Source organism: Brevibacterium sp. NPDC056726 (assembly GCF_042790515.1).
In the GTDB taxonomy this organism is placed as follows: Bacteria; Actinomycetota; Actinomycetes; order Actinomycetales; family Brevibacteriaceae; genus Brevibacterium; species Brevibacterium sanguinis.
On record NZ_JBHTYZ010000004.1, the window covers coordinates 1 to 55,327 of the forward strand.

At 67.3% G+C, this 55,327-nt stretch carries 52 protein-coding genes, 3 tRNA genes, 1 other RNA gene and 1 pseudogene (1 of these 57 cut by a window edge); 32 read left to right on the forward strand and 25 right to left on the reverse strand.

Features of this window, described 5'->3' with window-relative positions; all coding sequences use genetic code 11:
• Positions 1-113 precede the first annotated feature (113 nt).
• The 8 genes and pseudogenes from ACFQ91_RS08905 to ACFQ91_RS08940 all read left to right on the forward strand — a co-directional run bounded on the left by ACFQ91_RS08905 (position 114) and on the right by ACFQ91_RS08940 (position 7,545).
• On the forward strand, positions 114-260 hold the full coding sequence (locus tag ACFQ91_RS08905) for a hypothetical protein (RefSeq protein WP_344251624.1): 147 nt from the start codon (positions 114-116) through the stop codon (positions 258-260).
• Between the two features lie 327 nt (positions 261-587).
• Positions 588-2,000, forward strand: a complete 1,413-nt coding sequence (locus ACFQ91_RS08910; RefSeq protein WP_094426311.1) for a Rep family protein — start codon at positions 588-590, stop codon at positions 1,998-2,000.
• A complete protein-coding gene (locus tag ACFQ91_RS08915) occupies positions 1,997-2,587 on the forward strand; it encodes a hypothetical protein (protein ID WP_342037490.1) in 591 nt (196 codons plus the stop codon). Before ACFQ91_RS08910 ends, ACFQ91_RS08915 begins: the two co-directional genes overlap by 4 nt.
• A pseudogene (locus ACFQ91_RS08920) lies at positions 2,584-3,045 on the forward strand (relaxase/mobilization nuclease domain-containing protein); the annotation flags it as partial. The gene ACFQ91_RS08915 and the pseudogene ACFQ91_RS08920, both read left to right, overlap by 4 nt.
• Before the next feature lie 409 nt (positions 3,046-3,454).
• Positions 3,455-4,357, forward strand: coding sequence for a hypothetical protein (locus tag ACFQ91_RS08925; protein WP_342037489.1), 903 nt, complete (start codon positions 3,455-3,457; stop codon positions 4,355-4,357).
• 89 nt (positions 4,358-4,446) lie between these two features.
• Positions 4,447-4,806, forward strand: coding sequence for a helix-turn-helix transcriptional regulator (locus ACFQ91_RS08930; protein ID WP_223399569.1), 360 nt, complete (start codon positions 4,447-4,449; stop codon positions 4,804-4,806).
• Positions 4,803-6,704 (forward strand): cation-translocating P-type ATPase, encoded by a 1,902-nt coding sequence (locus ACFQ91_RS08935; RefSeq protein ID WP_223399776.1) that lies wholly within the window; start codon positions 4,803-4,805, stop codon positions 6,702-6,704. Before ACFQ91_RS08930 ends, ACFQ91_RS08935 begins: the two co-directional genes overlap by 4 nt.
• 31 nt (positions 6,705-6,735) lie before the next feature.
• A complete protein-coding gene (locus ACFQ91_RS08940; protein WP_344251623.1) occupies positions 6,736-7,545 on the forward strand; it encodes an LLM class flavin-dependent oxidoreductase in 810 nt (269 codons plus the stop codon).
• A 54-nt stretch (positions 7,546-7,599) separates the two neighbouring features.
• Here ACFQ91_RS08940 and ACFQ91_RS08945 read toward each other — a convergent pair whose 3' ends face one another.
• A complete protein-coding gene (locus tag ACFQ91_RS08945) occupies positions 7,600-8,547 on the reverse strand; it encodes an NADP-dependent oxidoreductase (RefSeq protein ID WP_344258183.1) in 948 nt (315 codons plus the stop codon).
• A gap of 32 nt (positions 8,548-8,579) precedes the next feature.
• Positions 8,580-9,452, reverse strand: coding sequence for a type II CAAX endopeptidase family protein (locus ACFQ91_RS08950; RefSeq protein ID WP_344251621.1), 873 nt, complete (start codon positions 9,450-9,452; stop codon positions 8,580-8,582).
• A 200-nt stretch (positions 9,453-9,652) separates the two neighbouring features.
• On the opposite strand from ACFQ91_RS08950, the gene ACFQ91_RS08955 reads away from it, so the two are divergent.
• The 3 genes from ACFQ91_RS08955 to ACFQ91_RS08965 all read left to right on the forward strand — a co-directional run bounded on the left by ACFQ91_RS08955 (position 9,653) and on the right by ACFQ91_RS08965 (position 12,656).
• Positions 9,653-11,116 carry an MFS transporter gene (locus ACFQ91_RS08955; protein ID WP_344251620.1) on the forward strand — a complete coding sequence of 488 codons (1,464 nt, stop codon included), beginning with the start codon at positions 9,653-9,655 and terminating at the stop codon, positions 11,114-11,116.
• An 87-nt stretch (positions 11,117-11,203) separates the two neighbouring features.
• Positions 11,204-12,460, forward strand: a complete 1,257-nt coding sequence (locus ACFQ91_RS08960; protein WP_344251619.1) for an EAL domain-containing protein — start codon at positions 11,204-11,206, stop codon at positions 12,458-12,460.
• 122 nt (positions 12,461-12,582) lie between these two features.
• Positions 12,583-12,656 (forward strand) — tRNA-Ile (locus ACFQ91_RS08965).
• Positions 12,657-12,741: 85 nt separating this feature from the next.
• Here ACFQ91_RS08965 and ACFQ91_RS08970 read toward each other — a convergent pair.
• Positions 12,742-13,512, reverse strand: a complete 771-nt coding sequence (locus ACFQ91_RS08970; protein ID WP_344251618.1) for an SRPBCC domain-containing protein — start codon at positions 13,510-13,512, stop codon at positions 12,742-12,744.
• Between the two features lie 150 nt (positions 13,513-13,662).
• Between ACFQ91_RS08970 and ACFQ91_RS08975 the strand changes: the two genes are divergently transcribed.
• On the forward strand, positions 13,663-13,962 hold the full coding sequence (locus tag ACFQ91_RS08975; protein WP_344251617.1) for a hypothetical protein: 300 nt from the start codon (positions 13,663-13,665) through the stop codon (positions 13,960-13,962).
• Between the two features lie 132 nt (positions 13,963-14,094).
• Complete coding sequence (locus tag ACFQ91_RS08980; RefSeq protein ID WP_344251625.1) at positions 14,095-14,586, forward strand: DUF3145 domain-containing protein; 492 nt, start codon at positions 14,095-14,097, stop codon at positions 14,584-14,586.
• 167 nt (positions 14,587-14,753) lie between these two features.
• On the opposite strand, the gene ACFQ91_RS08985 is transcribed toward ACFQ91_RS08980, so the two are convergent.
• From ACFQ91_RS08985 to aceE, 6 genes are all read right to left on the reverse strand, one after another.
• Positions 14,754-15,995, reverse strand: a complete 1,242-nt coding sequence (locus ACFQ91_RS08985) for a beta-ketoacyl-[acyl-carrier-protein] synthase family protein (RefSeq protein WP_344258182.1) — start codon at positions 15,993-15,995, stop codon at positions 14,754-14,756.
• A 68-nt stretch (positions 15,996-16,063) separates the two neighbouring features.
• Entirely contained in the window at positions 16,064-16,315 is a 252-nt protein-coding gene (locus tag ACFQ91_RS08990; RefSeq protein WP_137825491.1) for an acyl carrier protein, read from the reverse strand.
• Positions 16,316-16,435: 120 nt separating this feature from the next.
• Positions 16,436-17,437: a beta-ketoacyl-ACP synthase III gene (locus ACFQ91_RS08995; protein WP_137825492.1), complete on the reverse strand. Its 1,002-nt coding sequence runs from the start codon at positions 17,435-17,437 to the stop codon at positions 16,436-16,438.
• An 8-nt stretch (positions 17,438-17,445) separates the two neighbouring features.
• Complete coding sequence (locus ACFQ91_RS09000; protein WP_198498696.1) at positions 17,446-18,381, reverse strand: ACP S-malonyltransferase; 936 nt, start codon at positions 18,379-18,381, stop codon at positions 17,446-17,448.
• A 56-nt stretch (positions 18,382-18,437) separates the two neighbouring features.
• Positions 18,438-19,637 carry a CdaR family transcriptional regulator gene (locus tag ACFQ91_RS09005; protein WP_198498697.1) on the reverse strand — a complete coding sequence of 400 codons (1,200 nt, stop codon included), beginning with the start codon at positions 19,635-19,637 and terminating at the stop codon, positions 18,438-18,440.
• Between the two features lie 141 nt (positions 19,638-19,778).
• Positions 19,779-22,574, reverse strand: a complete 2,796-nt coding sequence (gene aceE / locus ACFQ91_RS09010) for a pyruvate dehydrogenase (acetyl-transferring), homodimeric type (protein WP_232623588.1) — start codon at positions 22,572-22,574, stop codon at positions 19,779-19,781.
• A 214-nt stretch (positions 22,575-22,788) separates the two neighbouring features.
• Here aceE and ACFQ91_RS09015 point away from each other — a divergent pair, with 214 nt between their 5' ends.
• The 3 genes from ACFQ91_RS09015 (at position 22,789) to ACFQ91_RS09025 (ending at position 24,188) form a co-directional block, all read left to right on the forward strand.
• Positions 22,789-23,232 (forward strand): DUF3052 domain-containing protein, encoded by a 444-nt coding sequence (locus ACFQ91_RS09015; protein WP_232623589.1) that lies wholly within the window; start codon positions 22,789-22,791, stop codon positions 23,230-23,232.
• A gap of 13 nt (positions 23,233-23,245) precedes the next feature.
• A complete protein-coding gene (locus tag ACFQ91_RS09020) occupies positions 23,246-23,713 on the forward strand; it encodes a redoxin domain-containing protein (RefSeq protein ID WP_198498699.1) in 468 nt (155 codons plus the stop codon).
• Between the two features lie 70 nt (positions 23,714-23,783).
• Positions 23,784-24,188: an HIT family protein gene (locus tag ACFQ91_RS09025; protein WP_198498700.1), complete on the forward strand. Its 405-nt coding sequence runs from the start codon at positions 23,784-23,786 to the stop codon at positions 24,186-24,188.
• Between the two features lie 55 nt (positions 24,189-24,243).
• Here ACFQ91_RS09025 and ACFQ91_RS09030 read toward each other — a convergent pair whose 3' ends face one another.
• Both ACFQ91_RS09030 and ACFQ91_RS09035 read right to left on the reverse strand, forming a co-directional pair.
• The gene (locus ACFQ91_RS09030) at positions 24,244-24,999 is read right to left on the reverse strand and encodes a MerR family transcriptional regulator (protein ID WP_344258181.1); all 756 of its coding nucleotides are present in this window, start codon (positions 24,997-24,999) and stop codon (positions 24,244-24,246) included.
• A gap of 138 nt (positions 25,000-25,137) precedes the next feature.
• Positions 25,138-26,337, reverse strand: a complete 1,200-nt coding sequence (locus ACFQ91_RS09035; RefSeq protein WP_198498702.1) for a PLP-dependent aspartate aminotransferase family protein — start codon at positions 26,335-26,337, stop codon at positions 25,138-25,140.
• A 287-nt stretch (positions 26,338-26,624) separates the two neighbouring features.
• On the opposite strand from ACFQ91_RS09035, the gene ACFQ91_RS09040 reads away from it, so the two are divergent.
• From ACFQ91_RS09040 to ACFQ91_RS09050, 3 genes are all read left to right on the forward strand, one after another.
• A complete protein-coding gene (locus ACFQ91_RS09040) occupies positions 26,625-28,247 on the forward strand; it encodes a bifunctional 3-(3-hydroxy-phenyl)propionate/3-hydroxycinnamic acid hydroxylase (RefSeq protein WP_198498703.1) in 1,623 nt (540 codons plus the stop codon).
• Between the two features lie 111 nt (positions 28,248-28,358).
• On the forward strand, positions 28,359-28,832 hold the full coding sequence (locus tag ACFQ91_RS09045) for an Lrp/AsnC family transcriptional regulator (RefSeq protein WP_198498704.1): 474 nt from the start codon (positions 28,359-28,361) through the stop codon (positions 28,830-28,832).
• Between the two features lie 49 nt (positions 28,833-28,881).
• A complete protein-coding gene (locus tag ACFQ91_RS09050) occupies positions 28,882-29,310 on the forward strand; it encodes a DUF1801 domain-containing protein (protein WP_198498705.1) in 429 nt (142 codons plus the stop codon).
• A gap of 26 nt (positions 29,311-29,336) precedes the next feature.
• Here ACFQ91_RS09050 and ACFQ91_RS09055 read toward each other — a convergent pair whose 3' ends face one another.
• Together ACFQ91_RS09055 and ACFQ91_RS09060 are read right to left on the reverse strand one after the other, a co-directional pair.
• Complete coding sequence (locus tag ACFQ91_RS09055) at positions 29,337-29,702, reverse strand: cupin domain-containing protein (protein ID WP_198498706.1); 366 nt, start codon at positions 29,700-29,702, stop codon at positions 29,337-29,339.
• A 63-nt stretch (positions 29,703-29,765) separates the two neighbouring features.
• Positions 29,766-29,842 (reverse strand) — tRNA-Pro (locus ACFQ91_RS09060).
• A 110-nt stretch (positions 29,843-29,952) separates the two neighbouring features.
• Between ACFQ91_RS09060 and ACFQ91_RS09065 the strand changes: the two genes are divergently transcribed.
• Both ACFQ91_RS09065 and ACFQ91_RS09070 read left to right on the forward strand, forming a co-directional pair.
• On the forward strand, positions 29,953-30,414 hold the full coding sequence (locus ACFQ91_RS09065; protein WP_232623591.1) for a TetR family transcriptional regulator: 462 nt from the start codon (positions 29,953-29,955) through the stop codon (positions 30,412-30,414).
• Positions 30,415-30,490: 76 nt separating this feature from the next.
• A tRNA-Val gene (locus ACFQ91_RS09070) sits at positions 30,491-30,564 on the forward strand.
• Here the strand turns inward: ACFQ91_RS09070 and ACFQ91_RS09075 are convergent.
• The gene (locus ACFQ91_RS09075) at positions 30,524-31,210 is read right to left on the reverse strand and encodes a TetR/AcrR family transcriptional regulator (protein ID WP_376872352.1); all 687 of its coding nucleotides are present in this window, start codon (positions 31,208-31,210) and stop codon (positions 30,524-30,526) included. The two genes, ACFQ91_RS09070 and ACFQ91_RS09075, sit on opposite strands and share 41 nt — an antisense overlap.
• 152 nt (positions 31,211-31,362) lie before the next feature.
• Between ACFQ91_RS09075 and ACFQ91_RS09080 the strand changes: the two genes are divergently transcribed.
• Positions 31,363-33,021, forward strand: a complete 1,659-nt coding sequence (locus ACFQ91_RS09080; protein ID WP_198498708.1) for an amidohydrolase — start codon at positions 31,363-31,365, stop codon at positions 33,019-33,021.
• Positions 33,022-33,161: 140 nt separating this feature from the next.
• Here the strand turns inward: ACFQ91_RS09080 and ACFQ91_RS09085 are convergent, their stop codons facing one another.
• From ACFQ91_RS09085 to ACFQ91_RS09100, 4 genes are all read right to left on the reverse strand, one after another.
• The gene (locus tag ACFQ91_RS09085; RefSeq protein ID WP_198498709.1) at positions 33,162-34,586 is read right to left on the reverse strand and encodes a cytosine permease; all 1,425 of its coding nucleotides are present in this window, start codon (positions 34,584-34,586) and stop codon (positions 33,162-33,164) included.
• A gap of 300 nt (positions 34,587-34,886) precedes the next feature.
• Positions 34,887-36,230, reverse strand: coding sequence for an APC family permease (locus tag ACFQ91_RS09090; RefSeq protein WP_198498710.1), 1,344 nt, complete (start codon positions 36,228-36,230; stop codon positions 34,887-34,889).
• Positions 36,227-37,708, reverse strand: coding sequence for an amidase (locus ACFQ91_RS09095; protein WP_198498711.1), 1,482 nt, complete (start codon positions 37,706-37,708; stop codon positions 36,227-36,229). Before ACFQ91_RS09095 ends, ACFQ91_RS09090 begins: the two co-directional genes overlap by 4 nt.
• A gap of 62 nt (positions 37,709-37,770) precedes the next feature.
• A complete protein-coding gene (locus ACFQ91_RS09100) occupies positions 37,771-39,162 on the reverse strand; it encodes an NAD(P)/FAD-dependent oxidoreductase (RefSeq protein ID WP_198498712.1) in 1,392 nt (463 codons plus the stop codon).
• A gap of 242 nt (positions 39,163-39,404) precedes the next feature.
• Between ACFQ91_RS09100 and ACFQ91_RS09105 the strand changes: the two genes are divergently transcribed.
• The 3 genes from ACFQ91_RS09105 to ACFQ91_RS09115 all read left to right on the forward strand — a co-directional run bounded on the left by ACFQ91_RS09105 (position 39,405) and on the right by ACFQ91_RS09115 (position 42,225).
• A complete protein-coding gene (locus ACFQ91_RS09105; protein ID WP_198498713.1) occupies positions 39,405-39,872 on the forward strand; it encodes an ion channel in 468 nt (155 codons plus the stop codon).
• Entirely contained in the window at positions 39,869-41,107 is a 1,239-nt protein-coding gene (locus ACFQ91_RS09110) for a chloride channel protein (protein WP_198498714.1), read from the forward strand. The genes ACFQ91_RS09105 and ACFQ91_RS09110 overlap by 4 nt, the downstream gene beginning before the upstream one ends.
• Before the next feature lie 164 nt (positions 41,108-41,271).
• A complete protein-coding gene (locus ACFQ91_RS09115) occupies positions 41,272-42,225 on the forward strand; it encodes a DUF5996 family protein (RefSeq protein ID WP_344258176.1) in 954 nt (317 codons plus the stop codon).
• Positions 42,226-42,252: 27 nt separating this feature from the next.
• On the opposite strand, the gene ACFQ91_RS09120 is transcribed toward ACFQ91_RS09115, so the two are convergent.
• Entirely contained in the window at positions 42,253-42,801 is a 549-nt protein-coding gene (locus ACFQ91_RS09120; protein WP_198498715.1) for a TetR/AcrR family transcriptional regulator, read from the reverse strand.
• Positions 42,802-42,883: 82 nt separating this feature from the next.
• Between ACFQ91_RS09120 and ACFQ91_RS09125 the strand changes: the two genes are divergently transcribed.
• The gene (locus ACFQ91_RS09125) at positions 42,884-44,443 is read left to right on the forward strand and encodes an MFS transporter (RefSeq protein WP_198498716.1); all 1,560 of its coding nucleotides are present in this window, start codon (positions 42,884-42,886) and stop codon (positions 44,441-44,443) included.
• A gap of 200 nt (positions 44,444-44,643) precedes the next feature.
• Entirely contained in the window at positions 44,644-44,973 is a 330-nt protein-coding gene (locus ACFQ91_RS09130; protein WP_198498717.1) for a nuclear transport factor 2 family protein, read from the forward strand.
• Here the strand turns inward: ACFQ91_RS09130 and ACFQ91_RS09135 are convergent, their stop codons facing one another.
• Positions 44,974-45,993, reverse strand: a complete 1,020-nt coding sequence (locus tag ACFQ91_RS09135; RefSeq protein ID WP_198498718.1) for an AraC family transcriptional regulator — start codon at positions 45,991-45,993, stop codon at positions 44,974-44,976.
• Between the two features lie 223 nt (positions 45,994-46,216).
• Here ACFQ91_RS09135 and ACFQ91_RS09140 point away from each other — a divergent pair, with 223 nt between their 5' ends.
• Entirely contained in the window at positions 46,217-47,230 is a 1,014-nt protein-coding gene (locus tag ACFQ91_RS09140; protein ID WP_198498719.1) for an alcohol dehydrogenase catalytic domain-containing protein, read from the forward strand.
• Here the strand turns inward: ACFQ91_RS09140 and ACFQ91_RS09145 are convergent.
• Positions 47,224-48,585: a uracil-xanthine permease family protein gene (locus ACFQ91_RS09145; protein WP_198498720.1), complete on the reverse strand. Its 1,362-nt coding sequence runs from the start codon at positions 48,583-48,585 to the stop codon at positions 47,224-47,226. The genes ACFQ91_RS09140 and ACFQ91_RS09145 overlap by 7 nt on opposite strands.
• 84 nt (positions 48,586-48,669) lie before the next feature.
• Positions 48,670-50,211: a fatty acyl-CoA synthetase gene (locus ACFQ91_RS09150; protein ID WP_344251615.1), complete on the reverse strand. Its 1,542-nt coding sequence runs from the start codon at positions 50,209-50,211 to the stop codon at positions 48,670-48,672.
• 165 nt (positions 50,212-50,376) lie between these two features.
• On the opposite strand from ACFQ91_RS09150, the gene ACFQ91_RS09155 reads away from it, so the two are divergent.
• Both ACFQ91_RS09155 and ACFQ91_RS09160 read left to right on the forward strand, forming a co-directional pair.
• Positions 50,377-51,210 carry a Nif3-like dinuclear metal center hexameric protein gene (locus ACFQ91_RS09155; RefSeq protein ID WP_198498722.1) on the forward strand — a complete coding sequence of 278 codons (834 nt, stop codon included), beginning with the start codon at positions 50,377-50,379 and terminating at the stop codon, positions 51,208-51,210.
• A gap of 24 nt (positions 51,211-51,234) precedes the next feature.
• Positions 51,235-51,969: a zinc ribbon domain-containing protein gene (locus ACFQ91_RS09160; RefSeq protein ID WP_232623593.1), complete on the forward strand. Its 735-nt coding sequence runs from the start codon at positions 51,235-51,237 to the stop codon at positions 51,967-51,969.
• 28 nt (positions 51,970-51,997) lie between these two features.
• Here the strand turns inward: ACFQ91_RS09160 and ACFQ91_RS09165 are convergent, their stop codons facing one another.
• The gene (locus ACFQ91_RS09165) at positions 51,998-52,774 is read right to left on the reverse strand and encodes a YaaA family protein (protein WP_376904092.1); all 777 of its coding nucleotides are present in this window, start codon (positions 52,772-52,774) and stop codon (positions 51,998-52,000) included.
• Between the two features lie 117 nt (positions 52,775-52,891).
• Between ACFQ91_RS09165 and rnpB the strand changes: the two genes are divergently transcribed.
• An RNA gene (gene rnpB / locus ACFQ91_RS09170) (RNase P RNA component class A) lies at positions 52,892-53,269 on the forward strand.
• A 49-nt stretch (positions 53,270-53,318) separates the two neighbouring features.
• On the opposite strand, the gene ppgK is transcribed toward rnpB, so the two are convergent.
• Both ppgK and map read right to left on the reverse strand, forming a co-directional pair.
• Positions 53,319-54,152 carry a polyphosphate--glucose phosphotransferase gene (gene ppgK, locus ACFQ91_RS09175; protein WP_198498724.1) on the reverse strand — a complete coding sequence of 278 codons (834 nt, stop codon included), beginning with the start codon at positions 54,150-54,152 and terminating at the stop codon, positions 53,319-53,321.
• Positions 54,145-55,059 (reverse strand): type I methionyl aminopeptidase, encoded by a 915-nt coding sequence (map, locus tag ACFQ91_RS09180; protein ID WP_376872975.1) that lies wholly within the window; start codon positions 55,057-55,059, stop codon positions 54,145-54,147. Before map ends, ppgK begins: the two co-directional genes overlap by 8 nt.
• A 130-nt stretch (positions 55,060-55,189) precedes the next feature.
• On the opposite strand from map, the gene ACFQ91_RS09185 reads away from it, so the two are divergent.
• Positions 55,190-55,327: the start of a FadR/GntR family transcriptional regulator gene (locus ACFQ91_RS09185; RefSeq protein ID WP_198498726.1), read on the forward strand. 588 nt of this gene lie beyond the right edge of the window; the window shows 138 of its 726 coding nt (coding positions 1-138); its start codon is at positions 55,190-55,192; its stop codon lies off the right edge, out of view.

The following is a 55,327-nucleotide window of genomic DNA, read 5'->3' on the forward strand; positions in this document are numbered from 1 at the left end:
GAATGCTAAGCGATCAGAGCTAAGCAATCAGGTGATTGTCCTTGGTGTGGCTGGGATCCGGGACGATCACGGACACACTTTTTGGCCTATAACCCCGCCTCTACGACCTCGGCGTGCTTCGCTCCGTGCTGGAGGAGGCCGTCGAGATCGCCGTCGCCGATGCTCGCGCCGACGGGGTGACCTGGGTCAGGATCGGCGACGCCCTCGGCGTCACCCATCAGGCCGTCATCAAGCGCTACCGCAAGGGCGGTGGTCGCTGATGCGAACCGACGCCCGCAACCCCAGCACCGCTCCCGCCGACCTGACCCCGCCCGGAGGGCCTGGCCTGGCACCCGCCGAAGGCGGGATGCCCGTCGTCGTGAACTCCAAGAGTTCTGAGACCCTCATTCGTTCCTACGGGCGCGGCAAGGGCTTGTCGATTGCCGCGCCTTGCAACAACACGCCTGGTCAGAAGGCGTTTCTGCGCTCGCTCCGTCACGCGGCCACGCGGGATCATTTGGGGTCTCATTTGGGGGTCAATAGGGGGTCATTTAGGCGCCGGACTCCCTCTGAGAGTCGTCGCGCCTCCCACGGTGGGGGTAGTCGCCGTGGCTAAGCAGGAGAACAACCCGACGAGCATCGGGCTCACGCAGTACCTCGATCCGTCGTACTGGACCTGGGCCGCCGAGGACGCGAACGGTGCCGCGCTGCTCCGGCAGGGAGCCGAGACGATCCTCGCCTACGTGGTGCAGCGGCTCGAGGCCATCGGCTGCGAGGTCATCGAGGCCTACGGCATCGTGCACGACAAGGACGAGCGCGAGGTCTGGAGCGACACGGAGAAGGCGCTCGTGGTCGAGCCGAAGCCCGAGCACCTGCACGCGGTCATCAAGTTCGCCAGCCGCGCGAAAAGCGCCCCGCTGGATCGGCTCGCGTTCGGCATCGGCGTCGAGCCTCAGTACGTCGAGAAGCCCGGTCGCGGGCGGTACGCCTTCGACAACATGCTGTCGTATCTGACGCACGTGAAGTACGCGGACAAGCACCAGTACGCGCCGTCGGAGGTCGCCACGGTGCGCGGGCCGGACTACCTCGGCATCGATGCCCAGCGCCGGGAGACGTGGCTCAAGGGTCGCGCGCACGTGAAGAAGAAGGTCGTCGCCGAGAATTTCGAGGACATGCGTGAGCGCGTGCTCCAGGGAGAGGTCACGCGCGATCAGATCATGCTCACCGATGAGCTGTTCGACATCTACTCCCGGCATCAGCGGGAGATCGACGACGCTCTGTCGGCCTACGGCCAGCGCCGCGCGTACCGGGCGGCGGCGAAGCTCCGCGCCGGGGAGTTCTCGACGCACGTGGTGTTCGTCCACGGGGATGCCGGGATCGGCAAGACGCGGTTCGCCACGGACTTCATCACGGCAGCGCTCGACTCGGTGAACGCCCACGGCGAGCGGTGGCAGGTCTACCGGGCCGCGACGGGGAACCCGCTCGATGACTGGCGCGGGGAGGAAGTGCTGCTGCTCGACGATCTGCGGGCCTCGGCGATGGACGCGAACGACTGGTTGCTGCTGCTCGATCCGTTCAACGCTTCTCCGGCGAAGGCTCGCTACAGGAACAAGGGGGAGGTGGCCCCGCGGCTCATCGTCATCACGGCCACCATCGAACCCGTCGAGTTCTTCTACTACGCCCGACAGAAGGGCAACGTGGACGAGGCGCTGGACCAGTTCATCCGTCGCCTGGCGTCCGTGGTGAAGGTCTTCCGCGCCGATGACATCAACCGGTACCTCGTGCAGCACATCGGGAAGATCGAGCCTTACGAGTGGCACCAGTGCAGCGTTCCGGCCGCCGCGCACACGCCCGGCATGTACGGCAACGCGTACCACCAGAACGCCGGGTCGCGGGAACTGACCTACGGTCCCGAGACCTCGGCGGAACACGACGCGGACGGCGCGGTCGCCGAGCTGCTGGGCGGACTCGCGGTGCGCAGCCCAGACGTGCCGATGGCGCTGATCGGAGGTGCGGCATGAGCACCGAGCTCGATGGACACTTCCAGGGGATCGAAGGGGGCGGAGCCCCCTCGCAAGCAGCCACGGAGGGCACGAGCGCCAGCGATGTGTCCGACGGGGCTACTGCTTGCCACTCTGGCGTACAGGTGGAGCAGCAGGCCGACTCCCCGGTGAGCACCGGTCGGGCTGATGCGGAGGTTGTGCGGCAGAGTCACGGCGGCGCGAAGCGTCGTCGTGGCAGCGGCGGGCGGCTCGATACCCGCTTCGATGACGCCACGCTCGGGGCGCTGCGCACTCGTGCGAAGCGGCTCGGGCTGGCTCCGAGCACGTGGGTGCGGAGCGTCGTGCGCGATGCCCTGCACGCCTCTCGGAGCGAGGAGCTGGACGCCGCCGTGGCCGCACGCCTGCTCGGGGTCGAGACGCGCGCGCAGGCCTCGGCGGACGCCCGGGAGCTGGCCGCGCAGGTGCGCCCGCTGGCGATCAACGTCAACGACCTGGACCGCCGTGCACGGGCCGGTGAGGCGGTGGCGCTGTCGGCGGAGGTGCCCGAGCTGATCGAGCTGCTGCGCGAGGTCCGCGCCCTGCTCGGTGATCGGACGGTCTCATGAGCACCACGCACTACAGCCCGAGCACGAGCGCCGCGGACACGGAGCGCTACATCCGGGGCAAGGAGGACGAGCGCGGGGTCGCGGTCACGTGCGACGTGCCGGGAGGCCCGGGAGCGTTCTCGGCGCGCGCCCGCGCGCTCACGCAGCACACGAAGCGCGACGTCGAGGCGCTGCACTACAGGCAGAGCTTCAGCGATGAGGAGTTCGACCCGAAGAGCCCGGAGGACGTGCAGCGGGTGAATGATCTGGGCTACCTGCTGGCGAAGAGGATGCACCCGGATTCGGACTGCCTCGTCTTGACGCATGTGGATGGACGTGGCCGCAAGCCGCACAACCACATCTTGGTCATCAACCACAACAACCGGACCGGGAAGGCGCTCAGCGACTACCGCACGTTCCACGACCGCAAGGCCGGGAACCAGCGGGGCGTGCAGTCGGCGAACGACGAGCTGATGCGCGAGCACGGCCTCTCGGTCGTGAAGCGGCTGGAGCACGCGCCGAAGGACTGGGAGCTGCGCCGCGAGGACTTCGCTGAGGGTGGGCTCGACCGTGAGATGGGCGACCGTATGAGCGCAGCCCTGGCCGATCCCCGCGCGGTGGATAAGGCCGGTCTCGAAGCGGTGATCGAGGAGCAGAACCAGCGGCTCGGCGACGACGAGCGGGTGCCGCGGATGCGCCTGCACACCGCCGTCAGCAAGCGGGGCAAGAACGTCGGCAAGGAGACGTGGACGCTCTACATCGAGGACCGCCGCGGCGAGTCCGGGCGCGCCGAGCGCCGCAAGCGCACGAGCGCCCTCTCTGCGGACTTCACCCCGGAGGGCGCGCAGGCGTTCTTCGACTACCACCAGCAGCAGAAGGAGCAGGACCATGAGCGCAGCGCTCGATCGATTGAAGCAGCAGAACGCGCAGGACGAGCAGCGGCAGCAGCTCGGCAGTCCGGAGACGATGGAGGCGTTGACCTCGATCCTCGCCGCCGTCGAGGCGCAGAATGCGAGGCTCGACCGGCTGGCCGAGCAGCAGAAGAAGCTCGCGGGGTTCGTGAAGGTCATGGACGAGGAGACGACGAGGCGGCTGGAGCGGATCACGGCCCCGCCGTCGACCTCCTCGCCCTCCAGCGACGTGTCCGAGAGGATCGCGAGTATCGCGAGCAGGCAGAGCGAGATCGCGAGCACGCTCGGCGAATTCGCGCAGAGTCTCGACGGCGAGAAGCTGAAGAGCGCCTCGCAGAGCTTGATCGTCGAAGCGCAGAGGAATCACACAGTTACGACCGCAGCATGTGAAGCGCTCAAGGCACAGGCCGACGAGAGCAGGGCGCTCGTGAGCAGGGTCGGCGGTGCCGTGCAGCGGATCGAGAAGCGCACCGAGGAGCGCGTGCAGAAGGCCGTCGAACAGGTCGCCGGGGAGGCCTCGGCCACGATGACGGCGAACCTCGACGCCGCGAACGAGCGGGCCGAAAGGGTCATCGCCGCGACGGCGAAGGTCGAGGCGCGCCAGCTCTGGAGCGCCGCCGCCGCGATGCTCCTCGCGCTCGTGCCGCTCGCGATGCTGGTCGCGGGCGTCTGGATGGCCGTAGCGGGCCTGATCACGGGTGCTCAGTGGGCGCTGGACGTGGACGGGAGCGTGTGGCTCGGCATCGGGCGCTGGCTCGTGGTCAGCGCTGGTCTCGCCAGTGCCGGCTACGCCCTCTTCGCCTCCGCCCGCTGGATCGTCGGCCTGGCGGAGACGTGGAGGGGCCGCGGGATGCCGACATGGCCCCGCTGGCGGAGGTGACCCCAGCTCCCGAGGGCAAGCGCGCGGAGCGCGTGCGGCAGAACTCCACAGAGTGACAATAGGTCAGTGCCTGCTGTATAGTTCAGTGCATGCTGACCATTGCTTCTCGCCTCGACGTCGTGAACCGGCTCGGCCGGGCCATGGCGGACCCGACGCGCTCCCGGATCCTGATGACCCTGTTGGACGGGCCGAGCTACCCGGCCGTGCTCTCGCGCGAGCTGGAGCTGACGCGCTCCAACGTGTCGAACCACCTGACCTGTCTTCGCGACTGCGGGATCGTAGTCGCCGAGCCCGAGGGTCGGCAGACGCGCTACGAGATCGCCGACCCGCACCTCGCGGCGGCGCTCACGGCGCTGGTGGACGTGACGCTGGCCGTGGACGAGCACGCGCCGTGCGTGGACGCCGAGTGCACGGTGCCGGGCTGCTGTGGGACGGGAGCGGGCGCGTGAGCGCGGCGTGCGGCTGCGACGAGCCGGAGACCCGGGTCGGCGAGGAGGCCGAGGAGGAGCGGGAGCGTCCGTGGTGGCGTGACCGCGGGATCATGGTCCCGGTGTTCTCCGGCGTAGCGTTCGGCACGGGCCTGGTCCTGGAATGGACGGGTGCGGAGATCCCGGCGCTGGTGGCGTTCTGGATCGGCCTGCTGCTGGGTGCGTCGACGTTCACGCCCGGCGCGATCCGCAAGCTGTTCACGGGCAAGCTGGGCATCGGGCTGCTGATGACGATCAGCGCGGTCGGCGCGGTCATCCTCGGCTACGTCGAGGAGGCCGCGGCGCTGGCGTTCCTGTACTCCATCGCCGAAGCGCTGGAGGACAAGGCCATGGACCGCGCCCGCGGCGGGCTGCGGGCGCTGCTCAAGCTGGTCCCGGAGACCGCGACCATCCGGCAGGACGGCGCGCCCGTGGAGGTCGCCGCGAAGGATCTGGCCGTTGGTCAGCTGATGCTCGTGCGTCCGGGTGAGCGGATCGCGACCGACGGGATCGTCCGGACGGGCCGGTCGAGCCTGGACACCTCGGCGATCACCGGGGAGTCGATCCCGGTGGAGGTCGAGCCCGGCGACGCGGTGTCGGCCGGGGCGATCAACACCGCCGGTGCCCTGGAGGTCGAGACGACCGCAGCGGGCACCGACAACTCGCTGACCACGATCGTGGAGCTGGTGGAGCAGGCGCAGGCCGAGAAGGGCGACCGTGCCCGCCTGGCCGACCGCATCGCCCGGCCGCTCGTGCCCGGCGTGCTGATCCTCGCCGCCCTCGTCGCGATCATCGGCTCGCTGCTGGGCGACCCGGAGCTGTGGATCACCCGAGCCCTCGTGGTGCTCGTCGCCGCGTCGCCGTGCGCGCTGGCGATCTCCGTCCCGCTGACCGTCGTCGCCGCGATCGGCTCGGCGAGCAGATTCGGCGTGATCATCAAGTCCGGTGCCGTGTTCGAGCGGTTCGGCGTGATCCGCCACGTCGCCGTCGACAAGACCGGCACCCTCACCCGCAACGAGCCCGCCGTCACCGCCGTCCTCACCGCCGACGGCGTGACCGAGGCGCAGGCCCTGGCCTGGGCGGCATCCCTGGAGCAGCACAGCACCCACCCGCTGGCCGCCGCGATCACCGCCGCCGCACCCGGAGCCCCCGCCGCCCTGGAGGTCACCGAGCAGGCCGGGCACGGCATCGAGGGCACCCTCGACGGGGCCCGGGTCACCGTCGGCAGCCCCCGCTGGCTGGACGCCGGGACGCTCAAGGACCAGGTCGCCGGCCTGGAGGAGCAGGGCATGACCGTCGTGATCGTGCACCGCGACGACGTCCCGGTCGCCGCGATCGGCGTCCGCGACGAGCTGCGACCCGAAGTCCCCGAGGTGGTCCGCACCCTCGCCGCCCAGGGCGTCGGGATGACCATGCTCACCGGCGACAACGCCCGCACCGCCCGGGCGCTGGCCGCGCAGGCCGGGATCGAGGACGTGCGCGCCGAGCTGCGCCCGGAGGACAAGGCGGCCGCGATCAGCGGACTGGGCAGGCACGGCTCGGTCGCGATGATCGGCGACGGCATCAACGACGCCCCCGCCCTGGCCGCCGCGGACATCGGCATCGCGATGGGCGCGACCGGCTCCGACGCCGCGATCGAGTCCGCCGACGTCGCCTTCACCGGCCACGACCTGCGGCTCCTCCCGCGGGCGTTCGACCACGCCCGTCGCGGTCGGCACATCATCAATCAGAACATCATCCTGTCGCTGCTGATCATCACCGCCCTGTTGCCGCTGGCCCTGTTCGGCGTGCTGGGGCTGGCCGCGGTGGTGCTGGTGCACGAGATCGCCGAGGTGATAGTGATCCTCAACGGTCTCCGCGCTGCCCGGACGAGGAAGTAGGAGGGAGGTCGTCGAGTGTTATAACTCCGACATGCGCTATGAGAACCCGCTCTACCTCGCCGAGGAGGCCGCAGCGCTCGACATCCTCGCCGACGGCCGCGTGGCCCTCGGCGTCAGCCGCGGATCACCGGAGCCGGCCGAGCGCGGGTGGGAGGCCTTCGGCTATCTCGACGCCGAAGACGCCAAGGGCGCGAACATCGCCCGCGCGAAGTTCGGGAAGTTCATGGCCGCCGTCAAGGGCGAGAAGATGGCTCCGGCCGACCCGAAGCAGTTCGGTCCCGGTGCCCGGCTCTCCATCGAACCGCACGCCCCCGGCCTCGACCGCCGCATCTGGTGGGGTGCGGCGACCCGCGCGACAGGGGAGTGGGCGGCCGAACAGGGCGTCAACCTCATGAGTTCGACCTTGCTCACCGAGGCGACCGGTGACTCGTTCGCCGACCTCCAGCGCGAGCAGATCGACAAGTTCCGCGAAGCGTGGAAGGAGGCCGGTCACGACTGGACCCCGCGCGTGTCGGTGAGCCGCAGCATCTTCCCGATCACCACCGATCTCGACGACCTCTACTTCGGACGCCGCTCCCATGAGGACGGCGACCAGATCGGCATCATCGATGACATGCGCTCGACGTTCGGCAAGACCTATGCGGCCGCTCCGGACGTCCTCATCGAGCAGCTCAAGGACGACCCGGCGATCGAGGCCGCCGACACGGTCATGCTGACGATCCCCAGCCAGATCGGCGTCGACTACAACCTCCACGTCCTCCAGTCCTTCGCCGAGCACGTCGCCCCGGCACTCGGCTGGAAGCCGAACTGGGAGGGTCCGGTCACCGGCTACCCGATCTGAGCCGCTCCGCCTCAGGGCCCGGCGCACACCCCGTGCGCCGGGCCCTGAGGCGTGTCAGGACATCGTGATGACGATCTTGCCGGTGGTGCGCCCGGTCTCGCCGAGGCGGTGCGCGGCAGCGATCTCCTCGAGCGGGAAGGTCGCGGCGATCTCGGGCCTGAGCCGACCCGCGTCGACGAGCCCGGCGATCGCGGTGAGGTCGGCATGGGAGGAGTCGACGAGCATCCGCAGCGCCCTGACGCCCAGACGCGTCGCCTCGGTGGTGAAGTCGTCGGGGCCGACCGGCACGGTGGAGACCGCGATCCCGCCGGGGGTGAGGGTGCGCAGCGACCGCATCGCGGTGTCCCCGCCGAGGGTGTCGAGGACGACGTCGATGTCGGTGGCGGTCTCCGTGAAGTCCTCCGTGCGGTAGTCGATCATCTCATCGGCGCCGAGGCGGCGGAGGAGATCATGCTTCTTCCCACTGGCCGTGCCGATGACGTGGGCGCCGTGGGCCTTGGCGATCTGCACGGCGACGTGGCCGACTCCGCCGGCGGCGGCATGGATGAGGACGCGCTGGCCCGGTGTCAGCTGCGCGTAGTCGATGAGCATCTGCCACGCCGTGAGCGACACCAGCGGCAGGGCGGCGGCCTCGACGTGGTCGAGTCCCGCCGGCTTCTTCGCGAACACCCGCGCCGGTGCCGCGACGTACTCGGCATGCGAGCCGTGACCGTATGGGTAGGAGAGCATGCCGAACACCTCATCGCCGACTGCGAAGCGCGCGACCCCGACGCCGACGGCTTCGACGACTCCGGAGACGTCCCAGCCGAGGACGAACGGCGGCTGACCGAGGAAGCGCCCGGCCGCGCGGTGCTTCCAATCGGTCGGGTTGAGCCCGGCGGCGCGGACGCGCACGAGCACCTCGTTGGTCCGCGGCTGCGGACGCGGCAGGTCGACGACCTCGAGGACCTCCGGGCCTCCGAGACTGTGCTGGGTGGCGGCTCTCATCGTGTCATTCGTCATGACACCATTGTCCCCTGCCCGGCTGTGTCCTCTCAGCCCCGATCGGCCGTCGCCGCACGCCGCCGTCGGCGGACCATGACGACGGCGACGACCGTGCCGAGAGCGAGCATGAGCGAGGACACGAGACTGCCCTCGAAGCCGAACGATCCGCCCGAGATCAGGTCGCCGGCACCGGGGGTCGGGCGGAAGGAGAGGACCGAGGTCTCGACGTCCATGTTCGAGACATGGGCGCCCCAGAGGTTGCCCTGACCCCAGTTCCACACGGCGTGGAACGCGCAGACGCCCCACAGCCCCTCCTCGGCGAGTGACCAGAAGCCGAGGAACACCGCGACGAGGACGAGGTTGAGCACGGACACGACTGTGATGCCGCCGTTGGCGCCGTGGAGGAGGGTGAACCACACGGTCTGGACGACGAAGGCCGCCAGCAGTCCCCACTTCCACGACACGGCTTGGACGAGGTAGCCGCGGGCGAAGAGCTCCTCGGTGCTGCCCTGGATCGTGAAGCCGACGAGGAGGATGAGCGCGGGAAGCAGCGCACTCCAGTTCGGTGGGCCGAGGGTCCCCTGACCGGAGGCGACGGTGATGAGGGCGACCGCGGAGATCATGACGAGGCCGATGAGCGCGCCGCGGAGGATCTTCGCTCCTGCCCCGGGCGCGGCGAAGCCGAGCGAGCGGATCGGCCGGCGCTCCTTGAACCGGACCCAGAGCAGGAGGAGGACCGCCCCGACCCCGAAGCTGCCGGTGAGCACCGCCTGTTGGACGAAGGTGAGTCCGGCTCCCTCGCTCGGCATGCCGGCCGGCAGCGCCGCGAGCTGGGCGACGAAGAAGATCACGGTGGCGATGACGATGCCGAGGAGCGGACCCGTCGGCCGCTGTGCCTGCCCCATCCCCGCGGGGAACGTCATGGACGCAGCTGGGTTCCCGTTCCGGTTCATCATGCTCCGATCGTCGCGGTGGGAGGGGAGGTCGCCCTACCGTCACACGCTCATGGGCCGGTGTCAACGGGTGGTCCCACCGCGCCGGCCGGCGGGCAAGGGGATAGGATCACCAGCGGGAGGACGGTCGACGGTGACGTCGGCTGTCGAGAATGGTCGAAAGGTGTGGAATGGCTGCTGGCGGCGGAATGACTCAGGTGCAGAAGAGGATCCTCCTCGTCGCTCTCGTCCCGCTGTTCATGTCCCTGCTGTCGGTGTCGATCATCAACGTCGTCCTCCCGGCGATCGAGCGCGACCTCGGCGCCTCGACCTCCGCCCTCCAGTGGGTGCTCACCGGGTATGCGCTCTCCTTCGGCGTCGTCCTCGTCGCGGCCGGTCGCGCCGGCGACGTCTTCGGCCGTGCCCAGCTCTTCATCGCCGGAGTCAGCCTTTTCGGCATCTCCTCGCTCGTGTCGGGCCTCGCCCCGGACCCGATCACCCTCAACATCGCCCGCGTCGTCATGGGCCTGGGCTCGGGACTGCTCAACCCGCAGGTCGTCGGTCTCCTCCAGCAGTACTTCGAAGGACCGCGCCGAGGTCGTGCCTTCGGCCTCATGGGCACGATCGTCGGTCTGTCGGTGGCGATCGGACCGGTGCTCGGCGGCGTCCTCATCGCGATCTTCGGCAATGCCCTCGGGTGGCGGGCGGCGTTCCTCGTCAACGTCCCGTTCGCCATCCTCGCCGTGATCTTCGCGATCGTCTGGCTGCCGAAGTCCGCGTGGGGCCCGGCTGTCGACCAGACCGACCCCATCGACGAGGCGGTGCCCCCGGCCCAGCGTCGGCACCGGCACGATCTCGACCCCGTCGGCGTCGTCCTCCTCGGACTCGGCGTCCTCCTCGTCCTCCTGCCGTTCGTCGAATCCTCCGTCGGCTGGTTCGTGTGGTTCGCCCTGCCGCTCGGGCTCGTCGTCATCTGGGCGTGGACGAAGTGGGAGCGACGGTATGAGTCCCGTGGCCGGACCCCGATGGTCGAACTCGACCTCTTCGTGATCAAGAGCTTCAGCAACGGCTCGATCATCATCGCCCTCTACTTCATGGGGGTGACGAGTGTGTGGGTGATCGTCGCGATGTTCATGCAGCAGGGCCTCGGCCACACCGCGCTGGCCTCAGGGCTCATCGGACTGCCCGCCGCGCTGCTCTCGGCGCTGTCGGCCGACATCTCCGGCCGCTACGTCTTCCAGGCCGGGCGCCGCCTCGTCGTCTGGGGCATCGTCACCTGCCTCTTCGGTCTGCTCTCCTCGGTCCTCGTCGTCGCCCTCCTCGCGCAGGGCATCGGCAGCGAATGGTGGCTGCTGCTCACCCTCAGCTTCGTCGGGATCGCGCAGGGCATGGTCATCAGCCCGAACCAGACGCTCACGCTCAACGAGGTGCCGCTGAAGTACGCCGGATCGGCCGGGGGAGTGCTGCAGACGGGTCAGCGGATCGGCACCTCGATGGGGCTGGCGATCCTCACCGCGGTCGCGTTCGCCGTCGTCGCGGTCAGCGACTGGGACCTCGGGCTCATCGTCGCATTCCTGGCAATCGCCGTTGTCGTCATCATCGCCGGCATCGTCGGGATCGCCGAGGTCAGGCGCACGCGGCGACCTCAGCTGTGAGCGGAATAATGTTATCGAATCCAAACCGTTGACCGGACACGACTGTGGAAGACTGTGTACGCAGGTTTTCACAGGGAAGGACAGACGGTGGTAGGCACGGCGAACGATCAGGACCTGGCCCTCGAGGAGCTGGTGCGGTCGGGAGGGATCGAGACCTTCTTCGCACCCGTGGTCGACTCCTTCACCTTCGATACCGTGGGCTACCAGATCCTCCAAGCGCCGATCGGCGATCCCGCTCTCGGCCACGCCGAGTCGGAGAACCTGCGCCAGGCGATGCACGCCTCAGCGATGATCGGCGACATCGACGCCTCGATGCGGGCGACCGCCCTGCGCACCGCCGAGGCGGCTGGACTGCCGAACTCCAACCGCCTCTTCCTCCACGCCGAGGAGGAGTCCTTCGCCACGCTCGAGGATCGGACAGCCGAACCCGATCGCTCGTGCATCCTCCAGCTCGACGCCGACCGCGTCTCCTCCTCCCCGGCCTCCGTCCTCCGCTCGGTGCGCCAGGCCCGGTCGATGGGCTGGGGCGTGGGAATGTCCTCGGTCGGACCCGACCTGCGCAGCACGTCGTTCGTGCCGCTCGTCAACCCCTCGGTCGTCGGCCTCCATCCCGACGTCCTCACCATCGAATGCAGTGCGCAGCTGGCCGAGCTCAATCGGCTCCTCCACGCCCACCTCGAGCGGACCGGCGCGGTCATCCTCGCCGAGGGCGTCTCGAGCGAGGACGATCTCGACCGGGTGCAGGCACTTGGCGCACGCTTCATGTCGGGTCCGTACTTCGGTCGCTCGACCCGTGAGCCCGAGCCGTTCGCCCCGCCGGTCGAAGACGCTCTCGCCGATCACCATTCGCGCAACCTCCCGGCGCTCGGCACCCCGTACTCGATAGCGCAGGGGCTGCGACGGGAGCCTCTCGTGATGAACCGCGAGCTGCTCATCGCCCAGATCGCCGCCCTCGAGGAGCGGGCTCTGGCCTCCGGTGCGGCGACGATCACGCTCGGCGTCTTCGGGGACGAGGAGTCGTTCTCCCAGGCGACCTATGACCGGTATGAGCGGATCCGCGACACGGTCGGTCTCACGGCGATGTTCTCCGGCGGTTTCACGACTCCGCCGGTGCCCGGGGTGCGCGGGGGAGTCGTCGACGCCTCTGATCCGATGCGCAAGGAGCACGGAGTCGTCGTCGTCGGACCCGACTGGTCGGGCCTCGTCGCCGCCGCCCGCCGGAACGATCCCGGCAGCGACGGACAGGTCGAGTACGATGTCTACATCACCACTGAGCGCTACACCTGCGTCGACGCCGCCCGCAGCGTGCTCACTCGGATCTCCCCGAGCACCTCGGCGCACTGACTCGTCTGCCGCGCAGTTCGCCCCACCGTCGAGCGTGCTCTGTGGGCTCTGGGTCGACGCTCTCTCACGATCCGCGCGAAATGGGAGCTGCCGGCCTTCTGGTGCTAATCTGGTCACGGCTCGCCCCCGTAGCTCAGCTGGTCAGAGCAGGGAACTCATAATTCTTTGGTCGCCGGTTCAAGTCCGGCCGGGGGCACCCCTGTGCGATCGCCCCGCATCTCTCACCGCGGTGAGAGATGCGGGGCTTCGTCATCGCCGGACACCGCCAGTGATAGGAGACCTCAGGCGTGCATGGGCGCACCGGTCTCGATCCAGGTCTTGAGGTTGGAGATGAGGACCAGGCTGCCGTGGTCGACCTGGCGGGCGGTCTCCGTGGACGGGTCGAGGTCGAAGTGCTCGATCGTCACCAGCGTGGACTCGCCGCGGGATGCGAAGGACCACACGAGGCGGAAGGGGGCCTCCGGGGCCACGGCGTCGTCCCAGGCCGGCGAGAAGGTCATCTCCAGTCGTTGACCGGGGTCGGCTGCGATGATTGTGCCCTCGGCGGCAGTTCGGCCTTCAGGGTAGGTGTAGGTGAATGCGCTGCCGGGCTCCAGCGACGAGTTCAGCGTCGTGGTGAAGTACCACGAGGAGGTCTCCTCGGTGAGTGCGGTCCAGACCCGCTCGGGTGAGGCGTCGATGACGATGGCGTGGCGGTGCAGGGGTGCGGTGCTGCTCATGATCTGCGGTCTCCGTTCGGACGTGTTCTTCAGTCGGTTGAGTGCCTGCCCCCACCCGAGCGCGTAGTCGTCGAGCCAGCGGTGGGCCAGCGCGACCAGCGGCGAGGCATTGAGATAGCAGAGGCGGATGCGCCCGGCTTTGTGCGAGGTGACCAATCCTGCGTCCTCGAGCACGCCCACATGCTTGAGGACGGCATGGCGCCCGAGAGCGGGCAGGACCTGCCCGAGCTCGCTCACGCTCTGCCCGTCCCGGTCATGGAGGGCGTCGAGAAGCGCCCGTCGACTCGGATGGGAGAGCGCCAGGAGAACCGCGTCGTCATCGGAAGTGGCCACGAACGCAACAATAGGTGACTTATGAGTCACCTGTCTAGAACCGGCATGGACCCGATTCGCCGGGCAACGACGTCGGCCACGACCCCAGCCCGGGGAACCGCGAAGGCAATCAGTCCCCAGGAGAGAGCTCGATCATTAAATCTCTGCCTGATGATCATTCACAATGATTTGCTTTTCATTGAGGGCGCAGAGGTTCATGCTGAAAGGGAGCGAAAGTCGCTGCGCACGTGGGAGGAGTTGGTGATGATGGTGCTGCTGATTGTGGTCGGGATGATGATCGGTGTTCTCCTCGTCATCGGTCGGGCCGTGTGCCCCGCTGCCGAACGACTCGCGTGGCAGGACCTCGGCCTCGACGGATGGGTGGTCACCGCCGTGCGCGGCTGGGCTGCCGTCAGCGGCCTCTCGCGGCTGGAGACGATGACCGAGCAGATGCATCGCCGCCGCTCCTGACCGACGAGAAGAACCACGTGTCATCAGGCATTTCGCTACTTGGCTCACGTCTGTTTGTCGACTATCATGAGCGGAGTACCTCCTTTCGGATCGTAGGGGAAGACGTATCCGAGGTAGGAGGCACACATGGATATGACACAGGGCGTACTCTTCGTCCACTCAGCACCTCGCGCGCTCTGCCCGCACATCGAATGGGCAGCGGGCGGGGCGATCGGCGCACAGGCACGCTTCGACTGGACACCCCAGCCGGCAGCACCGGGCCTCGTGCGTGCCGAAGTCTGCTGGCGCGCGCCCGCAGGCTCGGGTTCTCGCATCGCATCCGCGCTCCGCGGTTGGGATTCACTGCGCTACGAAGTCACCGAGGAACCCTCTGCCGGTGTCGACGGCGGACGGTGGAGCCACACTCCTGACCTCGGCATCTACCACGCCGTGACCGACACCGTCGGCAACATCCTCGTGCCCGAAGACCGCATCCGCTCCGTCATGGAGCGTGCCGGCGGAGATCCCGCGCAGCTCGCCCATGAGATGGGCCTCGCCCTCGGTGAAGCGTGGGACGAAGAACTCGACGCGTTCCGCCACGCCGGTGAGGGCGCCCCCGTCCGCTGGCTGACCAAGGTCGGCTGACTCCGGCACACCGGCAGCGCTTCCTGCGCTGCTCACGCACCCGACGCCGCGTGGGCGCGTCACTGCCTCCGACGTGCCCTCCGGTCCTGCGCCTCCTCTGCGACACGACGAAGGGCCCCAGCCGAAGCTGGGGCCCTTCGTCGTGTGACAGAACGTGTGTCAGTCGATCACACCGACTTGAAGGCGACGACCGCGTTGTGTCCGCCGAACCCGAAGGAGTTCGACAGGGCGGCGATGTCACCGTCGGGCAGCTGGGCGGGAGTGTCCCGGACGATGTTGATCTTCACTTTGGGATCGACCTCGGTGATGTTCATCGTCGGGGGAGCGGTCCGCGTCTCGAGCGCCTTGACCGTGAAGATCGCCTCGACCGCCCCGGCACCGCCGAGGAGGTGGCCCGTCATCGACTTCGTGCCGCTGACGAGCGTGTCGTCGACGGAGTCGCCGAGGAGCTCGGCGATCGCCACGGACTCGGGGATGTCACCGACCGGCGTCGACGTCGCATGCGCGTTGACGTGCTTGATGTCGGCGGGGGTGAGGCCGCCGGCCTCGAGCGCATCCTCCATCGCCTTGAGCGCGTACTTGCCCTCGGGCTCGTTGCCGGTGATGTGGTAGGCGTCGTTCGAGATGCCCCAGCTGGCCACCTCGGCGTAGATCTTCGCCCCGCGGGCCTTCGCATGCTCCTCGGTCTCGAGGATGAGCGCGCCTGCGCCCTCGCCCATGACGAAGCCGTCACGGTCGACGTCGTAGGGCCGGGAAGCGGTCTCGGGGGAATCCGTGCGACGCGAGAGCGCCTGCATCGAATTGAACGCCGCCAGGGTGATCGGGTGGATCGCGGCTTCGGATCCGCCGGCGATGACGATGTCGGCGTCGCCGTTCGCGATGAGGTCGAAGGCGTGACCGAGGCTCTCGGTCGACGACGCACAGGCCGAGACCATCGTCTGCACACCGGCACGGGCCTTGAACTCCATGCCGATCGCGGCAGCCGGGCCGTTGGGCATGAGCATCGGCACGGTCAGGGGCATGACGCTGCGCGGACCTTCGTCCTTGAGCGTGTCCCAGGCGTCGAGCAGCGTCCACACGCCGCCGATGCCGGTGGCCCAGGAGACCGCGGTGCGTTCGGGATCGGTCTCCTCGAGACCGGCGTCGGCCATGGCCTCACGGGCGGAGATGAGAGCGAACTGGCTCGAGGGGTCGAGGCGCTTGGCCTGCACCCGCTTGAGCTTCTCGGGCACGACCTCGGAGTCGACCGTCGCAGCGAAGTCGACGGTCAGGCCGTACTTCTCGGCCCAGTCGTTGTCGAGCGTGGACACGCCGGACTGACCGGCCAGCAGGGCCTGCCAGGTCTCATCGGCAGTGGCGCCCAAGGGGGTCACCGCACCAATCCCGGTGACGACAACTTTTGGTGTCATGGTGAAAACCTCGTCGATAGTGTGGGACACGGCCCGTCGGTGGACGGGCCGTGTGCGTCCTCAGATGTTCAGGCTTCTTGGGCCTTGTTGATGTAGTCGACGGCATCCTGGACGGTGACGAGGTCCTTGACGTCGTCGTCCGGGATCTTCACGCCGAACTTCTTCTCGGCGTTGACGACGATCGTCATCATGGAGATCGAGTCGATGTCGAGATCGTCGGTGAACGACTTGGAGGGCTCGACGGCCTCGACGGCCAGGCCGGTCTCTTCGTTGACGATCTCTGCCAGTCCGGAGAGGACTTCAGCTTCGGTGAATGCCATTTCTTTCCTACTTTCTAGTGACAACCGAGATGTCCCCGGTCGGATTGGAACGGTATCGACGAGTGTCCCGCCGAATATCTTAGGTCATTCGCGCGGTGATTTCGCCCGCGCCACGGGCGCTCAGGGCAGGCGAACGACCTGGGCGCCGTAGACGAGTCCGGCGCCGAATCCCATCTGCAGGGCGAGTCCGCCGCTGAGTTCGGGCTGTTCGCGCAGGAGACGCTCGGTGGCCAGCGGGATCGAGGCCGCCGAGGTGTTGCCGTTGTCGGCGATGTCACGGGCGATGACGACGGACTCGGGCAGTCCCAGCTGCTTGGCGAGTTCGTCGATGATGCGCATGTTCGCCTGGTGGGGGATGAAGGCGGCGAGGTCGGAGGCCTCGACCCCCGATTCCTCGAGGGCCTTCTTGGCCACCTCGGCGCCGTCCCACACCGCCCAGCGGAAGACGGTGGGCCCGTCCTGGCGCAGGGTGGGGAACGGCAGGTCGCGGTCGTCGCGGACGTCCATGAGCGATTCGGTCATCCGGATCGTCGACCAGTTCTCGCCCTTCGACCCCCACACGGTCTTCGAGATGCCCGGCTCATCGGCCGAGGTGACGACGACTGCGCCGGCCCCGTCGCCGAGGATGAAGGAGATCGACCGGTCGGTGGGATCGATGACGTCGGAGAGCTTCTCGGCGCCGATGACGAGGACGTTGTCCATCGTGCCGGCGCGCACGAGCGCATCGGCCTGGGCGATGCCGTAGCAGTAGCCGGCGCACGCGGCGCTGATGTCCCAGGCGGGCACCGGTCCGGTGCCGATGCGGTCGGTGAGCGCAGCGGCAGCCGAGGGCGTGAAGTAGGGGAAGGTCACCGTGGAGATGATGACGCCGCCGATGTCCTCGGGCTTGAGTCCCGCCGAGGCGATCGCCTCGAGGGCCGCCTCTTCGCACATCTCGAGCACGCCGACGTCCTTGCTGGCCCGGCGGCGGGTGACGATGCCGGTGCGCTGCCGGATCCACTCGTCCGAGGAGTTGATCGGACCGGCGATCTCGTCGTTGGTCACGAGGTTCTCGGCGCGGTAGGCGCCGATCCCGGCGATCTTCGAGAACCGGCCGGTCTGTGCGGTGTTGAGTGTGGGCATGGCGGTGGTCATCCTTCTTCTCCGGCGTTGGCCGCGGCGCCTGCATGGGCGGCCGCGAACTCACGCGCACCGTCGAGGTCGGCGGCTGACTTGATCGGGTAGGTCTCGACGCCCTTGAGCGCCCGGCGGGCGATGCCGGTGAGCGTGCCGCCGGGGACGAGCTCGATGAGCCCGGTGACGCCGAGGCGCTGCAGCGTCTCCTGGCAGAGGTCCCAGCGCACCGGGTTGGTCACCTGGGAGACGAGGAGGTCGACGTAGGCGGCGCCGCTGTCGACGACGCTGCCGTCGGAGTTCGTGAGGATCGGCAGGCTCGGATCGGTCACGGTGAGCTCGGCCGCGGTCTCCGTCAGCGTCGGCACGGCCGGCGCCATGTACTCGGTGTGGAAGGCTCCGGCGACGGGCAGCGGGATGACCCGGGCGCGCTCGGGCGGGTTCTCCGCGAGGGCCTCGAGGTTCGGCAGTGCACCGGCGGCCACGGTCTGGCCGCCGCCGTTGACGTTGGCCGGTGCCGCACCGGCGGCGTCGATCGCGGCGAGGACGTCCGCGGGCTCCCCGCCGACGACGGCGGACATGCCGGTCGGCGTGGCGGCTGCGGCCTCGGCCATGCCGGCGCCGCGCACGGCGACGAAGCGCATGGCATCGGCGGGGGTGAGGATGCCGGCGATCTGCGCGGCGGCGATCTCACCGACGGAGTGGCCGGCGACGACGTCGGGGGTGACGCCGAGCTCGGCGGCGCAGGCGATGGCCGCGGCGACGAGCAGCGGCTGCGCGAGCGCGGTGTCCTTGATCGTCTCGTCATCGGAGGTCGTGCCGTGCGCGCGCAGGTCGATGCCCGACGCGGCGGCGAGTTCATCGATCTGTGCTGAGAAGGTCTCGAGTTCGAGGAAGGACTCGAGGAAGCCTGACTTCTGGGCGCCCTGACCTGGGCACGTGATGACTAGCACTGAGAATCTCTTTTCGTTCGACGTCGCTGTTCAATCTAACGGATGGTTGTCGGGCGTCATTGCGTTTTGTCGCCTTGCGACAATAGCCCGGCATCTGACAGTCGTCCGTACACCAATGCGATGTGGATGACGAACGCGTCCCGGGAGACCGTGGGATCGAGCCCGATCGCCTCGGTGATCTTCCGCAGCCGGTACCGGACGGTGTTGGGGTGGACGGACAGGGCCTTCGCGGTGGCTTCGAGGGAGGAGCCGAACTCGACGTAGGCGCTCACGGTCTTGAGCAGCTGGCCGGTGCCCGAGGTCAGCGGCTCGTAGTAGCGGGCGATGAGCTCGCCCAGGGCCACGGCATCGCCGGCCAGAGCCCGTTCGGGCAGGAGCTCGTCGGCCTTGACCGGGCGCGGGGAGTCGGGACGGGCGGTGGCGGCCTTGAGCGCCATGATCGCCGCCTTCGCCGAGGTGGCCGCCTCGGCGAGCGTCGGCACGCTGGGACCGACGATGACCTCGGAGGGGCCGAAGCAGTCCGAGAGGTCCTCGACCGCGGTGTCGAGGTCGCTGACTCCGCCGAGGACGATGAGGAGACGGTTGTCGTGGATGCCGACGAGGGCGTCCTCGGCCCATTTCCGGGCCTTGCGGCGGATGACCTCGATGCCCTTCTTCGCCGACCGCTGCGGGGCGCGGCCGACGAGGACGGTGACCGGTTCCTCGGACTGCCACCCGAAGGCGGCGGTGCGGCTGGCGAGTTCGTCGACGGAGTCCCCGCGCACGAGGGCGTCGACGACCATCGCCTCGAGGCGGGCGTCCCAGCTGCCGCGGGCCTCCGCAGCCCGGGCGTAGACGTCGGCCGCGGCGAACGCGATCTCGCGGGAGTAGATGAGCACGGCTTCGCGCAGCGCCGGCTGCTCGGCGGTGCGGGCGATGTCGGGCACGCGCTCCTCGACGACTTCGACGACGACCTTGAGCAGCTGGAGGGTCTGCTGGAGGCTGATGGCGCGGATGAGGTCGCGGGGAGCGGACTTGAAGATCTCGCTGACGACCCGCAGATCGGTGTCGGGCTGGCGGTACCAGTCGATGAACGAGCTGATGCCCGACTGGGCGAGGAGCCCGACCCAGGAGCGATCCGATGGTGACATCGAGCGGTACCAGGGCAGCCGGGTGTCGAGTCGCTGCAGGGTCACGGTGGAGAGGACGCCGACGCCTGCGCGCAGACGTCGACCCGTCTCCGCTCGCCGACGGAGAGTCTCAGTGTCGGAGGTCATGGACTCCAGCTTAAAGGCCTTGAGACAAAACGCTTGTGCGAAACGCACAAAAATCTGTCATCGGGGACAGAAATGGCCGGAGTCCTGTCGACTCCGGCCATCTCCGTCACTCAGCGTGTGCGGCTGCTCACCTGTTCAGGCTCACGCACCGGCACCCTCGGTCGAACCGGAGGCGCCCGCCCGCGGATCATCGAGCTGGTACTTCTTCGCCGCCTCGGCGGCCTTGTCGATCGGGATCACCCCGGTGTCGGCAAGCGAGATGAGCGCCTGGGTCGCCATCGAGGGACCGTCGACGAGGTAGTACCGGCGCGCCGCGGGACGGGTGTCCGAGATCGCGTAGCCGTCGGTGCCCAGCGACGTGAAGTGGTTGGGCACGTACTGCCGGATCTGGTCGGGCACGGCCCGCATGAAGTCCGAGGTCGCGATGACCGGACCCGAGGCGTCGAGGAGCTTCTCGGTGACGAACGGGATCCGCGGCTCGGCCTCGGGGTCGAGCAGACGCGCATCGTCGGCGGCGAGGCCGTCGCGGCGCAGCTCGGTCCACGAGGTCACCGACCACACGTCGGCGGACACGCCCCAGTCCTTCTCGAGGAGCTCCTGGGCCTCCAGCGCCCACGGCACACCGACGCCCGAGGCCATGAGCTGAACCTTCGGACCCCCGTTGTCGGGACCCTTCTTGAGCAGGTACATGCCCCGCAGCAGGCCGTCGACGTCGAGGTCCTCGGGTTCGGCCGGCTGGACCATCGGCTCGTTGTACATCGTCAGGTAGTAGAGGACGTTCGGATCACGGCCGTCATCGGGCCCGTACATCCGGTTGAGTCCGTCCTTGACGATGTGGGAGATCTCGTAGACGTAGGCCGGGTCGTAGGAGATCACCGACGGGTACGTCGAGGAGAGCAGGTGCGAGTGGCCGTCACCGTGCTGGAGTCCCTCGGCCACGAGCGTCGTGCGTCCGGCGGTGGCGCCGAGGACGAAGCCGCGGGCCATCTGGTCGCCGGCGGCCCAGAAGAAGTCACCGGTGCGCTGGAACCCGAACATCGAGTAGAAGATGTAGAACGGGATCATCGGCTCGCCGTGCGTGGCGTACGAGGTGCCGACCGCGGTCAGGGCCGCCGTCGCGCCGGCCTCGTTGATGCCGACGTGGAGGAGCTGTCCGTCCATCGCCTCCTTGTAGGCGAGGAACAGGTCCCGGTCGACGGAGATGTAGTTCTGTCCGTGCGGGTTGTAGATCTTCGCCGTCGGGAAGAACGAGTCCATGCCGAAGGTGCGGGCCTCATCGGGGATGATCGGCACGATGCGCTTGCCGAACTCCTTGTCGCGCATGAGGTCCTTGAGGACGCGGACGAAGCCCATGGTCGTCGCAATCGTCTGCTTGCCCGAGCCGCGGCGTCCGGCCTCGTAGGCCTTGTCGCCGGGCAGGGCGAGGTCGACGTACGTGCTGCGCCGTTCGGGGGAGTACCCGCCGAGGTCGGCGCGCCGCTGCTGGAGGTACTTGATCTCCGGGGCGTCGGGTCCCGGGTGGTAGTACGGAGGCAGCTTCGGGTTCTCCTCGAGCTCCTTGTCGGAGATCGGGATCTGGAAGTGATCGCGGGCGAGCTTGAGGTCGTCGATCGTCATCTTCTTCATCTGGTGCGTCGCGTTGCGCGCCTCGAAGTGCGGACCGAGCGAGTAGCCCTTGACGGTCTTGACGAGGATGACGGTGGGCTGACCGGTGTGCTCGAACGCGGCCTTGTAGGCGGCGTAGACCTTGCGGTAGTCGTGGCCGCCGCGCTTGAGCTGCCAGATCTGCTCGTCGGAGTAGTTCTCGACCATCGCCTTCGTCCGCGGATCGCGGCCGAAGAAGTTGTCGCGCACGAACCCGCCGGACTCGCCCTTGTAGGTCTGGTAGTCACCGTCGGGGGTCTCGTTCATGAGGTTGACGAGGGCGCCGTCGCGGTCCTTGGCCAGCAGCGCATCCCACTCGCGGCCCCAGACGACCTTGATGACGTTCCAGCCGGCCCCGCGGAAGTACGCTTCGAGCTCCTGGATGATCTTGCCGTTGCCGCGCACCGGTCCGTCGAGTCGCTGCAGGTTGCAGTTGATGACGAAGTTGAGGTTGTCGAGCTCCTCGTAGGCGGCGACGTGGAGCATGCCGCGGCTCTCGGGCTCGTCGAGCTCACCGTCGCCGAGGAACGCCCACGTCTGCTGCTGCGAGGTGTCCTTGATCCCCCGGTTGTGGAGGTACTTGTCGAACTGGGCCTGGGCGATCGCGTTCATCGGGCCGAGGCCCATCGAGACCGTCGGGTGCTCCCAGAAGTCCTCGAGCTGGCGCGGGTGAGGGTAGGACGGGAGGCCGGCGGGCTTGCCGTCGATGAGGTGGGACTGCTGCTGACGGAATCCGTCGAGCTCCTCCTCGGTCATCCGGCCTTCGAGGAAGGCGCGGGCGTACATGCCGGGGGAGGCGTGTCCCTGATAGAAGATGTGGTCGCCGCCGCCGGGGTGGTCCTTGCCGCGGAAGAAGTGGTTGAGACCGACTTCGTAGAGAGTCGCCGAGGAGGCGTAGGTGGAGATGTGGCCGCCGACCTCGATGCCGGGGCGTTGGGCGCGGTGGACGAGCATCGCGGCATTCCAGCGGTTCCACCGGCGGTAGCGGCGTTCGACCTCTTCGTCACCGGGGAACCAGGGTTCGTTCTCAGGTCCGATCGTGTTGACGTAGTCGGTGGCGGTGAGGCTGGGCACGCCGATCTGCTTCTGACGCGAGCGCTCGAGCATCCGCAGCATGACGTAGCGTGCGCGCGAGCGCCCGCCTTCATCGATGAGGGAGTCGAGAGAGGCCAACCACTCCTCTGTCTCCTCTGGATCGATGTCAGGCACCTGGCTTGGCAGCCCGTTGAGTATCGGTCCGCCCTGATTGCGATTGTCCACAGTGTGGTCCTCTCTTCCCTCCGCGACCTGCATTGGTGGCGAAGTCGCGTTCTGCCGATGGAATGCGGTTCGGGTGATGACACAGAGCCCAGGGTCCACCGGATTCGATTCCAGCCTAGTACGCGGCGGCCGTCTTCGCTCTGCCGTCTCCTGTGATCTGGATGACGACGACGGAATCCGCAGAACGGCCGGGAGAACGGGCGCGCCGACATTTGCCCCCGTCTGCAAATGGCGGAACAATGTGAGTATGAGCAACTCCGCTTCTGAAAGGACCTCTTCCACGTCGACCCTGCCGACCGAACTGGGACACAATCTCGGATTGGCAGCGGGGGACTATGTGCAAGAAATCGGCTACGACGACGACGTCGACCTTGATCTGTGCCAGGCGATCGAGACCATCATCGGAGAGAAGATCGCCGACGGCGACGTCGATGACGTGTTCGACGTCATCCTCATGTGGTGGAGGTCCGATGACGACGACCTCATCGACGGGCTCGTCGACGCTCAGGTCACCCTCAAGGACGGAGGGGTCGTGTGGCTGCTCACTCCCAAGGCCAACCGACCCGGCCACATCACCCCGGCAGAGATCTCCGAAGCGGCGCCGACCGCCGGCATGCACGTCACCTCGACCGTGTCCGCGGCCGAGGACTGGGCAGGCTTCCGCCTCGTCGGCAAGAAGAACTACTCGTGAGCGCGGGCCGTCCATGATTCCCGGGCCCGGTGACCGGGCTCCCGACTTCTCCGTGACCGATCAGTTCGGCCGGACCATCACCCTCGCCGAGGCGACCGGCAGCTCCGTGGTCATCCTCGCGTTCCTGCCCTATGCGTTCTCCCCGGTGTGCGGCGACGAGATCCGGGCCCTGCAGGACGTCCAGGACGACGCCGATGCGGCAGGCGATGACCTCACCGTCATCGCGATCACCGCGGATGCGAAGTACACGCTGGCGGCGTGGGGCGTCGAACGCGGCGTGAATCTCTCGATCGGCTCGGACTTCTGGCCCCACGGTGCCGTGGCGCGCGCCTACGGCGTCTTCGACGAGGACCACGGGGTCGCCGAGCGCGGTGTGTTCGTCATCACGAAAGCCGGTACGATCGAAAGCGGCCGCCAGGTCGCACGCACCGAGACCCGGGACTTCGCGATCGAGGCCCGCATCGCCGCCGGCATCGCCTGACCCACCGGCAGCCCGGCGACCGCATCACACCGGGCCGCGCAGCAGCGGCCCTCGACCGAGGAGGACCGCCATGGCCACGATCTTCACGAAGATCATCAACGGAGAGATCCCCGGAGCATTCGTCTACGAGGACGACCGGTGCGTCGCGTTCCTCGACGTCTCCCCGCTCACCGAGGGACATGCGATGGTCGTCCCGCGCGAGGAGATCTCCGCGTGGACGGACCTCGACGACGACCTCCTCGATCACCTCATGAATGTCGCGAAGCGGATCGGCCGTGCTCAGGAGGCCGCGTTCGAGTGCGAGCGGATCGGGATGATGATCGTCGGCTACGAGGTGCCCCACGTCCACATCCATGTGTGGCCGACGACGTCGATGGCCGATTTCGACATCTCCGACCGGGCCCCGATGCAGGGCGCGCAGACGCTGGAAGGGCCCGCCGAGAAGATTCGGCAGGCCCTGTCCCAGCAGTCCTGAGCGTTGCGGGCGCTGAGCTCTTTCGGAGCTCAGCGCACTCAGCACGCGGTGAGCGTCAGTTCGCGTCGAGGTAGGACACGAGCGCGGCGCGGACGAACTCCGCACCCTGCTCACCGCCGTAGTTCGCGGCGAACCGCGGATCGGCGACGTACATCTCCGCGAGTCCCCGCACGTAGCCGTCGGTGTCGCCGGCGGGGTCGGCGGCCGGGGTTCCCGGCACCGAGGTCAGCCACTCGATGTGACGGCGGGACAGATCCCGCGCTTCGGACGAATCGGGGTCAACCCCCGCCTCGGCGGCAGTTGCCCAGTCCGCGGCCAGTCTGCGGGCATCGTCCTGCCAGGACCGGCGCTCGTCGTCGTTCATTCCCGTCCACCATTTCTCCGAGGTCTCGTAGGCGGCATCGCCCCAGCGCTGCCGCACCTCGTCTTCGTGCTCTCGATGGTCGAAGCCATCGAACATCTCTTCCGCCATGAGCGGTTCACCTGCTTTCAGTCGTGTCATCGTCGCGGTGACGGCGGCGATCTGCCGCTCCAGGCGCGCTCGCTCGCGTCCGAGCTCGCGCACATGGTCCTCGAGGGCCGTGATCGGATCCGCGGTGGTCTCGAGCACCTCCGCGATCCGACCCAGCGGCAGGCCCAGCTCCCGCAGGAGGAGAATCCTCTGCAGGCGGACGAGGGCGTCCTCGTCGTAGTGTCGGCTGCCACCGGCGGCCCTCGACGACGCAGACAGCAGGCCGATCGCGTCGTAGTGACGCAGAGTCCGGCTCGTCGTGCCCGTCAGTCGCGCTGTTTCCTGTATGGACCAGTCCATGGAAACCAGCGTAGAAGTTGACGTCGCGTCAATGTCAACACCCATTGACGCGCGACAGCGGCGTTTGAGGTCACAGAACCGAGGGAGAGGAGCGATTTCGGCTCCAGCACCTCAGGTCTGTGACCACAAACGGCCTGCTCACGCGGCCGCGCGGACGGCGTCGAGGGCGGTGAAGAGGTCCTCGGCGAGGTCGTCGACGTGTTCGAGGCCGACGGAGAGGCGCACGAGCCCGTCACCCGGCTTCGCCTCGGAGGCGACGGGACGGTGGGTCAGCGACGCAGGGTGTTGGATGAGGGTGTCGGCGCCGCCGAGGGAGACGGCGTGGACGACGAGGCGGCAGTTCTCGACGAAGGTGCGGGCCGCCTCGAAGCCGCCGGCGATGTCGAGGGCGATCATCGCGCCGGGCCCGGCCATCTGGCGGCCGAGCAGACCGTGCGGATCCTGGCCCTCGAGCCCGGGGTAGTGGACCGCGGCGATCGCCGGATGGGCGCTGAGGCGCTCGGCCAGCTGCGTCGCAGTGGCCTGAGCCGCGCGCATCCGCACCCCGAGCGTGCGCAGTCCGCGATGGAGGAGGTAGGCGCCCATCGGGTGGAGCAGGGCACCGGTGATCGCGCGGACCTGACGCAGCCGGGTCGCCCACGCGGAGTTCGTCGCGATGATCCCGCCCATCGCATCGCCGTGCCCGCCGATGTACTTCGTCGCACTGTGGAGGACGAGGACGGCGCCGTGCCGGATCGGGCGCTGGAGGACGGGTGTGGAGAAGGTGTTGTCGACGAGGACGGGAACATCGCCCGCCGCCGCGACGACGGCATCGAGGTCGACGAGGTCGAGGCTCGGGTTCGCCGGGGTCTCGACGATGACGAGTCCGGTGTCGTCCCGCACCGCCGAGGCGATCCCCTCCGGCGTCGTCCACGTCACCGTGGTGCCGAGCAGGCCGGAGTCGAGCAGATGGTCGCTGCCGCCGTAGAGCGGACGGACCGCGACGATGTGCGGGGTGCCGGCGCTGACCGCGGCGAGCAGCGCCGCCGTCAGGGCCGCCATGCCGGTGGCGAAGGCAACGGCCTCCTCGGCGTGTTCGAGGTCGGCGAGGGCGTCTTCGAAGCGGGCGACGCCGGGCTGCCACAGGCGCTGGTAGACGGCGGAATCGCTCTCGCGCAGGGGATGGCCGGTGGCGAGCCATTCGTACGATTCGCCGCCGGTGTCGATGTCGCCGACCGGGTTCGTCGTCGAGAGATCGATCGCGGGGACGTGGACGCCCGCCTCGGTGAGGCCGTCCATGCCGCCGTGGACCATGCGGGTTTCGGGGTGAAGGGGTGATTCGGGGTGGAGAGAGGTCATGGCGGAATTCAATCGGGTTTCTCTCAACGACTGCAAGGAATCATCAAGAATCTTCTGCATTCGACCCTGTTCCGGCAGGATCCTTGACGAAGTCGCCGGTGACGTGACGCGCACCGCAGATTCTGCCGCCGGTGCTCCGCGCCGTCGAGCACCGACGCGGTGCGGCTGAGAGGAGTCTCCATAAGGTCGTCGAGTCTTGACCGGGCCGGCTCTTGTCCCTAAGCTCATTGAACATAATCATTATGTTTAATATCACATGATGACCCAACTCAAGGAGGAGTTGCCCCATGGTTGATGTCGATGTCATTCAGGTCGGATTCGGTCCCGTCGGACAGGTGCACGCGGCGCTGTTGGGGGCCAAGGGCCACACGGTCGCTGCCTTCGACAAGTGGCCCGGCACCTACCCGCTGCCGCGCGCCGGACATCTCGATCATGAGATCATGCGGATCCTCCAGGGCATCGGCGCGACGGACGCGTTCCGCCTGCAGGCCATTCCGATTCCCGACTACGACTGGGTGAATGCGGCGGGGGAGCTGCTCCTGCGGATCGATTGGAATGCGCCGACGCCCTCGGGATGGAAGTCGGACTACCTCTTCTATCAGCCGGAGCTCGAGGAGGCCGTGCTCGACGCGGTCGGCAGGCATCCCAGTGTCACGGTCGAGCTCGGGTGGGAGGCGACCGAGGTGGCCAATCACCCCGACCATGTCGAGGTGCGCCTGCGCGAAGTCGAGAAGACCGAGGCGGGACTGACCCCCACCGGCAAGGAGAAGACGGTGACAGCGCGGTACCTCATCGGGGCCGACGGCGCGAACTCCCTCGTCCGCCGGCAGGTGGGCATCGAATGGGAGGACCTCGGCTTCGAGGAGGACTGGCTCGTCACCGACATCGAACCCCACGATCGCGACATGGTCATCGACATGCCCGACGCCGGTCAGATCTGCGACCCGGAGCGCCCGGTGTCCCTCTTCCGTTGGCTCGGTCGGCACACCGCGCGGTGGGAGTTCATGCTGCTCGACGGTGAGAGTGCCGAGGAGATGGCGACGGAGGAGAGGATCTGGTCCCTGTTGTCGCGGTGGGGGCTGAGTGCGGACAACGCGACGATCGTGCGGAAGAAGGTCTACGGCTTCCGCTCGCTCATCGCCTCGACGTTCCGCCGGGATCGCACGCTGCTCATCGGCGATTCCGCTCATCTCATGCCGCCGTTCATGGGGCAGGGGCTGTCCTCGGGCCTCCGCGACGCCGTCAATCTCGCGTGGAAGCTCGACCTCGTGCTCTCCGGGAGCGCGGCCGAGGGTCTCCTCGACGCGTACACCGTCGAACGGCGCCCTCATGCCCGGGCCTACATCGAGGCCTCGATGGCGCTCGGTCGGGTGGTCTGCATGAAGGATCCTGAGGAGGTCGCGGCCCGTGATGCCGCGTTCCTCGCCGGAGACGTCCCGCCGCCGGTCCTGCCGTGGCTCTACGAGGGCGTCCTCGACGGCGGTGAGAGCACCGAGGTGGTCGGACGCCTCGGTCTCCAGGCCAGGGTGGAGGCACGGGGCCGGGACGGTCTGGCCGACGACGTCATCGGCACGGGGTGGACGCTGCTGTCCTCCCGGGGTGACTATCTCGACGACCTGACCGCGGAGCAGAGGGCGATCATCGATGCCCTGGGCATGGTCCACGCGCATGTCAGCCGGGCCGAGCTCGATTCGGAGCACAGCGTCGTCGACGTCGACGCCGACTACTCGCGCTGGTTCCGCGACATCGGCGCACCGATCGTCGTCGTGCGCCCCGACTACTACGTCTTCGGTCATGCCGCCGACTCCGCGGAGCTCGGCGCGCTCCTCGACCGCCTCGCCGAGCGGGCCTCACTCACCGTGTCCCCGGCAGCGACCGCCGTCCCGGAGAAAGCCGCCGCACAGGGCTGAGCGGCAGCCGTCACCGGGCACAGTGTCCGCGAGGAGCATCGACGGGCTGGGAGCGGGCGCCCCTGAGTGCGTAGACTCTCCGAGACGGATCAGTTGAGGGGAGCGGGCACCGTGTCGCAGAAGATCGAACTCGATGACATCGACCGGCATCTGCTCTCGGCCCTGAGTGAGAATGCTCGTGCCTCGGGGGCAGCTCTGGCCGCCGAGGTCGGGATCTCGGAGTCGACGGTGTCGCTGCGGCTCAAGCGCCTGCGCTCGAGCGGGGTGATCCGCGGCTACAGCGTCGACATCGACACCTCGGCGCTCGGGATTCCGCTCCAGGCGCTCATCTCGATCCGGCTCGCCCAGCACGACCGGGCGCAGATCGATGCCTTCACCGCTGCTGCGCCGAAGTTCCCCGGCGTCGTGCGGATGTATCACATGGCCGGCGCTGACGACTATCTCCTCCACATCGTCGCCCCCGACACCGAGGCGGTCCAGGCCTTCGTCCTCGACTACCTCACCCGCTACCCGGCGGTCGCCCATACGCGGACGAACCTCATCTATCGGGTCGAGGACGGCACGGACTGGCTGCCGGAGAGCTGAGCACGCGACGTGGGCTGACAGGGGCGACCGTCTCGGCGATAATCGATCCATGGCCGAACAGAAGACGAAGCCGACCGACGCCGATGTCCACGCCTTCATCGCTGCCGCGACCCCGGCGAAGCGCCGTGTCGACGGTCAGCGGCTCGAGGAGATCTTCACCGAGGTGACCGGGGTGAAACCGGTGATGTGGGGGCCGTCGATGGTCGGCTACGGCGAGTATCACTACCGGTCACCGGTCAATCCACGCAATCACGGGGTGTGGCCGAAGACCGCGTTCTCCCCGCGGAAGGCACAGCTGTCGCTCTACGGACTCAAGGACCTACCGGGCGGTGCGGCTCTGCTGCCGAAGCTCGGGACGTACACGGAAGGGGCCGGGTGCGTGTATGTGAAGAAGCTCGAAGACATCGACGAGGCGGTCCTCCGGCAGCTCATCGCGATCGCCTTTGCCCGTGAGGACGACCCTGAACCGCAGCGGTGAGGGTTCTGCCCGGCACCCGGTGGCTCTCAGGTCCTTAGCGGTGGCCGTGATCCGATGCTCAGTCCCGGTTTGCGCTGGTGGACGGAGAAGTAGCTGAGGCCGTCGGGGCCGGCGATGAATCGGCGGGTCGAACGGCGGGGGAGCCAGACGATGAGACCGGGGGCGAGGTCGAGGGTGTCAGCGTCCGTCTCGAGGGTTCCCGAACCGGAGAGGACATGGATGAGGACGTCGAGGTCAGGGCCGTTGTGAGCGCGGATCTCGTCATCGGCCGGCAGAGTGATGATGTTCGCGTCGAGATCCCGCTCAGGTGGGGTCAGCCGCCATGCGGAACCGGACACTCGCGGTGGAACCTCGAGTTCGGAGATGTCGGCGACGATCTGGGGAGTGGGCATGGGAACCACTCTAGAACGAAAGAATCTCGGGGCATCGCGCGTGCGATGCCCCGAGATTTCACTTGGTCGGGATAGCGGGATTTGAACCCACGACCTCCTCGTCCCGAACGAGGCGCGCTACCAACCTGCGCCATATCCCGTGACCAGCAACTACTATAGCCAGGGGATCGCGCATTTGAGAAATCGAGCGCGGGGAATGTCGAAAAGTGAAAGGTACGTCTCATTGGCGCTGAGTGCTGAGAGCATCACGATGACCGCACTCGACGTGCTCTCACGCTACGGATTGGGCGATCTGTCGATGCGTCGCCTCGCCCGTGAGCTCGACGTTCAGCCCTCCGCGCTCTACTGGCATGTGAAGAACAAGCAGGACCTCCTCGTGCTCATCGCGAAGAAGATGGGCGCCGAGGTGAACAGCCGCGCCCCGGTCACCGCGGACCCGCTCGTCACCGTTCTTGCGTTGCGCGATGTGCTGCTGCGGTTCCGCGACGGCGCGGAAATCTTCATGCTCGGCTACTCGCTCGCCCCGGACGACGTCACCCCGGTGGGGCTCACCCCGGCACGGCTCGGGGCGACCACCTCGGCGGCGGTGCTGTCGTTCGCCCTCGGTGCGGTTGCGATCGAACAGAACCGCGCCCTCTTCGACGTCGCGGACGCGGGTGCTGGGGAGCGCTTCGCTGAGGTGGTCGCCGGGATCCTGCGGCAACAGGACTGACCCGGGTGGGGCCGACCCCGGCGTCAGCGGTTTCGGCAGCGGGTCGGGGATATGACATACTGAACACGCGCGTTTGGGGCCTATAGCTCAGTTGGCTAGAGCATCTCGTTTACACCGAGAGGGTCGGGGGTTCGAGTCCCTCTGGGCCCACGGCTGACCTGACCAGTTGGCGAGCCCCGCGGAGGTAGATCTCCCGGTGATCCAGGCTGAGGATGTCATCGCGGATCGAGGCTGTCAGTGGATATCGGGCAGGATCGGCAGACAGTGCACCCGAGAACCATGCGCGTCGTTCATTCTTGCTCGCAGGCAGCGGAGCCGAGAGGCTGGCTGCACCGGAAAGCACATATGCGCCGAATGTGGAGTAGTTCTCAGCTAGCGCTTGTCCACTCAACCCGGCTCTGTGGAAGCATTCGAGAATGAGTTCGATACTGTCGAGCTCTCCTGGGCCTTGCGTCGTCAGCGTTGTGGCCGTTGCCGCAATTGACGGGTACTCCTGAAACGTGTCGAGAGTGATCTCAGCGAACTCGACGAGTCGATCTTCCCACCGGTCCAGGTCGACCGTCACCTTCGAGCATGCGAGCTGAAACAGGCGATCAAGAAGCGCGCGCATGAGCACTTCCTTGTTCGGGAAATGCCGGTAAACGGCCGTCGGATCGACGCCGACCTCTTTTCCGAGCGCTCTGTTCGTCACGGTAGTGGTCTCGGGGCGGGCAGCCATGCGCAGTCCGGCGTCGATGAATGCTTCCTTGTCCAGAGTGGGTTTGGCACCAGACTTGGCCGGGGTTCTGCTCGTCATGGGATTCGACTCCGTTCATAGGTCGGCGGCATCAGAACCGCCCGTGAGATCCGAGATCATCGTACAATCATGCACCTCTGTCATCGGCGTTGACACCGACAATGACGCATCAGTATTGTGGCACTGACGCTGGTTTCCGACGAAGGACGGTCATGACCCCCACTGCTGATGTCGTCTTCCATAATGGCGCCGTCTTCACCGGGTCCGGTGCCCCACTTCGCGATCGGGCGGTGGTCGTCACGGACGGCGTAATCCGCGATATCATCCCCAACGCCCGCATGGCGGCGTACGTCGGTGAATCGACCATAGTGGTCGATCTGGAGGGCGGTCTCCTCTCGCCCGGCTTCCAGGACGCACACATCCACCCGGTGCAGGGCGGAGTCGAAATGCTGCAATGCGACCTCACGGACACTCGCAGTGCCGCTGAGGCCATTGACCGCATTGCCTCGTATGCCGACGCGCATCCGGATGAGCCATGGATCGTTGGTGGCGGATGGTCGATGGGTCATTTTCCGGGTGGAGCCCCATCCGCGCTGCTCATCGACGACGTGATCGCTGATCGTCCGGTTGCCCTCAACAGCCGGGATCATCATTCTCTCTGGGTCAATTCTGCGGCGCTGTCCCTGGCCGGGATCGGCCCGGACTCTCCCGACCCCGCTGACGGTGTCATCGAAAGGCTTCCGAATGGTGCACCGACCGGTACTCTCCACGAAGGCGCACTCCGACTCGTCGAGGCGCATCTTCCGGCCGTGTCCGCAGAAAAGCTCACCGCGGGCCTGCTCGCGGCACAGACTCGGCTCATCGCGCTTGGCATCACCGGCTGGCAAGACGCCCTCATCGGCGATTACGCGGGCTTTCCCGATACCCGGGTCGCTTATGAGCGTGCAATTGCCGATGGCACACTTCGAGTCCGGGTGCGTGGTGCCCAATGGTGGCAACGTGACCGAGGGCTCGAGCAGCTCGACAACCTCATCCGCGGTCGCGCCGATGCCGCTGCGCTTGGTCGCGCTGACCGTTACAGTCTCGGCACCGTGAAGATCATGGTCGATGGCATTGCGGAGAACTTCACGGCGGCGATGCGCGAACCGTACCGCGATGCCTGCGGCAGAGATACGCACAATCGCGGCAAGAGCTTCATCTCATCAGAGAGACTGGCGGAGTACGCTATCGCTCTCGACCGGGCCGGTTTCCAGATCCACTTCCATGCACTCGGGGATCGAGCTGTGCATGACGCACTCAACGCCCTCGCGGCTGCGCGGACGGTCAACGGGCCGACAGACCTGCGCCATCATCTTGCGCATCTTCAGGTCGTCGCCCCTGGTGACGTCTCACGCTTCGCTGGGCTCGGCGCTGTCGCAAACATCCAAGCTCTGTGGGCCTGCCATGGGGATCAGATCGACAAACTCACGCTTCCGTACATGCCTGAGAGCGCGCAGAAGAGGCAGTATCCCTTCGGGGATCTCGTCAGGAGCGAAACGCCGCTCGCCGCCGGCAGTGACTGGCCGGTCTCGTCAGCTGACCCGATCGCCGCGGCCCATGTCGCTGTGAACCGGGCGGTGCCCGGATCCGATCGTCCGCCCTTGGGTGGAGATGAGCAGCGGCTCGAACTCGCTGACTTCTTCGCTGCCTGCACCTCAGGTGCAGCGCGCGTCAATCACTGGGAGTCCCGGACGGGAACGATCAGGCGAGGATACGACGCCGACCTCATCACAATCAGTCCCAACCCCTTTGACGTCGCTGAGGCTTCCATCGACGAGAGCCGCGTAACCTCGACATGGATCCGCGGTGAACGAGTCTACTCGACCGCCTAGGTTGGCTCTCACGACTATCCGAGTGGTTGAGACGCTCAGCATCTGATCGCGGAGGCGACGGGCATCGCGGCGAAGTCGTTCTGCTCGTCGAATTGCCGGCACCGACCGAATCGGTGCCGGCAATACGATTCATCATGAGTTCAACTGTCGGTGGTGATCCGTCGGCTGGACCATAGCCGCGGAACGAACCGGAGGATGATGAGATAGACGACGCCAGCTGCAATCGCTGCGGGCACTGCCGCGGCGATCACGCCCAGGTCGACGGGCGGAACATAGGTGAATGGATCGAGGAGTGCCAGATACGTTCCCATTCCGACTATGAGTCCCACGATTCCTGCGGGATTGATCCCCGCGAAATACCAGTAGGATCCTGAGCCGTTCACTGAGTAGAGCGCGCGGATATCAAGCTCCTGCCGGCGCACGAGGAAGAAGTCGACGATCTGCATTCCGCAGATCGGGCCGAGCAGGATTCCCGCCAAGGTGATGAATGCGCCGTAGTTCGCCATATAGGCGTCGGCAAAGAACACAGCGATGACCAGCACGGGGAGCATGACAACGGCAACTGCGACCGACCACGGGACCCGGCGGTCGATTGTCGGTATCTGCTTGAGCCCGAGAGCCGCGGAGTAGGCTCCAACCATGATCGTTCCGACGTTGGCCAGGGCGAGGAACGAGAGCGCGACGACGCCGAAGACGGGGCCGCCGATCTCAATGAGATAGCCGGTCGGATCACCGCCAGACTCCGGCACCACCAGGGCTGCGATCAGGCCGATGATGAGGACGAGGGACATCATCACGCCCAGGCCGAGCACGCTGGGCACGATGGCTGCTCGTGTGGTGCGGGCGTTCCTCGTCAGGCCCCCGACATAGGGCCACCACGACAGTCCTCCGGCGATTCCCAGTTCGACGGTGAGCATGAAGTTGCTGCCGTTGTCCGGCAGCGGCGCGAGCGCGCCGGCACTGAGAATGCCGTCAATGCCGAAGCGGATGATGAGCATGATGCCGATCCAAACTGCGAGGATGAGCACGGTGACAGCAACGACCGGTCCCGCCCAGCGCAGTGTGGCTGTGCCTTTTCGAAGAAGCAAGAACACGACAAGAGCGCTGCCGACGGCGACGATCATGGCGGTCGGGCCGATCATCGTCTCCGTCAGCCATCCCATCTCAGCGAGCGCCAGAGCTGAGGCGTCAGCGAGTGCGATCGTCAGTACGGCATTCCACCCGATGAGGATGAGCAGGGTGAGTACGACAGTAAGAACGGAACCGCGCGATCCGAACAGAGGTCTGGTCGAACGCACGGCCTCGACCCCATACCGGCCTGCTGCGGGAAGCGCTGCAAGGAGCACCATGAATACCCCGATCAGCGTGCCTGCTGTGACGGCCAGGGCCCCTTGTGTGGCGCCGAGGTAAGCTGCGACGAAACCTCCGCTGATGAAGCACCACGTCGCCACTGCTGCGGAGGAGGTGTTACCGAAGATCGCCAGCGGTCCCCATGTCTTCTCCGCACGCGTGACGGGAAGGCTGCTTTCGAATTCGCCGGTGAGCGGTCGTGCCTGGACACTCACGATCCCGCTCCCCATCCGATCACGATGAGCACGATGGGGAGCGCCACAGTGAGCATGGCGAGCAGAAGCAGGTCCCCGGGTGAGAATCGTCTATCGAGTCCGTGTGACGATTCAAGTGATCTCAGTCTGTCTTCGAGCTCGGTGTCAGTGGCCATCATTGCCCTCCTGAAATAGTGTGTTCTGTTGTTGGACCCTGCAGGTCAGCGCTTCATCGCGCCGAGACGTCGCTGTGAAAAGAGTGAACGGCCGAGGCTGCGAACCGGGTGATGTGGTGGGCTGTGCGAATACCGGCGCATGGACTCAAGCCTCGTCCGCGCCTGCAAAGTCGAGTCCTGGCGGCGGGCGAGTGAAGCCTCGTGTGAGCACCGCCAAGAACCCGCCCCCGAGGCCCAACCACGCCAATCCGATGAGTATCGCCAACGACCCCAGATTCAACAGCAGGTAAACGTCGACGATGATGCCGAGGACTGGGAGCGCGACGAACCCGATCACAGATCTGCGTTTGAATCCCGGATCCGGGTGTCGCCACCAGAGGGCGATGACGCAGGCATTGGCGACCGCGAACGCCAGGAAAGCCCCGAAATTGATGAGCGACGTCGCGTCGCCCACGGTGAGCAGCTGCCCCGCGAGTCCGATGGCGGCAATGAGGACGAGATTGAATACGGGGGTGCGGAACCGATTGTGGAGTCTGCCGAAGACTCGCTTCGGAAAGACCCCGTCTCGCCCCATGACGAAGAGCAGTCGACTGCCACTAGCCTGGACGGCCAAGCACGAGGCGACTCCGCCCACGAGGAGAGTGGAGTTGATGATTCCGGCGAAGATCGGGCCACCGATGAGAGTGAGGACTTCGTATCCTGCCGTTTCCGGGTCGGCGAAGTCGAGACTCGGATGCGCCCATTGCATGACGAAGGAGGTCGCTACGAAGATCACCCCTCCGGTGAGGACGACGAGCACGATCCCGCGGGGGACTGTCGTCGTGGGGTTCTTCACCTCCTCGCTCAACGTGCTCACTGCGTCGAATCCGAGGAAGGAATAGGCGGCTACCGCCGCTCCAGCAGCGATCGCGGAGATGGTTGCGGATTCCGGCCAGGCAGCAGGTCCGACTGGATTGCCGTTTCCGGAGGCGAATGCGATGCCGAACCCGATAAGAGTGAGGACCCCGCCCATGACGATGAGAAGCAGAACGCGATTGAAGCGGTCTGCCAGTTTGAGGCCGATGATGTTGATGAGGGTGCAGGTTGCGATGATGAGCACACCCCAGATCCACGTCGGCAGGACGGGAAACTGAGCGCCGAAGTAGAGGGCCGTGATCAGCCACGCAACCATTGGAAGAAAGAGATAGTCGAGGAGGATCGTCCATCCGGAAAGGAAGCCGATATGACTGCCGAGAGTGCGGCGAGCATAGGTGTAGACCGATCCGGACGCCGGGTAGGCGCGCGCGAGTTTGCCATAGCTCAGCGCCGTGAGCACCATGGCGCCAGTGGCAAAGACGTACGCCATTGCGGTGGCGCCCTGTGACAGTGTGGCGATCACTCCGAATGTGGCGATGACCACTGAAGGGGCCATGTAGGAAATGCCGAAGACGACGATGCCGACCAGATTGAGCTGGGGGATCAAACTCTTGGCTGTCGTGGTGTGGGTCATTGCCGACCCGCCAAGCTCGTGGTCGCAGTCGACCCCTGGGCATCATCGCGGAACTCCGTTGCAGGCGTGTTTCGCGTGTTAGTCGAACTCAGAGACAGATCCGGCCACCAGTCGTCGGCAGTGGTCAGACCGAGTTCTGCCTCGACGGCTGCTCCGATTCGGAAGACCATGGGATCGTCGAACGTGCGCCCGACGATCTGGACGCCGGTGGGGACTCCGTTGGGGGCGCGACCCGAAGGAACGGCGAGGACGGGCACGCGTCCGACGATGTTGAAAGGCAGGGTCATCAGCTGAGAGAAGACGTCGGCCGAGTCAGTGCATGTCGCATCTGCGGCCATCCCTGTATTTGTGACGGTGGGGCAGACGAGCGCATCGAAAGTCTCGAATAGGTTGCCTAGTGGTCGATAGAAGGTCGATTCCTCCACAAGACCGACGGCGTAGCTCCCCGCTCGCGAAGCGGCGTTGATGAAGGCTCGTGTATAGGGCATGAGACTCTCTGCCGAACTGTCGCGCCCGATCGACTCGATGAAGGGGCCCATGATTCCGCCGAAGTGCTTCCACGCGATGTCGAGGACCCTGCCAGGGGTCCATGGCAGATCGACTTCTTCGACGCTGGCTCCAGCGTTCTCCAGCGCCAGTGCGAACTGCTCTGTGCGCGTGACCACAATGGGGTCCGGATCATAACCGCCGAGGTCGAAGCTCAGTGCGATCCTCACCCCGTTCAAAGTGCCGACATCGCCGGAGACACTGACTCGGGGACGCAGGGACGCGGGGTCGCCAGCCCACGGGCCTGCGATGATGTTCTGCAACAGGGCGACGTCGGCCACGCTGCGACCCATCGGGCCGTCGGCGCAATAGGTGTCGGCGTTGAATGGAGCAAGGCCTGGCACACGTGCGAAGGGCGGTTTGAAGCCGACCACACCGCAGTACGAGGCGGGGATCCGGATCGAACCGCCGATGTCCGAGCCGGTTGCCAATACCGTTGACCCCGAGGCCAGGGCCGCCCCAGAACCTCCCGACGAACCGCCGGGAGTCATTTCCGGATTATGGGGATTTCTCGTGATGCCCCAGAGGCGAGTGTGCGTCACTGGGGCGCAACAGAACTCGGGCGTTGTCGTCCGGCCATGGACAACGGCGCCGGCAGTGATGATGCGATCGACGATGGGGTGGGTCACCTCGGCGACATTGCCCTTCTCAAGTAGTGATCCTTCCTCACTGAGATAGCCCGTGATCGGCTGCTCTTCCTTGAGCATGAGCGGAACACCGTCGAGGGGTCGCGGCGTCTTGTCCTGATAGCGCTTCTCAGATTCCCGTGCGGCTCGGTACGCAGCCTCGAGCATCTGTTCGGTGACTGAGTTGACAAGAGGCTCGGTCTCGCGAGTGCGTGCCACGACGGCATCGAGCAGCTCGACAGGCGAGAGCCGTTGCGTTCGGAACAGCCGGATTGCCTCTGTGGCGGTGATATGGGGGAGGTTCATGGTCGTTCTCCTGCTCGGTGGGTGGGTGAGGATGTCTGCGAGCCCATCTCAGGGATGATCACTCAGGACCGCCTGCGCCGCCGCGATGCCCGAATCCCGCGACGTGTGAACAGTCGACACGTGACGATTCCGGCCCAGTAGAGCCGGGAATCAATCGGTGCGTGCAGGCCGTCGCGTCGGGAGAACGGTCCCGGATACGCGCCACGCGCGAATCGATCTTTTGACCAGTCCTTCGTCACCGAGGCGACCGGTTGCAGATCGGGCACTCCGGTGGAGACGCGAATGCTCTCGAGAGCGAGTGCCATCCGTTCGACTTCGGGCAGGTCGAGCAGCTCCTGCGCCTTTCCGCCGGTCATCCATGACACAACGATCTCCCCGGGGAAGTCAGGCGTGCCAGCGGACGCATTCCACAGACTGGGCGGGTTGACCGAGAACGTCGCCAGCACATCCCAGTCGGGTGCCTGAGAATGCGAAGGGGGGAGAACTGGTCGCTCGAACTCGAAGATTCCTTTGAAGACCGAAAGGTAGCTGATCTCGTCAATAGCGACTCGACGATCCCCCGGCAGCGGCGGATCGAAGACGATGTCGTCGGTTTGGAGCACGCCACCTGGGACGGCGAGAACGACGGCGCGGGCCTTGAATTCTCTACTCCCGGCAACGACGGTGACTCGGCTGCTTCGGTAGTTCACCTGAGCTACCGGGTGATCGAGCAGAAGGGAAATGTCGCGAGAAAGCGGCTCAAGTATCTGGTTGTAGCCGCCGATGACCCGGTAGTCGCCGGATTCGTCCGGTGGGATTGGTCCATTGCGATCCTGGAGGTCGAGTGCTTCGAGCACTGTGTAGTACACCGGGTCGGCGGGGGCGATATCGAACTGCTCGCTGTCGACTTCGAGTGCGGCGACAGTGATCGGATAATTGTCCGCTGAGATGCCGACCCTTTTCAGCCACATCAGCGCCGTTTCACCTGAGCGGGGTGCGGGCAGTCCTTGCGGATATGTGGGTGCACCGAGCGGGAAACGAAACGTGTCGAATGTGTTCGACCGGATCCACGGCGTGTCTGGAGAGAGTCTGCCGGCAATGGCCGCCTGGCGATGCGTCGTCAGCCCAGCGGAGTGGATGAGATCCCAGGTCGAGACGTCTGGGCCGTGAACGAGCTCGGCGCCGCGCTCGACCGGTACGGACATCGATGACGCATCGGTGAAGAGTCGACCGCCGATCCTTGAACGGGCTTCGAGGATGAGCACGAGTTTGCCTGCGTCCGCGAGGTCCCGCGCAGCTCCGAGCCCGGCGGGACCAGCGCCGACAACGATGACGTCCCACATTCGGTTCTCAGATATGTCCGGTTCAGCTGCTGCTGATTCGGGGCGGGAGAGAACTGCAGCGGTCCCGGCGGCACCGAGACCGAGCAGGCCACGGCGGGAGACACGCCTGGTGGACGTGGTTGCTGCAGTCATCGGGTGCACCCTTCACATCGTTGTTGTGTGCGTCACACACACTATGGCGAGTCAGCGTTGCTGTCAACACTGGTGACACAATCGATTACTGCTTCGCTGACGGCGCTTTCGAAGCGCGCGGACGCCTGACAAAGAGAGGAGTGCCTCTGGTCTCCGCATACAATCAAGGCGTGAACGCCCCCTCCTCAGACGGCCGACCCAGCCGACGCCCCAGCAGGCAGCAGCTCATGAGCTCCCCAGGGTTGCGCGCACTCAGTCTCATCGTCGGACCCCTGGCCGTCCTCGCGCTCTACTTCACGGTTCCCCTGGCCAGCTCCGAAATGGGTGCGATCGAACGCCTGCTCGCGACCGCGGCGGCGCTGTCGGTCCTCGCCTTCGCCCTGCTGCGCCTGCGCCGCACGGACACCAATCTGCCGCTCCTCGTCCTCTCCTTCGTCCTCGTCGCGGCGACCTTCTCCGCGGTCTTCTTCGTCGTCGCGACGAACAATCCCGCCGAGTTCGACGGCATCGACACCCGCGTCGACGCCCTCTACTTCACGCTGACGACGATGACGACGACCGGCTACGGTGACATCGTCGCCACCGGTCAGCTCTCGCGCATCCTCGTCTCCGCGGTCTTCGTCTTCGACCTCGTTTTCCTCGGACTCTTCGCCAGTGAACTCTCGCGCATCGTCAGCCGACGGCAGGCCGGTCCGGCGGACCACCCGTGAAGGCGCGCTTCGCCGGCGTCACCCCACGCCTGACGCTGCTGGCCATCGTCTACGGCGGCATCGCAGGACTCGTCGCGGCGCTGACCTTCAGCGGCATGACCGCCCTCCAGAACCTCGTCTGGGGAGCCGGCGGTGAACTCTTCAGTGATGCGACGACCCAGATCCTCGTGACCATCCTCGCCGGTGGTGCCCTGCTCATCCTCATCGACCGAGCCGCCCCGACCGAGGATCTCCAGACTCTGCTCAATCAGTCCGGTGACCCCGACGGACTGCCTCGGCGCGCCGTGCTCACCACGGCCTTCGCCGCGATCGTCGCGGTCGCCTTCGGCGGTGCCATCGGACCCGAAGCCGGCATCGTCGCCGTCGTCGCGCAGCTCTCGACGATCGTCGCCCACCTCATCGGCGAAGACGTCGCCATGCGCCGCACGATCGGCCAGGCCGGCAGCGCCGGCGCCCTCGGTGGCTTCTACGGGTCCCCACCGGGCGCGGCCGCGATCGACGGCGACCAGCTCGGTCCGCAGAAGGTCCTCCAGTTCGGCGCGGCCTTCGCCGGGTTCTTCGTCTTTCTCGCCGTCATGAGGGCGATGCCCGAGGGCAGCGGTGCACGCATCTCCCTGCCACCGGTCGACGTCGCCTACTTCAGCCCGTGGCTGCTCGCCGTCGCCGGCATCGCGGCAGCCGCCGGCCTGGCCTTCCGCGCCCTCCACCATCTGCTCGAGGTCGCAGCGCAGCGCATCCGTCGCACGTGGGCGACGATCGCCATCGGCACGATCCTCTTCGCCGTCCTCGCTGTCCTCGTCCCCCTGGTCCGCTTCTCCGGCCATCATGAACTGCACGACCTCCAGGTGCTCACCGACTCCGGAGCCTGGCCGACGCTGCTCCTCGTCGCAGCAGCGAAGATCGTCGCGCTGTCGCTCTGCCTCGTCAGCGGATGGCGGGGAGGGGAGTTCTTCCCGCTGATCTTCATCGGTTCGGCCATCGGCGCCGCCGCTGCCGTCCTCATCCCGGGTCTCGCCGTCGGAGCGGCCATGGCGACGGGAATGGCGGCAACAACCGCCGTCGGATGGCGTCGCCCTCTGGCCGTCCTCCTCATCCTCGTCCTCCTCGTCGACACCCCGGTCGCATTGCCGCTCGTCGTCGGGGCGGGCATCGCCTACCTCGTCGCCCTCCTCATCCCCGGCAGCGGTGATGCCGCAGACGACAGCGAATCACCGCCTCCCGAGGCCGCGCGCTAGCCACTGTCGCCGGCGATGAGAACGCCCGGCGACGACACGAATCCGGCACATCCACCGGCGCCGCCCTTGACGGGTGACCGCGCACCTTCTAGGTTGAGCGAAACTCCATCGGTCACAGGCGTGCCTGTGACCACGAGAAGGCCGGGTGGGCGATGGGAACGGAAATGACAGGGTCCTCGTGGCCGCAGCTGCGCATCGATGACTGGACGGGCACGCGGGAGAACCTGCACCAGTGGCTGCAGATCGTCGGGAAGATCGAACTGGTCTCCACGACGCTCATCAACCACTGGTGGAACGTCACCTATGACGTCAGCGCTCGCGGACTGCGCACACAGATCCTCATGCGCCAACAGGGGCGGACCTTCGACGCGGAATTCGACTTCATCGCCGACGAACTCGTGCTGCGAGCGAGCACCGGCGACATCGAGACCGTGCCGCTGAAGCCCCAGTCGGTCGCCGACTTCTACGCCGCCGTGATGGCGGCCCTGACCAGGCTCGGCGCCCCGTGCACAGTGTGGGCATGGCCGAACGAACTGCCCCAGGCCACCCCGTTCGCCGAAGACACACGGCCACGGGAATACGATGCCGACGCCGTGCGGTTGTGGTGGCGACAGCTCCAGCACATCGATGACGTCTTCGCCTACTGGCGCGCCGGATTCGCAGGCAAAGCAAGCCCCGTCCAACTGTTCTGGGGGTCGATGGACCTCTCCGCGACACGCTATTCGGGACGAGTCGCCCCACCGAGCACGGCCTCACCCCCGAACTGCCCGCCCTGGGTGATGGCCGAAGCCGAGGACCGGGAGAACGTCGCCGTCGGGTTCTGGGCCGGCGGCAGCGCCGAAGGCTCTTTCTACGCCTACGCGTATCCGGCGCCGAAAGGCTACTACGACGGGAAGCTCACCGCCGGCGGATACGACGCGAGCCTGGGGGAGTACCTCCTGCCCTACGCCGATGTCCGCACCGCCGACGATCCCGAAGGCACGCTGCTGACGTTCCTCGACGAGGTCTACGACCGCGCCGCGGACCTCGCGAACTGGGATCGCAGGATCCTCGACGTCGATCAGGATCGGCTCATCAGATACCTGCCGCCGGCCGACCTCAGCTCCCACGAGCACTGAGCGAGGTTTGTCTTCGCCCAGGCGCGATCAGTCCTCGCCGAGGTCGGCGAGGATCCGGCCGATGAGGCGTTCGCGCGCTGACGCGCTCATCGGCGCGGTGAGAATGCTCTCATACCCCCAGGAGCCGTCCGCGGCCATGCGGGCGACCAGGCACCGCAGCGAGACGTCATCGAGCTCATCGACGGGGACGCCCTCATCGGGGAACCAGCGCCGATAGACCTCCTCCCAGGGTGCGATCCACTCCGGTTCGTTCGCTGCTTCCATGATGAGACGCAGCTCCACGGTGCTCGGCGTCTTCAGCGCCGCCCGCACGTAGCCGCGGGTGCGTTCGACGAGGCTCGCCTCCTCGGGTGCCTTTCCGGTCGCGGCGAGGAGGTCCTCCTCGATGCGGGCTGCCAGATGCTCATGGATGCCCGCGAGCAGGGCGTGCTTGCTCGCGAAGTGGTAGAGCAGGCCGCGTTTGGTCACCCCCGCCTCCTCGGCGACGGAGTCAAGCGTGAGGGCGGTGATCCCTCGCTCCTCCACCACGGTCAGTGCCGCCTCGATGAGTTTGCGTCGTGCGCTCGGTCGTGCCATGGGTTCTCCTCTCGATGTCATAAGTATACCTTTCGGTGTAGTACACTCATTGGTGAAGTAACTCGAAAGGAGAAGGAACCTCATGGACACCACACCCCCTCGGGCCACAGCCCGCACCTGGGTCGGTCTGGCCGTGCTCGTGCTGCCGATGCTGCTCATCGCCATCGACAGCATGGTGCTGATCTTCGCCCTCGGCGAGATCACCGCGGAACTCGAACCCTCCGGTGCGCAGCAGCTGTGGATCCTCGACATCTACTCGCTCATGCTCGCCGGCCTGCTCGTCACCATGGCCTCACTCGGTGATCGCTTCGGCAGACGGAAGGTGCTCCTCATCGGCGCGGTCGGCTTCGCGATCGCCTCGGTGATCGGAGCGCTGTCGACCGAGGCCTGGATGCTCATCGCCGCCAGGGCCCTCCTCGGCATGTCCGGTGCCGCGATCATGCCCGGCACTCTCTCACTCATCCGCAACATGTTCCTCGACCGCAACGAGCGCCGCACCGCGATGGCCGTGTGGGCGGCGGCCGGAGCACTCGGCGCCGCTGCCGGACCCATCGTCGGCGGCGCCCTCATCGAGGCGTTCAGCTGGCATGCCGCGTTCCTCATGAACATCCCGGTGATGATCCTCCTGCTCGTCCTCGCGCCCTTCCTCGTCCCGGAGAGCAGGAACCCCAACCCCGGTCGCGTCGACCTCCTCAGCATCGTCCTCTCCCTGGCCGGCATGATCGCCGTCATCTACGGAGTGAAGACCTTCGCCGAGGGCGATGAGCCCGGCATCGCCGTCGTCACCTTCGTCGCCGGTCTCGTGCTCCTCGTCCTCTTCGTCATCCGGCAGCTGCGGATGCCTCTGCCGATGATCAACGTCCGCCTCTTCAAGGGACGAGCCTTCACCGGTGCCGTGGTGACGAACTTCCTGTCGGTGTTCGCCCTGGTCGGAGCCATGTTCGCGCTCACGCAGTTCCTCCAGCTCGTCGCGGGACTCTCGATCATCGAATCCGCCCTGTGGATGCTGCCGCAGGCGCTCGTCTCGGCAGGTGCGGGCTTCGTCGCCGCGGCGCTGGTCAAGCGCATTCCGACGTCGATCATCGTCACCGCGGGCATGCTCGTCACCGCGGGCGGATTCGCGATCCTGCTCACGCTCACCCCGGATACTCACCCGTGGGTCATCGCCGTGGCCCTCTCCCTCGTCGGTCTCGGCGCGGGTGTGGGTCTGACGCTGACCAACGACATCATCATGAGCTCGGTCCGCCCCGAGGAGTCCGGTCAGGCTGCGGCGATCAGCAACACCGGCTACGAGGTCGGCACCTCGTTCGGCATCGCGGTCCTCGGATCCGTGCTGCTCGGCTTCTACCGCACGAACCTCGAGGACTCGGTGCCGGCGGGACTGCCCGGCGAGGTGCTCGAGGCCGCCAAGGAGACCCTTGCGGCGGCGCTGCTCTACGCAGAGCAGATCTCCGGTGACATCGGCGCCGCCCTGGCATCGGCAGCCATGGAGTCCTTCACGACGGCACTGTCGCTGACCGGCGGCATCGCCACGGCGATCCTCGTGGCCGTGGCGATCTTCGCGGGCATCATGCTCCGCGGCGTCTCCGCTGAGGCCGATCTCGCCGAGAGCAACCGCGAGAACGTCGATCAGGACGCCTGATCCACACCCGTCCGGCAGTGCGCCCCGACCGGCGCACTGCCGGATGAGCAGGCCCCACGGCTGCCGGGCTCCGGACAGTTGCGGTGATCGCCGAGGCTGGGAAGTGTGCTTGCCCCATTGCCAGGGTGGCGAAATGTTGCCATGATCGTGGGGACATCCGCACGATTCCGAGCACCACCGCTTCAGGAAGAGGACCCATCATGGCCACCGCAGATCTCGCCCAGCAGTTCCACACCGCTCTCGTCGGCGGCGACGCCGACACCCTCAGCTCGCTCGTCACCCCCGATGTCACGTTCACCGGGCCCGTCGCTCAGGCCTCCGGCGCCGAGGAGGTCGTCCGGGGTCTCGCGGAGATGGGCTCGATGACGACCTCCGACGACGTCAAGGTCCAGCTCTCCGACGACGACAACGCCCTCATCTGGTCCGAACTCGCGACCTCCGGCTCCCCGGCGATCCCGGCCGCAACATGGCTGCGCTTCGAGGGCGGGAAGATCGCGGAGATCCAGACGGTCTTCAACGCCGCCCGCTGACTAGGGCCGGACCGCCGAGGCCTCGATGAGGCCCGTTCGCGCACCTTCCGGCGTCATTCCGGTCCAGGTCTTGAACGCGCGATAGAACGAGTTCGTGTCGGTGTAGCCGAGGAGGAAGGCGATCTCGGCGGTGCGCAGATCATTGCGCACGAGATAGTGGCGTGCGAGGTTCTCGCGCGTCTCGGCGAGCACCGCCTGGAACGACGTCCCCTCGGCTTTGAGCTGCCGTTGCAGGGTGCGCGGACTTGTCGCCAACCGCCGTGTGACGGCGCCGATCGACGGATCGCCTGCCGGCAGCGTCTCGACCAAGGCTGACTGCACGCGGTCGCTCGTGCTTGCTCCCGCGTCGAGATCGGCGAGCCGGCGGCGCAGCTCGGGCGCGAAGACCTGCCACATCCCCTCATTCTCGGTGAGGAACGGCCGTGTGGAATCAGCCTGCGCGAAGGTGACCGACCAGGCGTCTCCTGTCCGCACCCGCGCTCCGAGAAATTCTTCGAGCACGCCGGGATCCTGAGGAAGCTGCGGCATCGACACTCGCACCGGGCGGATCGGCTCCCGCGTTGCCAAGCGGGCGAGGGCCACCCAGAAGAGGATTTCGGCCATGGCGAGGAGGACCGGCGGCTCCTGCGTGCTCGGCCACCGATAGGCGATGGTGAGGTCGGCTGCGCTGTCGACGACGAGGGCAACCGGACCGATGAGCGGTTTGTAGACGGCCAGGCGCTCGGCTGCCGTGCGCAGATCCTGACTCGAGAGCGCAGCGAACAGCGGTGGGGAGAAGTGCTCGACGGAGATCGCCTCGCCGATCGCGACGGCCGCCTCCGCCGCGGTGCCGAGACGCTCCGCCTCGTCGGCGATCGCCGCCCAGAAGCGGTAGTAGTCCGCGGTGTCGAGCTCGGTCGCTCCACGCGAAAGCAGATCCCCGGGCAGGCTCGCGCGACGGAGGACGAGGGCGGGGGAGATGTCGAGATCGCGCAGGAGCACGGCGATGCTCGGATCGAGATCGAATCGGGTTCCGGCCATGGTCGAAGCGTAGCCGAGAACGCAGCGCGGACCACCGGTACTGCACGCCAGTCCACCCGCAAAGGACGCCAGGCGATCGTGGCGCGATCGGCAAGCACCTCGGCGTGCTCTGCTGGTCACACGGCATGCTGTGACATCTAATGTCGATGGTGTCATCACGAATCCGGTGAGGACCACTCACCGGATTCGCCCCCGAGCACCACCCTGTTGAAAGGTCACCAACATGAAGGCAGCAGTCATTCCCGAACTCAACGGCACCTGGGAGCTGCGGGAGGTTCCCACCCCGACCGCCGCACCCGGTCAGGTCCTCATCAAGGTCCACGCCACCGGCATCTGCTTCACCGACATCTGGACGACGCGCGGTGCCGCCGGCGATCTGTTCCCCAACACCCCGGGACACGAAGTCGTCGGCGAGATCGTCGAGGTCGGCGAGGGCGTCACCGGCCGCAAGGTCGGCGACCGGGTCGGCACCACGTGGGTGCAGTCGACGTGCGGACGGTGCGACTACTGCCGCGAGAACCTGCCGCTGTCCGGCCAGGCCGCGGTCAACTGCCCGAATGCCCGGCTCACCGGGTTCACCACCCAGGGCGGACACGCCGAGTACATCGCGGCCACCGCGACCGGCACCGTGCTCATCCCCGACGGACTGTCCTATGAGGAGGCCGCACCGATCTTCTGCGCCGGGTACACCGTGTGGAGCGGACTGCGCGCGGCTGATCCTCAGCCGGGCGAGACGATCGCCGTCGTCGGGATCGGCGGTCTCGGTCACCTTGCGGTCCAGTATGCGAAGGCAGCCGGCTTCAGGACGATCGCGGTGACCCACTCGCCGGACAAGCATGACCTGGCCCGCGACCTCGGCGCTGATCTCGTCGTCGCCGACGGCGCGGAGCTCCAGGCGGCAGGCGGCGCCGATGTCCTGCTTCTGAGCTCGAATTCCTACGAGTCCGGCAGGGACGCGTTCAAGGGCCTGCGGCACGACGGTCGTGCAGTTCTCGTCGGTCTCGACCCGTTCGACGACTTCACGATCCCGACCGAGCCGCAGCCGTTCTTCGCGCAGCGTCAGAAGGTCATCGGCGCCACGCACAACGGGCTCAACTACCTCACCGAAGCACTCGAGATCGCGGCATCGGGCAAGGTGAAGCCGATGATCGAGGTCTTCGACAAGGAGGACATCACCGAGGCGGTCGCCAAGGTCACCGCCGGTGACGTCCGCTTCCGCGCCGTCGTCACCTACTGAGTGCTCTTCGGCTCCGACTGGTCTGCCATCGCGCCGGCCCCCGCCTCGACGGGGACCGGCGCGGTGCCGCGCCACCGGGCGATGAGCGTCATCAGCTGGTAGATGACGATCGCCGAGGCGGTGCCCAGGGCGATCCCGGCGAACTCGAGTCCGGCCGGGGTCCACGTGAAGTTCGCGATCGCGACGATGAGGGACACCGCTGCGGTGTTGAGGTTGATCGGATTGGCGAAGTCGACCCGGTTCTCCACCCAGATGCGCACCCCGAGGAGGCCGATCATCCCGTAGAGCACGGTCGCTGCCCCGCCGAGCACACCGGGTGGGATCGTCGCGATGATCTCCCCGAACTTCGGCAGCAGACTGAGGATGAGGGCGATGATCGCGGCACAGAAGTACGCGGCCGTCGAGTAGATCTTCGTCGCGGCCATGACGCCGATGTTCTCCGCGTACGTCGTCGTGCCCGATCCGCCGCCGGCCCCGGCGAGCGTCGTGGCGAGTCCGTCGGCGAAGAGGGCCCGGCCGGTGAGTCCGTCGAGATCGCGGCCGGTCATCGCGGCCACGGACTTCACATGCCCGATGTTCTCGGCGACGAGGACGAGGACGACGGGCAGGAAGAGTCCGAGGTACCCGAGATCGAAGGCCGGGGCGTGGAAGGTCGGCAGGCCGATCCAGGCGGCGGAGGACACGGTGGAGAAGTTCACTTCCCCCTGGACGAGTGCCGCACCGTAGCCGACGAGCACGCCGATGAGGATCGACAGCCGCCCGAGCATGCCCTTGAAGAGCACGGAGGAGACGACGATGACGGCGATCGTGATGACTGCGGTGAGCGGCGCCTGCTGCACCCACCCCCAGGCGGCGGGGGCGAGGTTGAGGCCGATGAGGGCGACGATCGCACCGGTGACGACCGGCGGCATCGTCACCTCGATCCACCGCACCCCGGCGAAGTGGACGACGATGCCGACAAGCGCCAGGGTCACCCCGACGGAGATGATCCCGCCCTGGGCGAGCGCCATCGCCTGCGAGTCGAGCCGCTCCCCGGAGGTCGCCGCGAAGCCGGTGACCGCCCCGACGGGGGCGAGCAGGCCGAACGACGAGCCGAGGTAGGACGGCATCATCCCCTTCGTGATGAGGAGGAAGAGAAGCGTGCCGATCGCGGTGAAGAAGAGCGTCGTCGACGGCGGGAAGCCTGTGAGCAGAGGGACGAGGAACGTCGCCCCGAACATCGCGACGACGTGCTGGGCGCCGATCCCGATCGTCCGTGGCCAGCTCAGCCGCTCCTCGGGAAGCACGATCTCCCCGGGACGGATCGTCCTGCCGTCACCGTGGAGGCTCCACTGCCATCTGGCGGTCGTGTCCACCTCGTGTTCCCTTCCGTCGACTCCGGACCCTCACCGGGTCCCAGTGCAGTGTATGCGCGCCGAGGCGGCTGTGCACGAGAGGGGTCATGTCTCCCGCAGCGATCGCTTGAGGATCTTGCCGGCGGAGTTCTTCGGCAGCTCGGCGACGAACGTCACCCGCTTGGGCACCTTGAAGCCGGCGAGACGGTCCCGGACATGGGCGATGACATCCGCCTCGGCGATCTCACCGGCATCGTCGCGGAGAACGACGAAGGCACTGATCGCCTCGATCCACTTCTCGTCGGCGATGCCGACGACGGCGACCTCGGCGACTCCGGGCATCGCGAAGATCGCATCTTCGACCTGCCGGCTGGCCACGAGCACCCCGCCGGTGTTGATGACGTCCTTGACGCGGTCGACGACCTCGACGTAGCCGTCGGCATCCATCCGCACGAGGTCACCGGAGTGGAACCACTGGCCGTCGAAGGCGGCGTCGGTCGCCTCGGGCCTGTCCCAGTAGCCCTCGCACAGCTGCGGCGACCGGTAGAGGATCTCTCCGAGCTCACCGGGGCCGACCTCCTCACCGGCGGCGTCGACGACCCGCGTCTCGACGAAGAGGACGGCGCGTCCGGCCGAGCCGGGGTGGGCGTCGTGCTCCTCGGGGCGGAGCACCGTGCACAGCGGACCCATCTCGGACTGGCCGAAGCAGTTGTAGAACCCGAGCCCGGGCAGCCGGGTGCGCAGCTTCTCGAGCACCGGGCCGGGCATGATCGACGCCCCGTAATAGGCCTTCTCGAGGCTGTCGAGGTTCCTCGTCTCAAGGCCGGGACTGTTCGCGAGCGCCACCCACACGGTGGGGGCGGCGAAGAAGGAGTTGATCCGCCGCGACTCGAAGAGAGCGAGCAGGTCGTCCGGGACGGGGGCGGTGACGATGATGTTGTGGGCGCCGACGGCGAGCAGCGGGAGGAGGAAGACGTGCATCTGCGCCGAATGGTAGAGCGGCAGCGCATGGACGACCCGGTCGGTGCCGGCGAAGTCGAGGCTCGTCAGGCACGAGAGGTATTCGTGGACGAGCGCGCGGTGCGTCATGACCGCGCCCTTCGGCGCCGAGGTGGTCCCCGAGGTGTAGAGCAGCTGCGCGACATCCGTGTCAGCGACGTCGAACTCGCCCTCTCCGGCCGGGGCGATGTCCGGCGCCGAGGCGGGACCGAGGAAGTCGTCGAACCCGACGAGACGGGCGCTGCCGCCATGGGCGGTGGCGGAGACCGCCTCGGCGAGGTCGGAGTCGGCGACGACGATCCCGGCCCCGGAGTTGGCGAGGATGTAGTCGAGCTCGTCCCCGGTGAGCTGGAAGTTCACGGGCACGTGGATGAATCCGGCACGGGCGCACGCGAGATAGACGAGGGCGTAGAGGTCCGAGTTCCGGCCGTAGGCGGCGATCCGGTCGCCTGGACCGGCCCCGAGGCGGCGGAGTTCACGGGCGATCGCGGTGACCGCGGAATCGAACTCGGCATAGGACCATGTGCGGTCGCCGAACTCGACGGCGGTCCGGGAGCCGAAGCGGTCGGCGCTGCGCCGGATGAGATCGGCGACGGTGGAGGAGACGGGCTGCAGGGACGACGTCGTCGTCGACGCGGTAGAGGTCATGGGGCCAATCTAGCGGCGACGCCTCGGCAAGTGAACAGATCGGGCTCTCCGGTGCCAGGGCCGGGCCGACTCCGGCCGATGGCAGGCGGACCGGCCCGACCGGGGGCGGTGCGTGCGCTCCACCGCCCGGGATGAGTGCCGGTGACGATGCATTAGTGTGGGCGTATGAGATATCCGACGGTCAGCGAATGTGTGGACGTCTTCGACTCCCTGTGGCCGCCGTCCCTGGCCGAGGACTGGGACACCGTCGGTCTCGCGGTCGGGGATCCCGATGCCGAGGTGCGCTCGATCCTCCTCGCCCTCGATCCCACCGATGCCGTCATCGCCGAGGCGGTCGTCCTCGGCGCGGACCTGCTCTTCACCCATCATCCGCTCATGCTGCGCCCGGTCTCCTCGGTGAGCGCGGGCACCCTCAAGGGCGGGGCCGTCCACACGCTCATCACGAACGCCATCGCCCAGTTCAACGCGCACACCAATGCCGACTCCGCCGTCGGGGGAGTCTCGGACGTCCTCATCGACCTCATCGGCGTCCCCGACTCCTCACCGCTCGTCCCCGACCCCGCGGATCCGGCACGCGGCATCGGTCGGGTGGGCGACCTCGGCGAGCCGACGACGGTCCGCGACATCGCCCGGACCCTGGCCGGTCGACTGCCGCGGACGACGACCGGTGTGCGCATCGCCGGTGACCCCGCCGCCGAGGTGACCCGGGTCGCCGTGTGCGGGGGAGCGGGGGACTCCCTCTTCGACGCCGTGCGCACCAGCGGTGCCGACGTCTACGTCACCGCCGATCTCCGCCATCATCCGGCGACCGAGGCCCTCGACACCGGCAATCGCGGCGACGCCCGCCCCCAGCTCATCGACGTCTCGCATTGGGCCTCGGAGGCGGTGTGGCTGGCGGTCGCCGCCGAGGCGCTCGACGCCGAGTTCGCCGCCCGCGGACTCTCCGTCGCCCTCCAGGCCTCCGCCGTCAACACCGACCCCTGGGTCGAACGCTACTGACCCCTGCCCTCGATGCTCTAGGACATGACCATGCAGCTCACCGCCGATCAGCGCACCCGTCTCGAGGAGCTCATCGAGCTCACGGCGAAGTCACGGGCCCTGCGCCACGAACACGAGAACCCCGCCGAGGGGCCGAAGCTGCAGGAGCTCATCGAGCGGCACAAGGCGCTGAGTGCGGAGAAGGCGGCCGCCGCCGAGGTGACCGCCGGGCTCGAGAGCGAGACCGCCGAGCTCACCGCCGCGATCGACAAGCAGACGGCGCAGATTGCGAAGAAGACGACCGAGCTCAACGACGGCACGGGGCTGACGAGCCGCGACCTCGTCCACCTGCAGGAGGAGATCGCCGCCCACGAGGCGAAGGTCGCCGAATTCGAGGACACGGAGCTCGCGACGATGGAGCGACTCGAAACCGCGCAGGCCGAGCTGGCGGACATCGAATCCCGCATCGCCGAGGTCACGGAGCAGGGACGGACGACCCAGACGGCGATCAAGGAGCGCAAGGCGGCGCTGGCCGAGGACATGGACGAGCTCGGCAGTCAGGAGTCCCAGCTCAAGGCCGACCTGCCGCCGGACCTCGTGCGCCGGTTCGAGGGCAACGTCGCCCAGGGCGGGCCGGGCGCGGCGATCATCGCCGGCCCCAACTGCCAGGCCTGCGGTCAGGAGATCAGCGGCGCCACGTGGCACCAGTGGCTGAGCGAGGACCCGAACGAGGTCCACACCTGCGAGGAGTGCGAAGCGGTCCTGCTCCGCCGCGCGTGAGACTGCGGGCTCAGTCGCATAACAGGCCTCAGTCGCGCAGGACGATCGTCAGTCCTGCCGGTCGGGTGGCGGTCGCCTCGGCGAATTCCACCTCATAGTGCTCTGCGGCGCGGGTGACGAGTGCGTCGATGCTCTCCGGCAGCGGGCGTTCGTCACGGAGCAGGCGGCCGACGAACTCGCCCCGGTAGAACTTCGCCCAATGGGAGACGACGCTGCGCTTGTCCCCGGTCGCCTTGATGGCCCCGAGCGTGACGACCTGTCCGTGCGGACCCGGCCACGCCGACCGGTAGTCGCTCGAGCGGCAGTCGAGGATCACCTCGGCGTCATCAACGGTGAAGGACTTCGCGAGGATCGGCTTCCACCACGACGAGAGACGGCCGAGCTGGCCGAGGTCGGTCTTCATCGCCAAGCGGTACGCGGGGATCGGGTCGAGGCCGCCGACCTGACCGAAGACCGCGGAGAACACGTGGACGTCGCGGAGGCGGTCAGCGAACGCCGCATCGGATTCGGCGAGGGCGACGAGATCGGCCGCGCCCATCGCCTCGAAGAGGACGCCGGTGTAGGTGAGCAGTGCGGGGGCGCACGGCTGCTCGTCGATGGTGACGTTGCGGGCGACCTCCTCGGCGAGTGACTTGCCGACGCCGAGGGCGGTGAGCGCGTCCTTGCGCTTCGAGATCTTCTTCAGGGCGCCGAGCACCTGCCGTCGCTTGGCGGTGAGATCCGGGGACGACAGGGCGGCCAGGTCGAGCGGTGCCCCGGTCGCCGGTGGGGTCTTGCCTTCGGAGGGAGGGAGGAGGATCTTCACCCCACCATCGTAGGCGGCAGGGCTGACACGCCCCCACCCGGTCCGTGTTGCCTTGGTCACCACCGGGTGGGAGGTCGCCGTCGCCTGCGGCCGATCCGAGTAGACTGGGAGGTGAGGACAGGTCACCAGACGGCCGCGGCCTTCGGGCTGAGGAACGTCCGGGCTCCGCAGAGCAGGGATGGTGGGTAACACCCACCCGGGGCAACCCGCGGGCAAGTGCAACAGAGAGCAGACCGCCACGCGAGACGATGCACATCGTGTCGCGGGGTAAGGGTGAAACGGTGGTGTAAGAGACCACCAGAGTGCCGGGTGACCGGTGCTGCTGGGTAAACCCCATCCGGAGCAAGATCAGACAGACGGCGTTCGAGGCTGCTCGCCGAGCCGTCGGGTGGATTGCTTGAGGCCGCTGGCAACAGCGGTCCCAGATAGATGGCCGTCAGTCGAGAAGGGCAACCGACTCGATGACAGAACCCGGCGTATCGGTGGCCTGTCCTCCTCAGTCACCTCGTCGTGCCGTGACGTCACCTCGTCGTGTGGCGACCGCTCAGCTCTCGCCCTTCTTCACGCGCGCCTTGCCGTCGTTGACGGCGAGGATCGCGGCCCCGACGATGCCGGCGTTGTTGAACATCTTCGCCGGACACATGAGCGCGCGGGTCTTGATGAGCGGCAGGAACTCATCGTGTTGCTTCGAGATGCCGCCGCCGACGATGATGAGGTCCGGGGCGACGAGCAGCTCGACCTGGGAGTAGTACTGCTGGAGGCGACCCGCCCACTCGTCGTATTCGAGTCCCTCGCGGACCTTGACCGATTCGGCCGCCTGCGTCTCGGCGTCGCGGCCGTTCATCTCGATGTGCCCGAGCTCGGTGTAGGGGACCAGCCGCCCCTGAGTGAACAGCGCGGTGCCGATGCCGGTGCCGAGCGTCGTCAGCAGCACGGTCTTCTTCCGGTACTTCCGGCCGGCGCCGAAGACCATCTCCGCGAGCCCCGCGGCATCGGCGTCGTTCATGATGAAGAACTTCCGGCCGACGTGCTCGCGGAGGATCGACTGGATGTTCGAGCCGATCCAGCTCTGATCGAGGTTCGCGGCGTAGTGGACCTCGTCGTCACGGACGACGCCGGGGAACCCGCAGCCGAGCGGGAGCGCATCGAGGGACGATCGGTCGTCGACGACCTCGAGTTCGAGGGCACGCTCGACGAGGAGCTCGACCACCTCGGCGATGGCATCGGCGACCGCCACCGGCGTGCTCGGCTTCGGCGTGAGGACCCGGACGCGCTTGAACGCGAGCTGACCGGTGGCCGTGTCGACGAGCGCGGCTTTGATGCCCGTGCCGCCGATGTCGATGCCGATCGCGAAACGGGCGGGGGAGTCGTCAGTCATGCGTGTCCTTGGGGCTCGGGCCTCCGGCGATCGCCGTGTCCGGATCGGGGAGGGTGAGGATGTCGGCACCGGTGTCGGTGACGACGATGGTGTGCTCGAACTGGGCGGAGCGCTTCCGGTCCTTCGTCACGACCGTCCACGAGTCGTCCCAGACATCCCAGGCCTCGGTGCCGAGGTTGAGCATCGGCTCGATCGTGAAGATCATGCCCGGCTCCATCACCTCGGCGTGGGCGGGGGCGGCATCGTAATGGGGGACGATGAGCCCGGAATGGAACTCCCGTCCGACCCCGTGGCCGCTGTAGTCGCGGACGACGCCGTAGCCGAAGCGCTGCGCGTACTTCTCGATGACGCGGCCGATGATGTTGATCTCCCGACCGGGACGCACGGCCTTGATGCCGCGCATCGTCGCCTCCCACGTGCGCTCGATGAGCAGACGGGACTCCTCGTCGATGTCACCGACGGCGAAGGTGAAGTTCGTGTCTCCGTGCATGCCGCCGATGAACGCGGTGATGTCGACGTTGACGATATCGCCGTCGACGAGCGCGGTGGAATCGGGGATCCCGTGGCAGATGACCTCATTGACCGAGGTGCACACCGACTTCGGGAACCCGCGGTAGCCCAGCGTCGACGGGTAGGCGCCGTGATCGGCCATGTACTCGTGGGCCACCCGGTCGATCTCATCGGTCGTCACACCGGGGGCGATGATCTCACCGACCGCGGCCAGCGCGTTCGCGGCGATCGTCCCGGCGGTGCGGACGCGCTCGATCTCCTCCGGCGTGTAGTGGTTGCCGCCGCGGCCCTCATCGGCATCGGCGCGACCGACGTATTCGGGGCGGGTGATCGAGGCGGGGACCCGACGTTCGGGAGAGAGCGTTCCGGGCGTGATGAGGCGAGGCTGGACAGTCATGATGGTCACGATTCTAGAGCCCCGGCGTGTCGATATTCCACCGCGCACCCGCACCCGTGACCCCGTGAGGAGGCGCAGAAGCATAGACTCGAGGGTGAGCAATGACGACGGCATCGACGCAGGAGGTGTGATGAGCGAGCGTTCGGATGTGTCCGGTGGGGAGTTCTCCGGACTGAGCGAGGTGGTGAGCCTGACCAGCGCCCCTCAGCAGATCGCCGACCACATCCTCTCCGGCATCGCCGTGGGAGCCCTGCCGGAGGGCACCCTG

What these genes read in the sequence shown, in the direction of transcription:
- ACFQ91_RS09055 (WP_198498706.1), bottom strand. Translation starts at nt 29,702, where the DNA reads ATGCCCACTCCCCAGATCGTCGCCGACATCTCCGAACTCGAGGTTCCA.
- ACFQ91_RS09080 (WP_198498708.1), top strand. Translation starts at nt 31,363, where the DNA reads ATGACCCCCACTGCTGATGTCGTCTTCCATAATGGCGCCGTCTTCACC.
- ACFQ91_RS08945 (WP_344258183.1), bottom strand. Translation starts at nt 8,547, where the DNA reads ATGACGAATGACACGATGAGAGCCGCCACCCAGCACAGTCTCGGAGGC.
- ACFQ91_RS09005 (WP_198498697.1), bottom strand. Translation starts at nt 19,637, where the DNA reads ATGACCTCCGACACTGAGACTCTCCGTCGGCGAGCGGAGACGGGTCGA.
- ACFQ91_RS09100 (WP_198498712.1), bottom strand. Translation starts at nt 39,162, where the DNA reads ATGACTGCAGCAACCACGTCCACCAGGCGTGTCTCCCGCCGTGGCCTG.
- ACFQ91_RS09025 (WP_198498700.1), top strand. Translation starts at nt 23,784, where the DNA reads ATGGCCACGATCTTCACGAAGATCATCAACGGAGAGATCCCCGGAGCA.
- ACFQ91_RS09015 (WP_232623589.1), top strand. Translation starts at nt 22,789, where the DNA reads ATGAGCAACTCCGCTTCTGAAAGGACCTCTTCCACGTCGACCCTGCCG.
- ACFQ91_RS09120 (WP_198498715.1), bottom strand. Translation starts at nt 42,801, where the DNA reads ATGGCACGACCGAGCGCACGACGCAAACTCATCGAGGCGGCACTGACC.
- ACFQ91_RS09040 (WP_198498703.1), top strand. Translation starts at nt 26,625, where the DNA reads ATGGTTGATGTCGATGTCATTCAGGTCGGATTCGGTCCCGTCGGACAG.
- ACFQ91_RS08925 (WP_342037489.1), top strand. Translation starts at nt 3,455, where the DNA reads ATGAGCGCAGCGCTCGATCGATTGAAGCAGCAGAACGCGCAGGACGAG.
- ACFQ91_RS09065 (WP_232623591.1), top strand. Translation starts at nt 29,953, where the DNA reads ATGACCGCACTCGACGTGCTCTCACGCTACGGATTGGGCGATCTGTCG.
- ACFQ91_RS08975 (WP_344251617.1), top strand. Translation starts at nt 13,663, where the DNA reads ATGATCATTCACAATGATTTGCTTTTCATTGAGGGCGCAGAGGTTCAT.
- ACFQ91_RS09090 (WP_198498710.1), bottom strand. Translation starts at nt 36,230, where the DNA reads ATGACCCACACCACGACAGCCAAGAGTTTGATCCCCCAGCTCAATCTG.
- map (WP_376872975.1), bottom strand. Translation starts at nt 55,059, where the DNA reads ATGACTGTCCAGCCTCGCCTCATCACGCCCGGAACGCTCTCTCCCGAA.
- ACFQ91_RS09075 (WP_376872352.1), bottom strand. Translation starts at nt 31,210, where the DNA reads ATGACGAGCAGAACCCCGGCCAAGTCTGGTGCCAAACCCACTCTGGAC.
- ACFQ91_RS08980 (WP_344251625.1), top strand. Translation starts at nt 14,095, where the DNA reads ATGACACAGGGCGTACTCTTCGTCCACTCAGCACCTCGCGCGCTCTGC.
- ACFQ91_RS09155 (WP_198498722.1), top strand. Translation starts at nt 50,377, where the DNA reads ATGAGATATCCGACGGTCAGCGAATGTGTGGACGTCTTCGACTCCCTG.
- ACFQ91_RS08955 (WP_344251620.1), top strand. Translation starts at nt 9,653, where the DNA reads ATGGCTGCTGGCGGCGGAATGACTCAGGTGCAGAAGAGGATCCTCCTC.
- ACFQ91_RS09130 (WP_198498717.1), top strand. Translation starts at nt 44,644, where the DNA reads ATGGCCACCGCAGATCTCGCCCAGCAGTTCCACACCGCTCTCGTCGGC.
- ppgK (WP_198498724.1), bottom strand. Translation starts at nt 54,152, where the DNA reads ATGACTGACGACTCCCCCGCCCGTTTCGCGATCGGCATCGACATCGGC.
- aceE (WP_232623588.1), bottom strand. Translation starts at nt 22,574, where the DNA reads ATGCAGGTCGCGGAGGGAAGAGAGGACCACACTGTGGACAATCGCAAT.
- ACFQ91_RS09160 (WP_232623593.1), top strand. Translation starts at nt 51,235, where the DNA reads ATGACCATGCAGCTCACCGCCGATCAGCGCACCCGTCTCGAGGAGCTC.
- ACFQ91_RS09140 (WP_198498719.1), top strand. Translation starts at nt 46,217, where the DNA reads ATGAAGGCAGCAGTCATTCCCGAACTCAACGGCACCTGGGAGCTGCGG.
- ACFQ91_RS09050 (WP_198498705.1), top strand. Translation starts at nt 28,882, where the DNA reads ATGGCCGAACAGAAGACGAAGCCGACCGACGCCGATGTCCACGCCTTC.
- ACFQ91_RS09095 (WP_198498711.1), bottom strand. Translation starts at nt 37,708, where the DNA reads ATGAACCTCCCCCATATCACCGCCACAGAGGCAATCCGGCTGTTCCGA.
- ACFQ91_RS08950 (WP_344251621.1), bottom strand. Translation starts at nt 9,452, where the DNA reads ATGACGTTCCCCGCGGGGATGGGGCAGGCACAGCGGCCGACGGGTCCG.
- ACFQ91_RS09150 (WP_344251615.1), bottom strand. Translation starts at nt 50,211, where the DNA reads ATGACCTCTACCGCGTCGACGACGACGTCGTCCCTGCAGCCCGTCTCC.
- ACFQ91_RS09115 (WP_344258176.1), top strand. Translation starts at nt 41,272, where the DNA reads ATGACAGGGTCCTCGTGGCCGCAGCTGCGCATCGATGACTGGACGGGC.
- ACFQ91_RS09035 (WP_198498702.1), bottom strand. Translation starts at nt 26,337, where the DNA reads ATGACCTCTCTCCACCCCGAATCACCCCTTCACCCCGAAACCCGCATG.
- ACFQ91_RS09135 (WP_198498718.1), bottom strand. Translation starts at nt 45,993, where the DNA reads ATGGCCGGAACCCGATTCGATCTCGATCCGAGCATCGCCGTGCTCCTG.
- ACFQ91_RS08915 (WP_342037490.1), top strand. Translation starts at nt 1,997, where the DNA reads ATGAGCACCGAGCTCGATGGACACTTCCAGGGGATCGAAGGGGGCGGA.
- ACFQ91_RS09030 (WP_344258181.1), bottom strand. Translation starts at nt 24,999, where the DNA reads ATGGACTGGTCCATACAGGAAACAGCGCGACTGACGGGCACGACGAGC.
- ACFQ91_RS08940 (WP_344251623.1), top strand. Translation starts at nt 6,736, where the DNA reads ATGCGCTATGAGAACCCGCTCTACCTCGCCGAGGAGGCCGCAGCGCTC.
- ACFQ91_RS09125 (WP_198498716.1), top strand. Translation starts at nt 42,884, where the DNA reads ATGGACACCACACCCCCTCGGGCCACAGCCCGCACCTGGGTCGGTCTG.
- ACFQ91_RS09020 (WP_198498699.1), top strand. Translation starts at nt 23,246, where the DNA reads ATGATTCCCGGGCCCGGTGACCGGGCTCCCGACTTCTCCGTGACCGAT.
- ACFQ91_RS08990 (WP_137825491.1), bottom strand. Translation starts at nt 16,315, where the DNA reads ATGGCATTCACCGAAGCTGAAGTCCTCTCCGGACTGGCAGAGATCGTC.
- ACFQ91_RS08930 (WP_223399569.1), top strand. Translation starts at nt 4,447, where the DNA reads ATGCTGACCATTGCTTCTCGCCTCGACGTCGTGAACCGGCTCGGCCGG.
- ACFQ91_RS08985 (WP_344258182.1), bottom strand. Translation starts at nt 15,995, where the DNA reads ATGACACCAAAAGTTGTCGTCACCGGGATTGGTGCGGTGACCCCCTTG.
- ACFQ91_RS08995 (WP_137825492.1), bottom strand. Translation starts at nt 17,437, where the DNA reads ATGCCCACACTCAACACCGCACAGACCGGCCGGTTCTCGAAGATCGCC.